This is a genomic window from Novosphingobium mangrovisedimenti (assembly GCF_025153475.1).
In the GTDB taxonomy this organism is placed as follows: Bacteria; Pseudomonadota; Alphaproteobacteria; order Sphingomonadales; family Sphingomonadaceae; genus Novosphingobium; species Novosphingobium mangrovi_A.
The window spans coordinates 1-54,228 of record NZ_JANZXA010000013.1; the positions used below are offsets into that span (position 1 = coordinate 1).

The 54,228-nt window shown below is 66.2% G+C and carries 60 protein-coding genes (1 of these 60 only partly in view); 20 read left to right on the forward strand and 40 right to left on the reverse strand.

All coding sequences use genetic code 11. The features are described 5' to 3' along the window. Positions 1 to 295: 295 nt before the first annotated feature. The 6 genes from NZK81_RS16845 to NZK81_RS16870 form a co-directional block, all read right to left on the reverse strand. Entirely contained in the window at positions 296 to 832 is a 537-nt protein-coding gene (locus NZK81_RS16845; RefSeq protein ID WP_260047247.1) for a GNAT family N-acetyltransferase, read from the reverse strand. Next, positions 829 to 2,052, reverse strand: coding sequence for a DUF445 domain-containing protein (locus tag NZK81_RS16850; RefSeq protein ID WP_260047248.1), 1,224 nt, complete (start codon positions 2,050 to 2,052; stop codon positions 829 to 831). Before NZK81_RS16850 ends, NZK81_RS16845 begins: the two co-directional genes overlap by 4 nt. Positions 2,053 to 2,146: 94 nt before the next feature. Beyond that, complete coding sequence (locus tag NZK81_RS16855) at positions 2,147 to 5,581, reverse strand: efflux RND transporter permease subunit (protein ID WP_260047249.1); 3,435 nt, start codon at positions 5,579 to 5,581, stop codon at positions 2,147 to 2,149. Positions 5,582 to 5,588: 7 nt separating this feature from the next. Further along, positions 5,589 to 6,788 carry an efflux RND transporter periplasmic adaptor subunit gene (locus NZK81_RS16860; protein WP_260047250.1) on the reverse strand — a complete coding sequence of 400 codons (1,200 nt, stop codon included), beginning with the start codon at positions 6,786 to 6,788 and terminating at the stop codon, positions 5,589 to 5,591. Between the two features lie 302 nt (positions 6,789 to 7,090). Then, positions 7,091 to 7,390 (reverse strand): CtrA inhibitor SciP, encoded by a 300-nt coding sequence (gene sciP, locus NZK81_RS16865; protein WP_260047251.1) that lies wholly within the window; start codon positions 7,388 to 7,390, stop codon positions 7,091 to 7,093. 2 nt (positions 7,391 to 7,392) lie between these two features. Then, positions 7,393 to 7,725, reverse strand: coding sequence for a hypothetical protein (locus tag NZK81_RS16870; protein WP_260047252.1), 333 nt, complete (start codon positions 7,723 to 7,725; stop codon positions 7,393 to 7,395). 153 nt (positions 7,726 to 7,878) lie between these two features. On the opposite strand from NZK81_RS16870, the gene mnmA reads away from it, so the two are divergent. Both mnmA and NZK81_RS16880 read left to right on the forward strand, forming a co-directional pair. Continuing rightward, complete coding sequence (mnmA, locus tag NZK81_RS16875; protein ID WP_260047253.1) at positions 7,879 to 9,060, forward strand: tRNA 2-thiouridine(34) synthase MnmA; 1,182 nt, start codon at positions 7,879 to 7,881, stop codon at positions 9,058 to 9,060. After that, entirely contained in the window at positions 9,057 to 9,752 is a 696-nt protein-coding gene (locus NZK81_RS16880) for an aspartate/glutamate racemase family protein (RefSeq protein ID WP_260047254.1), read from the forward strand. The genes mnmA and NZK81_RS16880 overlap by 4 nt, the downstream gene beginning before the upstream one ends. A 34-nt stretch (positions 9,753 to 9,786) precedes the next feature. On the opposite strand, the gene NZK81_RS16885 is transcribed toward NZK81_RS16880, so the two are convergent. Then, on the reverse strand, positions 9,787 to 10,182 hold the full coding sequence (locus NZK81_RS16885) for a hypothetical protein (protein WP_260047255.1): 396 nt from the start codon (positions 10,180 to 10,182) through the stop codon (positions 9,787 to 9,789). A gap of 32 nt (positions 10,183 to 10,214) precedes the next feature. Here NZK81_RS16885 and NZK81_RS16890 point away from each other — a divergent pair, with 32 nt between their 5' ends. After that, complete coding sequence (locus NZK81_RS16890; protein ID WP_260047398.1) at positions 10,215 to 11,363, forward strand: serine hydrolase domain-containing protein; 1,149 nt, start codon at positions 10,215 to 10,217, stop codon at positions 11,361 to 11,363. A gap of 16 nt (positions 11,364 to 11,379) precedes the next feature. Here NZK81_RS16890 and NZK81_RS16895 read toward each other — a convergent pair whose 3' ends face one another. Both NZK81_RS16895 and pdxH read right to left on the reverse strand, forming a co-directional pair. Next, positions 11,380 to 12,309, reverse strand: coding sequence for a cation diffusion facilitator family transporter (locus NZK81_RS16895; protein WP_260047256.1), 930 nt, complete (start codon positions 12,307 to 12,309; stop codon positions 11,380 to 11,382). Beyond that, positions 12,306 to 12,917, reverse strand: a complete 612-nt coding sequence (gene pdxH, locus NZK81_RS16900) for a pyridoxamine 5'-phosphate oxidase (RefSeq protein ID WP_260047257.1) — start codon at positions 12,915 to 12,917, stop codon at positions 12,306 to 12,308. Before pdxH ends, NZK81_RS16895 begins: the two co-directional genes overlap by 4 nt. A 223-nt stretch (positions 12,918 to 13,140) precedes the next feature. Between pdxH and NZK81_RS16905 the strand changes: the two genes are divergently transcribed. The 3 genes from NZK81_RS16905 (at position 13,141) to fabI (ending at position 16,049) form a co-directional block, all read left to right on the forward strand. After that, positions 13,141 to 14,103, forward strand: a complete 963-nt coding sequence (locus NZK81_RS16905; RefSeq protein WP_260047258.1) for a DnaJ C-terminal domain-containing protein — start codon at positions 13,141 to 13,143, stop codon at positions 14,101 to 14,103. 99 nt (positions 14,104 to 14,202) lie between these two features. Then, on the forward strand, positions 14,203 to 15,249 hold the full coding sequence (locus NZK81_RS16910; protein ID WP_419181704.1) for a YihY/virulence factor BrkB family protein: 1,047 nt from the start codon (positions 14,203 to 14,205) through the stop codon (positions 15,247 to 15,249). Next, on the forward strand, positions 15,246 to 16,049 hold the full coding sequence (gene fabI, locus NZK81_RS16915) for an enoyl-ACP reductase FabI (RefSeq protein WP_260047259.1): 804 nt from the start codon (positions 15,246 to 15,248) through the stop codon (positions 16,047 to 16,049). Before NZK81_RS16910 ends, fabI begins: the two co-directional genes overlap by 4 nt. A 100-nt stretch (positions 16,050 to 16,149) precedes the next feature. On the opposite strand, the gene NZK81_RS16920 is transcribed toward fabI, so the two are convergent. The 9 genes from NZK81_RS16920 to NZK81_RS16960 form a co-directional block, all read right to left on the reverse strand. Beyond that, complete coding sequence (locus NZK81_RS16920) at positions 16,150 to 16,755, reverse strand: hypothetical protein (protein WP_260047260.1); 606 nt, start codon at positions 16,753 to 16,755, stop codon at positions 16,150 to 16,152. A gap of 119 nt (positions 16,756 to 16,874) precedes the next feature. Beyond that, positions 16,875 to 17,390 (reverse strand): demethoxyubiquinone hydroxylase family protein, encoded by a 516-nt coding sequence (locus NZK81_RS16925; protein WP_260047261.1) that lies wholly within the window; start codon positions 17,388 to 17,390, stop codon positions 16,875 to 16,877. Continuing rightward, a complete protein-coding gene (locus tag NZK81_RS16930; RefSeq protein ID WP_260047262.1) occupies positions 17,387 to 17,875 on the reverse strand; it encodes a disulfide bond formation protein B in 489 nt (162 codons plus the stop codon). Before NZK81_RS16930 ends, NZK81_RS16925 begins: the two co-directional genes overlap by 4 nt. Positions 17,876 to 17,900: 25 nt before the next feature. Then, a complete protein-coding gene (locus tag NZK81_RS16935; RefSeq protein ID WP_260047263.1) occupies positions 17,901 to 19,265 on the reverse strand; it encodes a S41 family peptidase in 1,365 nt (454 codons plus the stop codon). 131 nt (positions 19,266 to 19,396) lie between these two features. Continuing rightward, on the reverse strand, positions 19,397 to 20,632 hold the full coding sequence (locus tag NZK81_RS16940; RefSeq protein WP_260047264.1) for a murein hydrolase activator EnvC family protein: 1,236 nt from the start codon (positions 20,630 to 20,632) through the stop codon (positions 19,397 to 19,399). Between the two features lie 82 nt (positions 20,633 to 20,714). Beyond that, on the reverse strand, positions 20,715 to 21,140 hold the full coding sequence (locus NZK81_RS16945) for a 23S rRNA (pseudouridine(1915)-N(3))-methyltransferase RlmH (protein ID WP_260047265.1): 426 nt from the start codon (positions 21,138 to 21,140) through the stop codon (positions 20,715 to 20,717). A 127-nt stretch (positions 21,141 to 21,267) separates the two neighbouring features. Beyond that, a complete protein-coding gene (rsfS, locus tag NZK81_RS16950; RefSeq protein WP_419181705.1) occupies positions 21,268 to 21,666 on the reverse strand; it encodes a ribosome silencing factor in 399 nt (132 codons plus the stop codon). 113 nt (positions 21,667 to 21,779) lie between these two features. Next, entirely contained in the window at positions 21,780 to 22,457 is a 678-nt protein-coding gene (locus NZK81_RS16955) for a nicotinate-nucleotide adenylyltransferase (protein WP_260047266.1), read from the reverse strand. Positions 22,458 to 22,462: 5 nt separating this feature from the next. Then, positions 22,463 to 23,767, reverse strand: coding sequence for a glutamate-5-semialdehyde dehydrogenase (locus tag NZK81_RS16960; protein WP_260047267.1), 1,305 nt, complete (start codon positions 23,765 to 23,767; stop codon positions 22,463 to 22,465). A 390-nt stretch (positions 23,768 to 24,157) separates the two neighbouring features. Between NZK81_RS16960 and NZK81_RS16965 the strand changes: the two genes are divergently transcribed. Together NZK81_RS16965 and NZK81_RS16970 are read left to right on the forward strand one after the other, a co-directional pair. Continuing rightward, positions 24,158 to 25,225 (forward strand): M23 family metallopeptidase, encoded by a 1,068-nt coding sequence (locus NZK81_RS16965; RefSeq protein ID WP_419181706.1) that lies wholly within the window; start codon positions 24,158 to 24,160, stop codon positions 25,223 to 25,225. Position 25,226: 1 nt separating this feature from the next. After that, on the forward strand, positions 25,227 to 25,646 hold the full coding sequence (locus tag NZK81_RS16970) for a bactofilin family protein (RefSeq protein ID WP_260047269.1): 420 nt from the start codon (positions 25,227 to 25,229) through the stop codon (positions 25,644 to 25,646). A 208-nt stretch (positions 25,647 to 25,854) separates the two neighbouring features. Here the strand turns inward: NZK81_RS16970 and NZK81_RS16975 are convergent, their stop codons facing one another. From NZK81_RS16975 to NZK81_RS17015, 9 genes are all read right to left on the reverse strand, one after another. Then, entirely contained in the window at positions 25,855 to 26,208 is a 354-nt protein-coding gene (locus tag NZK81_RS16975) for a HesB/IscA family protein (RefSeq protein WP_260047270.1), read from the reverse strand. Next, positions 26,205 to 26,732: a GNAT family N-acetyltransferase gene (locus NZK81_RS16980; protein ID WP_260047271.1), complete on the reverse strand. Its 528-nt coding sequence runs from the start codon at positions 26,730 to 26,732 to the stop codon at positions 26,205 to 26,207. Before NZK81_RS16980 ends, NZK81_RS16975 begins: the two co-directional genes overlap by 4 nt. Further along, a complete protein-coding gene (locus tag NZK81_RS16985; protein WP_260047272.1) occupies positions 26,729 to 27,229 on the reverse strand; it encodes an SUF system Fe-S cluster assembly protein in 501 nt (166 codons plus the stop codon). The genes NZK81_RS16980 and NZK81_RS16985 overlap by 4 nt, the downstream gene beginning before the upstream one ends. Continuing rightward, positions 27,226 to 28,428, reverse strand: coding sequence for an aminotransferase class V-fold PLP-dependent enzyme (locus NZK81_RS16990; RefSeq protein ID WP_260047273.1), 1,203 nt, complete (start codon positions 28,426 to 28,428; stop codon positions 27,226 to 27,228). The genes NZK81_RS16985 and NZK81_RS16990 overlap by 4 nt, the downstream gene beginning before the upstream one ends. Continuing rightward, positions 28,425 to 29,174 carry a SufD family Fe-S cluster assembly protein gene (locus tag NZK81_RS16995; protein WP_260047274.1) on the reverse strand — a complete coding sequence of 250 codons (750 nt, stop codon included), beginning with the start codon at positions 29,172 to 29,174 and terminating at the stop codon, positions 28,425 to 28,427. Before NZK81_RS16995 ends, NZK81_RS16990 begins: the two co-directional genes overlap by 4 nt. Beyond that, positions 29,171 to 29,914, reverse strand: a complete 744-nt coding sequence (sufC, locus tag NZK81_RS17000) for a Fe-S cluster assembly ATPase SufC (RefSeq protein ID WP_260047401.1) — start codon at positions 29,912 to 29,914, stop codon at positions 29,171 to 29,173. Before sufC ends, NZK81_RS16995 begins: the two co-directional genes overlap by 4 nt. Positions 29,915 to 29,916: 2 nt before the next feature. Then, the gene (locus NZK81_RS17005; RefSeq protein ID WP_260047275.1) at positions 29,917 to 30,423 is read right to left on the reverse strand and encodes an endonuclease domain-containing protein; all 507 of its coding nucleotides are present in this window, start codon (positions 30,421 to 30,423) and stop codon (positions 29,917 to 29,919) included. 154 nt (positions 30,424 to 30,577) lie between these two features. Continuing rightward, entirely contained in the window at positions 30,578 to 32,083 is a 1,506-nt protein-coding gene (sufB, locus tag NZK81_RS17010; RefSeq protein WP_260047276.1) for a Fe-S cluster assembly protein SufB, read from the reverse strand. Further along, positions 32,080 to 32,490 carry an SUF system Fe-S cluster assembly regulator gene (locus NZK81_RS17015; protein WP_260047277.1) on the reverse strand — a complete coding sequence of 137 codons (411 nt, stop codon included), beginning with the start codon at positions 32,488 to 32,490 and terminating at the stop codon, positions 32,080 to 32,082. Before NZK81_RS17015 ends, sufB begins: the two co-directional genes overlap by 4 nt. A gap of 376 nt (positions 32,491 to 32,866) precedes the next feature. Here NZK81_RS17015 and NZK81_RS17020 point away from each other — a divergent pair, with 376 nt between their 5' ends. Both NZK81_RS17020 and NZK81_RS17025 read left to right on the forward strand, forming a co-directional pair. Then, the gene (locus tag NZK81_RS17020) at positions 32,867 to 33,937 is read left to right on the forward strand and encodes a quinone-dependent dihydroorotate dehydrogenase (RefSeq protein ID WP_260047278.1); all 1,071 of its coding nucleotides are present in this window, start codon (positions 32,867 to 32,869) and stop codon (positions 33,935 to 33,937) included. 77 nt (positions 33,938 to 34,014) lie between these two features. Further along, complete coding sequence (locus NZK81_RS17025) at positions 34,015 to 35,847, forward strand: AMP-dependent synthetase/ligase (RefSeq protein ID WP_260047279.1); 1,833 nt, start codon at positions 34,015 to 34,017, stop codon at positions 35,845 to 35,847. A 60-nt stretch (positions 35,848 to 35,907) separates the two neighbouring features. On the opposite strand, the gene NZK81_RS17030 is transcribed toward NZK81_RS17025, so the two are convergent. The 6 genes from NZK81_RS17030 to NZK81_RS17055 form a co-directional block, all read right to left on the reverse strand. After that, on the reverse strand, positions 35,908 to 36,870 hold the full coding sequence (locus NZK81_RS17030) for a ParB/RepB/Spo0J family partition protein (protein ID WP_260047280.1): 963 nt from the start codon (positions 36,868 to 36,870) through the stop codon (positions 35,908 to 35,910). Then, the gene (locus NZK81_RS17035) at positions 36,867 to 37,643 is read right to left on the reverse strand and encodes a ParA family protein (protein ID WP_260047281.1); all 777 of its coding nucleotides are present in this window, start codon (positions 37,641 to 37,643) and stop codon (positions 36,867 to 36,869) included. Before NZK81_RS17035 ends, NZK81_RS17030 begins: the two co-directional genes overlap by 4 nt. Next, positions 37,640 to 38,281: a 16S rRNA (guanine(527)-N(7))-methyltransferase RsmG gene (rsmG, locus tag NZK81_RS17040; protein WP_260047282.1), complete on the reverse strand. Its 642-nt coding sequence runs from the start codon at positions 38,279 to 38,281 to the stop codon at positions 37,640 to 37,642. Before rsmG ends, NZK81_RS17035 begins: the two co-directional genes overlap by 4 nt. Next, positions 38,278 to 40,125 (reverse strand): tRNA uridine-5-carboxymethylaminomethyl(34) synthesis enzyme MnmG, encoded by a 1,848-nt coding sequence (mnmG, locus tag NZK81_RS17045; protein ID WP_260047283.1) that lies wholly within the window; start codon positions 40,123 to 40,125, stop codon positions 38,278 to 38,280. The genes rsmG and mnmG overlap by 4 nt, the downstream gene beginning before the upstream one ends. A 65-nt stretch (positions 40,126 to 40,190) precedes the next feature. Continuing rightward, positions 40,191 to 41,468 (reverse strand): tRNA uridine-5-carboxymethylaminomethyl(34) synthesis GTPase MnmE, encoded by a 1,278-nt coding sequence (mnmE, locus tag NZK81_RS17050; protein ID WP_260047402.1) that lies wholly within the window; start codon positions 41,466 to 41,468, stop codon positions 40,191 to 40,193. A gap of 50 nt (positions 41,469 to 41,518) precedes the next feature. Continuing rightward, positions 41,519 to 41,797 carry a DUF6489 family protein gene (locus NZK81_RS17055; protein ID WP_260047284.1) on the reverse strand — a complete coding sequence of 93 codons (279 nt, stop codon included), beginning with the start codon at positions 41,795 to 41,797 and terminating at the stop codon, positions 41,519 to 41,521. 128 nt (positions 41,798 to 41,925) lie between these two features. Here NZK81_RS17055 and NZK81_RS17060 point away from each other — a divergent pair, with 128 nt between their 5' ends. Genes NZK81_RS17060 through NZK81_RS17070 form a run of 3 tightly spaced genes read left to right on the forward strand, consistent with a single transcriptional unit; the run spans position 41,926 to position 45,199 of the window. Then, complete coding sequence (locus tag NZK81_RS17060) at positions 41,926 to 42,624, forward strand: dienelactone hydrolase family protein (RefSeq protein ID WP_260047285.1); 699 nt, start codon at positions 41,926 to 41,928, stop codon at positions 42,622 to 42,624. An 11-nt stretch (positions 42,625 to 42,635) separates the two neighbouring features. Continuing rightward, the gene (locus NZK81_RS17065) at positions 42,636 to 44,216 is read left to right on the forward strand and encodes an FMN-binding glutamate synthase family protein (RefSeq protein ID WP_419181707.1); all 1,581 of its coding nucleotides are present in this window, start codon (positions 42,636 to 42,638) and stop codon (positions 44,214 to 44,216) included. Positions 44,217 to 44,227: 11 nt separating this feature from the next. Continuing rightward, entirely contained in the window at positions 44,228 to 45,199 is a 972-nt protein-coding gene (locus tag NZK81_RS17070; RefSeq protein ID WP_260047286.1) for a quinone oxidoreductase family protein, read from the forward strand. Between the two features lie 170 nt (positions 45,200 to 45,369). Here NZK81_RS17070 and NZK81_RS17075 read toward each other — a convergent pair whose 3' ends face one another. The 4 genes from NZK81_RS17075 to NZK81_RS17090 form a co-directional block, all read right to left on the reverse strand. After that, complete coding sequence (locus NZK81_RS17075) at positions 45,370 to 45,897, reverse strand: hypothetical protein (protein ID WP_260047404.1); 528 nt, start codon at positions 45,895 to 45,897, stop codon at positions 45,370 to 45,372. Between the two features lie 203 nt (positions 45,898 to 46,100). Further along, positions 46,101 to 46,895 carry a bifunctional sulfur carrier protein/thiazole synthase protein gene (locus NZK81_RS17080; protein ID WP_260047287.1) on the reverse strand — a complete coding sequence of 265 codons (795 nt, stop codon included), beginning with the start codon at positions 46,893 to 46,895 and terminating at the stop codon, positions 46,101 to 46,103. A gap of 53 nt (positions 46,896 to 46,948) precedes the next feature. Beyond that, complete coding sequence (gene thiS / locus NZK81_RS21745; RefSeq protein WP_260047288.1) at positions 46,949 to 47,173, reverse strand: sulfur carrier protein ThiS; 225 nt, start codon at positions 47,171 to 47,173, stop codon at positions 46,949 to 46,951. 18 nt (positions 47,174 to 47,191) lie between these two features. Continuing rightward, positions 47,192 to 47,563: a MerC domain-containing protein gene (locus tag NZK81_RS17090; protein ID WP_260047405.1), complete on the reverse strand. Its 372-nt coding sequence runs from the start codon at positions 47,561 to 47,563 to the stop codon at positions 47,192 to 47,194. A 138-nt stretch (positions 47,564 to 47,701) separates the two neighbouring features. On the opposite strand from NZK81_RS17090, the gene NZK81_RS17095 reads away from it, so the two are divergent. From NZK81_RS17095 to rpsI, 4 genes are all read left to right on the forward strand, one after another. Continuing rightward, positions 47,702 to 48,796, forward strand: a complete 1,095-nt coding sequence (locus NZK81_RS17095) for a COX15/CtaA family protein (protein WP_260047289.1) — start codon at positions 47,702 to 47,704, stop codon at positions 48,794 to 48,796. Further along, complete coding sequence (gene cutA / locus NZK81_RS17100; protein ID WP_260047290.1) at positions 48,793 to 49,116, forward strand: divalent-cation tolerance protein CutA; 324 nt, start codon at positions 48,793 to 48,795, stop codon at positions 49,114 to 49,116. The genes NZK81_RS17095 and cutA overlap by 4 nt, the downstream gene beginning before the upstream one ends. 142 nt (positions 49,117 to 49,258) lie before the next feature. After that, positions 49,259 to 49,738, forward strand: coding sequence for a 50S ribosomal protein L13 (gene rplM / locus NZK81_RS17105; protein WP_260047291.1), 480 nt, complete (start codon positions 49,259 to 49,261; stop codon positions 49,736 to 49,738). Continuing rightward, positions 49,738 to 50,256: a 30S ribosomal protein S9 gene (rpsI, locus tag NZK81_RS17110; protein WP_260047292.1), complete on the forward strand. Its 519-nt coding sequence runs from the start codon at positions 49,738 to 49,740 to the stop codon at positions 50,254 to 50,256. The genes rplM and rpsI overlap by 1 nt, the downstream gene beginning before the upstream one ends. An 81-nt stretch (positions 50,257 to 50,337) precedes the next feature. Here rpsI and NZK81_RS17115 read toward each other — a convergent pair whose 3' ends face one another. After that, complete coding sequence (locus NZK81_RS17115; protein WP_260047293.1) at positions 50,338 to 51,030, reverse strand: hypothetical protein; 693 nt, start codon at positions 51,028 to 51,030, stop codon at positions 50,338 to 50,340. Between the two features lie 403 nt (positions 51,031 to 51,433). Here NZK81_RS17115 and NZK81_RS17120 point away from each other — a divergent pair, with 403 nt between their 5' ends. From NZK81_RS17120 to NZK81_RS17130, 3 genes are read left to right on the forward strand one after another with little or no spacing between them, the layout of a single operon-like run. Continuing rightward, a complete protein-coding gene (locus NZK81_RS17120; protein ID WP_260047294.1) occupies positions 51,434 to 51,808 on the forward strand; it encodes a PadR family transcriptional regulator in 375 nt (124 codons plus the stop codon). Next, positions 51,798 to 52,364 carry a DUF1700 domain-containing protein gene (locus NZK81_RS17125; RefSeq protein WP_260047295.1) on the forward strand — a complete coding sequence of 189 codons (567 nt, stop codon included), beginning with the start codon at positions 51,798 to 51,800 and terminating at the stop codon, positions 52,362 to 52,364. The genes NZK81_RS17120 and NZK81_RS17125 overlap by 11 nt, the downstream gene beginning before the upstream one ends. A 24-nt stretch (positions 52,365 to 52,388) precedes the next feature. Further along, the gene (locus NZK81_RS17130; protein ID WP_260047296.1) at positions 52,389 to 53,099 is read left to right on the forward strand and encodes a DUF2807 domain-containing protein; all 711 of its coding nucleotides are present in this window, start codon (positions 52,389 to 52,391) and stop codon (positions 53,097 to 53,099) included. A 120-nt stretch (positions 53,100 to 53,219) separates the two neighbouring features. Here the strand turns inward: NZK81_RS17130 and NZK81_RS17135 are convergent, their stop codons facing one another. Both NZK81_RS17135 and NZK81_RS17140 read right to left on the reverse strand, forming a co-directional pair. After that, on the reverse strand, positions 53,220 to 54,107 hold the full coding sequence (locus NZK81_RS17135; RefSeq protein ID WP_260047297.1) for a metallophosphoesterase family protein: 888 nt from the start codon (positions 54,105 to 54,107) through the stop codon (positions 53,220 to 53,222). Positions 54,108 to 54,208: 101 nt separating this feature from the next. Continuing rightward, positions 54,209 to 54,228, reverse strand: partial view of a hypothetical protein gene (locus NZK81_RS17140; RefSeq protein WP_260047298.1) — the 3' end only. 250 nt of this gene lie beyond the right edge of the window; only the last 20 of its 270 coding nucleotides appear in the window; its start codon lies beyond the right edge, outside the window; it ends in the stop codon at positions 54,209 to 54,211.

Below are 54,228 nucleotides of genomic sequence, written 5' to 3' on the forward strand. Positions count from 1 at the left end.
CGAAGGTCCATCGAATAGGCTCGAACCATGCCATGCTGGCCTCCTTGCCCAGCAGGCATCATGAATCACATGCAACCGCGATTGGGAAGCACATACCGAGTCAATGCAATGTCATCTCGCTCTAGCATCCTTCCAAATCCCGGAGCGGCTGTGCGTGCGCGACTGGTCGAGCACGGGCCCGATCGATCCGGGCTATCTCGCGCAGTCCGGTTTCATCGAGGGCAGGCGCGGCGCGGCCGACTATCCTGGGGCCGGCTCGGCCTGACACCGCAGGACGCGCCGCAGGCGGGCGGGTTCAGCCCGGCACCCGCTCGAACAGATTGAGCACCACGCCCTTGTCGTCTTCCGGCTCGTGCCTGTCATAGCGGACGAAGCCCAGCGCAGCCGCCAGCCGTTCGGAGGCCGTATTGCCTTCCTCGATCATGCAGGCAACGCGGCGGTCTCCATGCACGGCATCGAACCAGGGGAACACCGCGCGCATGGCCTCGCCGGCGACACCCTTGCCCCACCAGTCCTGCCGCACGACCCAGCCGGCCTCGGGCACATCGTCCATGCCCTTGCCGAACCCGCGCAGGGAGTGAAACACCCCGCAAGTGCCGATGATCCCGCTTTCGCCCGGACGGCGAACGGCGAAGTTGCCGTAGCCGTGCAGCGCCCAGCTTCCGGCATTGCGCAGCAAACGATCGAATTGCGAAAGCGCCGTCGGTCGCGCCGGGCCCAGAAAGCGGGTCATGTCCTCGCCCTCGAGCAGCCGGACGAGGTCGTCCAGATCGCTGGCGGCGGGCTTCCATAGCTCGAAGCGTTCGGTCGTCAGAACAGGGCGTGCAGTCATAGTAGCAGGCGATCTACGGTATGGATCGCCACGCCGACAAGCCCGCCCACGACCGTGCCGTTGATACGGATGAACTGCAGGTCCCGGCCGACGGCGCCTTCGATACGGTCGGAGACGGTCTTCGCATCCCAGCGCTTCACGGTTTCCGAAACGAGGCGCACGATTTCCGAGCCATAGCGCGAGGCCACGCCCACCAGCGTGCGGCGGGCAAAGCGGTTCACGAGCACTTGCAGCCGCGCGTCCTCGCCAAGCGTTCGGCCGAACTGGCTGATCGAGTTGCCCAGGCTGCCCGCCAGCGCCTTGTCCGGGTTGCGCGCGGCGCGCAGCAAGGCTTCGCGGGCGCGTTCCCACATCGAATCGATCCAGACCGCCATCGCCGGATTTTCCAGCAGCTCGATCTTGATCCGCTCAACCTTCACCCGCATTGCCGGATCGCTGCGCAGGTCGGCGGCCAGCTTCGTCAGCGCCTCGTCGATCTTGCCGCGCAGGGGATGATCGGGCTGCACGATGACTTCGGCGAGGAGGCGATAGGTCCCGTCAAGCACCCCGTTCGCGAGGCGCTCGTCGAGCCCGGTCCAGCGCATGATCGTGTTGGCGCGCTGGTGGATCATCGCACGGATCATCGGCTCGTTGGCTTCGACGACCTCACCGATCTTGCGCAGCAGGCTCTCCAGCACCGGCAGGTGGCGCTTGCCGGCAATGGCGTTGTCCAGCATCTGGCCCAGCAATGGCGCGAGGTCGACCTTCTCGAGCTGGCGCCGCAGGCCCGCCTTGACCATGCCGCCCATGTGGTCGGGATCGAGCGATTCCAGGATGTCGGCAAGCAGGCCCGCCGCGCCGTCACGCAGCCGCGACTGTTCCTCGCGCCGCGGATCGGCCAGGAACCCGCCGAGGCCGGCCGCGAGATTGAAGCCGTGCAGACGCCGCGCGACGACCTGCGGGGTCAGGAAATTGTCGCGCAGGAACGCGGCCATCGAATCGGCGATACGATCCTTGTTGACCGGGATGATCGCCGTATGCGGGATCGGCAGGCCGAGCGGGCGACGGAACAGCGCGGTTACCGCGAACCAGTCGGCCAGCCCGCCGACCATGGCCGCCTCGGTGAAGGCGATCGCGTAGCCGAGCGGCACGTCCCATTCGGGATAGATCGTGGCGAGCCGCCGGAACGTCAGGAACGCCGCAGCCATGACCAGCAGCAGGCCAGTCGCGAACAGCCGCATGCGTCCCGCCCGGTTCCGCATCCGATCCGACATCAAGCCTTGCGATATCGCGGCCCCGTTGCGCCGGGCTGGCTGCAATGTTCCCCGTCCGGGGCTATTCCGCCGGAACCGCATCGCCACCGTGCTGGCCGCGATGCGCTTCTTCGGCGTGATGGGGCTCGAAAGTGAGCAGCGCCTTGCGCAGGCGCGGCCCGATGCGCTTTTCGAAGCCATCGGCAAGGCTGAAGGCGGCAGGCACGATCACCAGCGTCAGCAAGGTCGAAAGCAGCAGTCCGCCGATCACGGTAAGGCCCATCGGCGCGCGGAACGCCCCGTCACCGGACAGCGAGAGCGCGGTGGGCACCATTCCGGCAGTCATCGCCACCGTCGTCATGACGATCGGCTGCGCACGCTTGTGGCCCGCGTCCATGATCGCCTGGAGCTTGTCCACGCCCTTGCCCATTTCCTCGATCGCGAAGTCGATCAGCAGGATCGAGTTCTTGGCGACGATGCCCAGCAGCATGAGGATGCCGATATAGACCGGCATCGAGATCGGCTGCCCAACCACGGTCAGCGCCAGCAGGCCACCCAGCGGCGCCAGCAGCAGCGAGGCCATGTTCACCAGCGGCGAGACGAAGCGCTTGTAGAGCAGCACCAGCACCGCGAAGACGAGGAAGATGCCGCTGATCACCGCGATGATGAAGTTCTGGATCATCTCGGCTTGCCACTTGTCCTCGCCGACGGGGGCGTTGGAGACGCCCGCAGGCAGGTTCTTCATGATCGGCAGGTTCTGGATCTGCTCCATGATCGGGCCCTTGACCTGGCCTTCGCCGAGGTCGGCGCCCACGAAGATGCGCCGCGCCTGGTTGTAGCGCTGGATCTGCGTCGGCCCGGCGCCGAAGCGGATTTCCGCGACGCGCTTGAGCGGCACCGAACCGCCGGTCGCGGTCGCGACGGGCAGGTTCTCGATCGTCGAGAAATCGCGGCGCGAGGAGCGGCCCAGAATGACGCGGATCGGCACCTGGCGGTCGCTCAGCGAGAACTTGGCGGCATTCTGGTCGATCTCGCCCATCGTCGCGATGCGGATCGTCTGGCTCAGCGCCGCGGTCGTGACGCCCAGTTGCGCCGCGAGGTCGAGGCGCGGGACGATGACGAGTTCGGGCCGCTGCAGGTCGGCGGCAATGCGCGGCGCGACCACTCCGGGGATGGAACGCATCTGCTCGACGAGCGTCTGCGCGGTCTTGTTGAGCAGGTCGCTGTCGCTGCCCGAAAGCATGACCGAGATGTCACGACCGCTGCCGAAACCGCCCGATTGCGACGCGAAGTTTACGCGGGCGTCGGGAATTTCCTGGAGCTGCGGCGCGAGACGGCGCTCGAATTCGATGCTGGTCGCCTTGCGTTCGCTGGCCGGCTTGAGCGGGATGTAGAGCGTGCCCGAACCTTCGCGGCTGGCCTGCAGCACACGCTCCACTTCGGGTTGCGCCTCGATGAGACGGGTGACGCGCGTGGCGACCGCATCGGTCTGCTCGATCGTCGTGCCCGGCGCCATCTCTATGCTGACCCGGCTGAAATCCTCGTTGGTCTTGGGCTGGAACTGCTGGGGAAGCCCGGCAAGCAGCGCGAAAGTCACGACCAGCGCATAGATGCCCGCACAGAATGCGTAGAAACGGTGGTCGTGCATGCGCGCGGTGATACGATCGGCGAAATAGCGGTACCAGTCACCGAACCGGCCCATCGCGACAAGCCCCATCTTGGACAGCTTGCCGAGCGCGAAGACCGCAACCGGAATGCCGAGCGGCGCCGCGACCGCCGCCAGCACGAATGCCGCCTTGTCGAGACCAAGGCCCTTCAGCCCTGCTTCCACGACCGAGAAAATGCCGCCGGCAAGCGCCATCCCCGCACCGAGGATCGCCACCATCAGCACGGTCGCCACGATGTAGTACCACCAATGCCCGGGAGCCTTCACGAGCGCGGCCTTGCGACGATGCGCCTCGCTGCTGTCGAGCGTCCAGGCCAGGACCTTCATGTAGAGATCCATGGCCTTGCCGCCGCCGTGCTCGGCATGACCATGCGCCTTGAGGAAATAGGCCGCAACCATCGGCGTGATCAGGCGCGCCACGGCAAGGCTCATGAGCACCGCGACCACGACCGTCAGGCCGAAAGCCTTGAAGAACTGGCCGGGAATGCCCGGCATCAGGCCCACCGGCAGGAACACCGCGACGATCGAGAAAGTGGTCGCGACAACGGCAAGGCCGATCTCGTCCGCCGCGTCGATCGAGGCCTGGTAGGCGCTCTTGCCCATGCGCATGTGGCGCACGATGTTCTCGATCTCCACGATCGCGTCGTCAACCAGCACGCCCGCCACCAGGCTGAGCGCCAGCAGCGACAGGAAGTTCAGCGTGAAGCCGAGCATGTCCATGAACCAGAACGTCGGGATCGCCGAAAGCGGGATCGCGATCGCGGAAATGAACGTGGCCCGCCAGTCGCGCAGGAACAGGTAGACGATCACGATCGCCAGCACCGCGCCTTCCACCAGCGCTTCCATCGAGCTGGTGTACTGGCCCTTGGTGTAGTCGACCGGCGCGAACAGCCGCGTGATGTGGATGTTCGGGTTGTCTTTCTCGATCTTCTTCAGCTTTTCCATCGCCCCGTCGTAGACGGTGACGTCGGACGCCCCGAGCGCCCGCTTGAAGCTGAAGGTGACGACCTGGCGCCCCTGCAGTTTCGCGATGCGGTTCTGCTCGGAATAGCCGTCATAGACCCGGGCGATGTCGGACAGCTTGATCTGGCGTCCGTTGCCGAGGTTGATCCGCGTCTGCGACAGGTCGTAGGCGGACTCGGCGTTGCCCAGCACGCGCACCGACTGGCGCGAACCGGCAATCTCGGCCTGGCCGCCCGCAGCGTCGGTGTTGACGAGGCGCAGCGCATTGTTGACGTCACGCGCGGTCACGCCGAGCGCGTTCATGCGTTCCGGATCGATCACGACCCGGATCTCGCGGTCGACGCCGCCGTTGCGGTCCACTTCGGCGAGGCCTTCGACCGACAGCAGCGCCTTCGAGATGGTATCGTCGACGAACCAGCTGAGCTGCTCCATCGTCATGTCGTCGGCGCTGACGGCGAAATAGGCGAGCTCGTTACCCCCCGCCTCGATCTTCGTCACCTGCGGTTCGAGAATGCCGTCGGGCAGGTCGCTGCGGATCTGGTCGACCGCGTTCTTGACCTGATTGGTGGCGACATCGGCGTTGGTACCGACCGAAAAGAAGACCGTCGTGATCGAACTGCCCTCGGACGCGGTCGACTGGATCTCCTCGACGCCGGGGACCGAGCGTGCCGCGCTTTCGATCTTCTGGGTAACCTGCGTCTCGATCTCGGTCGGTGCCGCGCCCGGCTGGGTCACGCGCACCAGCACGCCGGGGAACTCGATGTCCGGCATGTTGTTCACGTCCATCCGGTTGAACGAGACCAGGCCGGCGATCATCACGCCGATGAAGAAGACGATCGGAATGATCGGATTACGGATCGACCATGCGGAGATGTTGCGCAGGCTCATGTGCGCCTCACTTGCCGACGGTGACGAGTTTGGGCTTCACCTTGTCGCCATCGTTGAGGAAGCCGCCGGCACGCAGGACCACCTTTTCCGACCCGGTCAGGCCCGAAGGCACGGCAATGCCCTGCGCCGTGACCAGACTCGTGGTGACCGGCCGGCGATGGACGATGCCCTTGTCGTCGACGACATAGACGAACGAGCCCTTGGCATCGTTCTGGATCGCCGCTTCCGGCAGCATCGGCGCCACCACGGTCCCGCGGCTGATCTTGACGCTGGCGAAGCCGCCCGGGCGCAAGGCCTTGTCGTAACTGAGCGCAATTCGGGCGGTGCCCTGGCGGGAATTGGGATCGATGACCGGCGAGATCTGCCAGACCTGCCCGGTGAAGCTCTTGCCCGAACCGACCGGCGTGACCTCTGCCGGAACGCCCACCGAAATCGCGGCGAGATCGTCCTCGCTCAGGTCCGCCAGCAGTTCCATCTGTCCGCCCTTGGCAATGGAGAACAACACGCCGCTGCCCCCGCCGACGACCTGTCCAGGTTCGACATTGCGTTCGAGGACGAGACCCTCGGCCGGCGCGACGATATTGAGCCGCGCGGCCTGGGCCTGCAACTGACCCAGCGTCGCCTGCGCCACCTTGACGCGCGCCACGGCGGCATCGCGCGTGGCCGTCAGACGGTCGACATCGGCGGTCGAGATGAAGCCACGGTCCACCAGCTTGAGCGCGCGGTCGAGATTGGCCTGCGCCAGCCGCGCATCGGCCTGCGCCACGCTGACCTGCGCGGCCTGACTAGCCTGCTGCTGGGTCTGCACCGACCGGTCGACGATCGCCAGAACCTGGCCCTGCGAAACCCAGTCACCGGGCTCGACGAGAACCGAGCGAACCTCGCCGCCCTCGCCGACCGATCCGACCGGCATCTCGCGGCGGGCCGCCAGGGTGCCGGTCGCGTTGATTTCACCGGCGATGGAAGTCTTGCCCGGCACCGCGACGGTGACGACCGGGATCTGCGCACTCGCATCGCCAGCCGCATCGTCGCTGCCGCCGCGATGCAGCAGGAACCAGATGCCCACCATCAGCACGACAGCGACGAGCGCGACAATCCAGATCCGGCGCCGGGAGGCGCGGTCCTGATCGAGATCACCTGTCAGGGGATTGCCGACCACTTCGGCCATCTCGTTCTCCCTGACTTCTATCTTGGCATCGTAGTTCATCGAGTCACCGCAGCGGCCTTTGTCACCCTGCGGGCGGCGTGGCCTCGTTCGCCGCGGGCAGCTCAGGTCACACAAGCGACATGGACAGCTCACACGGCAGAAATTCACTACCGCCCGCCATATACGGGCCGCCTGCAAGTGGCAACGTGCGCTCGGTTTGGAGCGAACCTGTATCGACGAACGACATGATTGCCCCAATCGGCACCCAAACCCACGGTTTATTACCTAAGAACGCAAAAAAGCGGCAGCGAACCCCTGTCCGCTGCCGCTTTTCATATCGATCTCGTCTTAAATCGCGCGGTTCAGTATTTCTGCTGACGCTCGTAAAGATCGCGATAGTGTTGAATTCGGGTCACACGCAGGCCCTGCATGCCCGAACGATCGACCGCACGCTGCCACGACGCGAATTCCTCCAGCGTCAGCGAATAGCGCTCACAGACTTCGTCGATCGTCAGCAGGCCACCATTGACCGCGGCCACGACCTCGGCCTTGCGTCGCACGACCCAGCGGGTCGTGTCCGGCGGCGGGAGCGTATCCAGGGTCAGCGGCTCACCGAGCGGGCCAATCACCTGGGCTGGACGGATTTTCTGGTTCTCGATCATCTTTACCCTCGTCTGCCGGTGCTGCTGGGGCCGGCGACAGCAGAGATTTTTGCCTCTCTAGGCTTGAAATAGGCTGAAGCAGTTGGGTTAACGCTCCTTGAAACATCTTCATAAGTAGTTAGCGCCGAGGCCGCGCAGCCATCGAAGCTGCCGCGAATCCGCAGCCGCAAGGGCTTGGTGTCCTGGGAAAGCACGGTGCGGATTTCGTATGCGGCAAAGAGCCGCGCACGAAGATCCTGCCAGTCGAGCGGCAACTGGTAGTCCGTGAACGCGTCACCCGCACGACCCTGCGGATGACCTGTCATGCAGGTTTTTTGGTCATGAGCAATGTTCATGCCGCCGCTTATAAGCCCGACTTGGTCAAGGGACGGTAAAGGCCTTCGTCACATTTCATTGACAAAAGTTAATCCGACCCGGCCCACCTCCCGATCCCCCGCAGCAACGCTCGGAGGTAGGAAATCCGCGCCGCTCGCTGTATGGGGCGGCGGATGAGCCCCCTGCCCAACCTGCTTGCCGGCCTCGATCCGGTTAAATTATGGCAATTGCCCGAGCCGCTTTCCGCCCGGCGCATCGTCGTCGCCATGTCCGGCGGCGTCGACAGCTCCGTGGTCGCGGCCCTTGCCGCCGCGAGCGGTGCCGAAGTGATCGGCGTGACCCTGCAGCTTTACGACTATGGCACCGCCACCGGGCGCAAAGGCGCCTGCTGCGCCGGCGACGACATCCGCGACGCGCGCGCCGTGGCCGACCGGCTCGGAATCGCCCACTATGTCTTCGATCACGAGAGCAGCTTCCGCGAGGAAGTGGTCGAACGCTTCGCCGACGACTACATGCGCGGCCGCACGCCGATCCCCTGCATCCGCTGCAACATGGGACCCAAGTTCACCGACCTGCTCGCCATGGCCCGCGAGCTGGGCGCGGATTGCCTGGCGACCGGCCATTACGTGCGCCGCGAGATCGGCCCGGCCGGGCCGGAACTGCACCGCGCCGCCGATCCGGCACGCGACCAGAGCTATTTCCTCTACGGCACGACCGAGGAACAGCTTGATTTCCTGCGCTTCCCGCTCGGTGGCCTGCCCAAGACCGAAACCCGGCGCCTTGCCGAGGCCGCCGGCCTGCGCGTCGCCGACAAGCCCGACAGCCAGGACATCTGCTTCGTGCCCGACGGCGACTACGCCAAGGTCGTGCGCTCGGTCCGCCCCGAAGGCGACGCGCCGGGCGAGATCGTCCATGCCACGAGCGGCGAAGTGCTCGGTACCCACCGCGGCGTGATCCACTACACCGTCGGCCAGCGCCGGGGGCTCGAGATCGGCGGACAGGCCGAACCGCTCTATGTCACCGGCATCGATGCCGAGACGCGCCGCGTCATCGTCGGCCCGCGCCGCTTGCTGGCGACCGCGGCGGCCCGAATCGTCGAAACCAACCGCATCGGCCCGCTGCCGGACACGCCGCTGACCGCCAAGGTCCGCTCGCTGGCCAAGCCGGTTCCGATCATGCTCGATGGCCCGCTCGGCGACGGCGCCGAAACGACGATCCGCTTCGCGAACCCCGAATATGGCGTCGCTCCCGGACAGGCCGCCGTGATCTATGCCAACGATCGGGTACTCGGCGGCGGATGGATCGAGGGGACCACGCCCTGGACCGATACCGACGTGGAGCAGACAAGCACATGAAGACGATCGGGCTGATCGGCGGGATGAGCTGGGAAAGCTCGGCCGAATACTATCGCATCGTCAATCAGGCGGTACGCTCGCAGCGGGGAGCCGGAGCCTCGGCAAAGTGCCTCTTGTGGTCCTTCGACTTCTCGGAGATCGCCGCGCTTCAGCACGCAGGGGACTGGACCGCCCTGACCGAACGCATGATCGATGCCGCACGGCGGCTCGAAACGGGCGGTGCGGACATGCTGCTGATCTGCACCAACACCATGCACCGCATGGCCGAGGAAGTGCAGGCCGCCGTTTCGGTGCCCCTGCTCCACATCGCCGACGCGGCAGGCGCGGCGATCGAGGCGCAGGGACTGACCAGGGTCGGCCTGCTGGGCACCGCCTTCACCATGGAGCAGCCTTTCTATCGCGAACGCCTGCGCGAGCGGTTCGGGCTGGATGTCGTGGTTCCCGACGAAGCGGACCGCGCCGTTGTCCACCGGGTAATCTACGAAGAACTCGTCAATGGCGTAATCGAGCCGGCCTCGCGACAGGCCTACCGCGAAATCATCGCGCACCTGGCCGGACAAGGCGCGCAAGGCGTGATCCTGGGCTGCACCGAGATCGCCCTGCTGGTGTCCGATGCGGATTCCTCCGTCCCGCTGTTCGATACGACCCGGCTCCACGCCGAAGCCGCCGTCGCCGCCGCGCTGGCCGACTGAACCCCGACGCGACGGGCCACCGCCCGCGCATGGGTCAGTCGTCCCAGGGCTCCAGCAGGCAGCCGTTCCTTTCATCGAAGGTCGCCTTCTGGTGCGCCAACAGCGGGATGCCCGCGGTGATCGTCTTCGTCTCCTCGTCCTCGGACAGTGAAGCGAGCCCGGCGACACGCCCCAGCCCCGCGACATCGAGATCGCCCTCGCAGCTCTTGAGCGGGCGCTGCGAGACGTAGCGGCACACGCAGCCTACCCGCGCACCGTAGGCCGAGCCGACCAGCGCCCTTTCGCGAAGATCCTTCCACGACCATGCCAGTGCCGCGACGGCGAGAACCAGCACCAGCAGCACCAGATTGCGCAGCCAGCGGGTGGGTTGGCGCGTCGGGTAGGATGCGGCGCTTTTGTCCCCCGTACGCCATTTCCCGGGTGTTGCCATTCGTCCGCGCCTCGCACATCACACCGCGCATCATGCCGGTGCGCCGCCTTCCCCATATCCTCGCCCTGCTTGCGCTGCCAGCCCTGTGCGGCTGTGGACAGGATGCGCCGGTGGGACCGCCCCCGCCCAGCAGCGCCTCGCTGGCCGCGATCAGCGACGACGGCGGCGCTCCGCACGAGCCGCTCGCCCGCGCGATCGACGCGCTGTTCGACAGCGAGAGCGTGGGCAGGACCGAAGCGCTGATCGTCATGAAGCGCGGATCGGTGATCGCCGAGCGCTATGGCGAAGGGATCAAGGCCGATACGCGCCTGCCCGGCTGGAGCATGGGCCAGTGCGTGACCGCGCTGATGATTGGCCAGCTGGTGAGCGACGGACGCCTGCGCCTCAACGAATCGGCCCCGGTGCCCGACTGGCAGCGCCCCGGCGACCCGCGCGGGGTCATCACGCTAAGGCAGTTGCTGCAGATGCGCTCGGGCCTGCGCCACGTCGAAAGCACGGCGACCGGCGGCGATGCAGAGGAACACGAATCCGACCGCATGCGCATGCTGTTCCTCGACGGACGCGACGACATGGCCGCCTATGCCGAAGCGCAGCCGCTCGAGGCGCCGGCGGGGCAGGTCTTCGAAAACTCCTCGGCGACCTCGATCATCCTGTCCGACCTTGCCGCCCGGGTGCTCTCGCCCGATCACGATCCCGGCCGGCGCCAGCGCGCGGTGGGCGGATACCTCAAGAACCGCGTGCTGCTGCCGATCGGCATGGATTCTACGGTGATCGGCTATGACCGCGCGGGCACGATGATCGGCGCCGGCATGATCCACGCCGACGCGCGCGACTGGGCCAAGCTGGGCGAGTTCCTTCGCCATCGCGGCTCGGTGAAAGGCGCGCAGATCCTGCCGCGGCGCTGGGTCCAGTTCATGCTGGCGCCCAGCCCGCGCAACGAGGGATACGGCGCCGGCGTGTGGCTCAACACGGCCCCGCCGGGCAACGGCGCCCGCCTCTTTCCCGGCACCGCGCCCGCCAGCCTGTTCGCCTGCATCGGCGAATACGGGCAATACGTGATCGGCTCGCCCGACCAGCTCCTGACCGTGGTGCGCCTCGGCGAGAGCAATGCCGCGCAGGAGCGCGTGCTGCACGACCGGCTGGGCGCGCTGATCGCACTGTTCCCGGGCGGGAAGGTCTGAGCGCGGCCGGGCCGGACTAGTCCACGTTCACCCTGATCGGCGGCAGCACGTCCTTGCCCGCATCGCCCACTTCGTTGACCAGCCCTTCCGGATCGGGATGGATCAGGATCTCGACGTCGGGAAACTCGGCATGCAGCCTCATCTCGATTTCATCCATCACGCGGTGCGCCTGGCGCACGGTCAGCTTGGGGTCCACCCAGATGTGGAACTGGACGAAGTCCTTGTTGCCCGAGGTGCGCGTGCGCAGGTCGTGGACGCCGGTAATGTCCGGGTAGCGGGCGAGAACGTCGAGGAAGCGCTGCTTCTTTTCCTCCGGCCATTCGTGATCCATGAGCTGGTCGATCACCTGCTCCGATGCGTTCCAGGCACCCCAGCCAAGCCATGCCGCGATGCCCAGGCCGAACAGCGGATCGGCACCTTTCAGGCCCGCGTACTGATCGAGCGCAAGCGCCGCGATCACCGCGAGGTTGAGCAGCAGGTCCGACTGGTAGTGCACGTTGTCGGTGGTGATCGCGAGGCTGCCGGTCTTGCGGATCACGCGGCGCTGCCAGGCCAGCAGCGCGAAGGTCACCACGATCGCGGCCACCGAGACGCCGATGCCGCTGGCAGCCTCTTCCACGCGCGCACCGGAAAGGAACTGCTCGATGGCGCGACTGGCGATGCCCAGCGCCGAGATCGAGATGAGCACGATCTGGAACAGCGCGGCGATCGCCTCCGCCTTGCCGTGGCCAAAGCGGTGCTTGTCGTCCGCCGGCTGCGCGGCGATCCACACGCCGAGCAGCGTGGCAAGACTGGCGACGAGGTCGAGCACGGTATCGGCAAGGCTGCCGAGCATCGCCGTCGAGCCGGTCGACCATGCCGCCCAGCCCTTGAGCCCCAGCAGCAGCAAGGCCGCGCTGACACTGGCAATGGCAGCGCTGCGGTTGAGATTGGCGTGATGGCTCACGGATAGAGCAACGTACTGGACCAGCCGCCGTCGCCATCGCGCACGAAACGCCGGCGTTCATGCAGACGGTGGGCCCGGTCGTGCCAGAACTCCATCGCCGAGGGCACGACGCGGTAGCCGCCCCAGTGCGCCGGACGCTCGACCTCGCGCCCTTCGAAGCGGTCGCGCACGGTCTCGTAGCGGGCAAGGAAGGTTTCGCGGCTGTCGAGCGGTGCCGACTGGTCCGATGCCACCGCGCCCAGCTGCGAATCGCGGGCACGCGAGTGGAAGTAGGCGTCCGCTTCCTCCGCCGTCACCGGCTGGAGGCCGCCCTCGATGCGAATCTGGCGGCGCAGGCTCTTCCAGTGGAACAGCAGCGCGACGTTGGGATTCGCCGCGATCTCGCCGCCCTTGCGGCTATGGCCATTGGTGTAGAACACGAAACCGTCGGGCCCGTAGCCCTTGAGCAGGACCATGCGCACCGAGGGATGGCCGTCGGGCGTCGCCGTGGCAAGCGCCATGGCGTTCGAATCGTTGGGCTCGGTGGTCCGGGCCTCGTCGTACCAGAGCTTGAACAGATCGATGGGATCGCCGTGCGGGACGACCTCGCGCGCGAGTTCAGTTTCCATGGCGACATCCTGATGCGGTTGACACGGTTGACACTGTCCTGGGAAAGTTGGGGGAGAGAGCCCCGCTTCTCGCCCGAAACGGCGCACGGCGCCTTGATCGGGGACAATTCTCTCGCACGACGCTCGGCATATAGGGGACGATAGCCGCCCCGCGCCGCGTAGGAAAGCGCGGTGGCATACATAACTTGCCGTAACCGCTCCGGACACCTAGCTAAGCGTCATCATGGCAGCAGATCCTTATTCCACCCTGGGTGTATCGCGCGGCGCAAGCGAGAAGGAGATCAAATCCGCCTATCGCAAGCTGGCGAAGGAACTCCATCCCGATACCAACAAGGACAATCCCAAGGCCGCGGAGCGCTTTTCCGAAGTGACGCAGGCCTACGACCTCCTGTCCGACAAGACCAAGCGCGCCCAGTTCGACCGCGGCGAGATCGATGCCGACGGCAATCCGACAATGCCCTTCGGCGCCGGTGGCGGCAGCTATGGCGGCGGCTTCGGCGGAGGCGGCGGCCAGCGCGGGTTCTCGGGCGGCTTCGGCGGCAACGAGGGAATCGACCTCGAAGACCTGTTCGGCGGCATCTTCGGCGGCGCCGGGGCGCGCGGCCATGGCGGTATGGGCGGCGGCATGGGAGGAATGGGCGGCGGCCCGCGCGGCCGTGCGGCCCCGCGCGGCGCCAATGTGAACTACCGCCTGTCCGTGCCGCTGACCGACGCGGCCGAGCGCAAGGACCAGCGCATCACGCTTTCGGACGGCAAGACCATAGACCTCAAGTTGCCCGCCGGCGTCGAGGACGGCACCCAGATGCGCCTCGGCGGCAAGGGCGAACAGGGCCCCGGCGGCGCGGGCGACGCGCTGATCACCATCCAGATCCAGCCGCACGCCTTCTTCGAGCAGGACGGCGACGACCTGCGGCTTGACCTGCCGATCACGCTCGACGAGGCGTTGAGCGGCGCCAAGGTCAAGGCACCGACCGCGTCGGGCGCAGTCATGCTGACGGTTCCGGCCGGCTCCAGTTCGGGCAAGGTCCTGCGCCTCAAGGGCAAGGGCATGAGCCGCAAGGACGGTTCGCGCGGGGACCAGCTGATCCGGCTGGAAATCGTCCTGCCCGAACACGACGAGGACCTCGCCAAGCGCCTCGAAGGCTGGAAGGACGCAAGGGACGTGCGCGGCAAGCTGGGGGGCTGAAGCAAACCGCCTCGCAGCGGCGCTGGCCGAACAATGCCCCGATGCGACCAATCCACACCCCAAATTGCACCGCCCGGTGGCATTGCCTATGACCGCCCGGTGCAGATCAATCCGCCGATAGAGCCAGCCGGCCCGCCCGATCTCACGCCCGAAGGGCGTCGTCGCGCGGCCCTGCGGGAAGAGGCCGCCAGGAAAAAGGCCCCGTCCGAAGGCAAGGGGCTGCGCCAGCGGATCAGGCGGCGCGCCGGACCCGGCTCGCGCGTGTTCACGGTGATGGCGCGGGTACTCAACGGTGCCTGGCAGGACGGGTTCATCCATGCGGGCAATCTTGCCTACATGACGCTGCTGGCGCTGTTCCCCTTCTTCATCGCGGTGGCCGCGATCTTTTCCGCGATCGGCGAGAAGGCACGGCTGGGCGCGTCGATCGATGCCGTGCTGCGGGCCATGCCGCCGCGCGTGGCCGAAGTGCTGGGGCCGGTCGCGCATGACGTCGTGGCGGCGCGGCACGGCTGGCTGCTGTGGATCGGCGGCCTGTTCGGCCTGTGGACGGCCACCAGCCTGATCGAGACGATCCGCGACATCCTCCACCGTGCCTATGGCACCGACAAGGGCGCGCGCTACTGGCGCTACCGGCTGTTCTCCACCGGGCTGATCTTCGGTGCGGTGATCCTCCTGCTGATCTCGCTGTCTTCACAGGTCCTGATCTCGGCCATGCAGACGATCGTCTTCGCCCTGTTCCCCCAGCTCGATACGCTTGCCGAACAGATCGCCGTGTCCGGCATGGTCAGCGCGGGCGCCCTGTTCGGCTCGATCTACCTGCTGTTCTACCTGCTCACGCCCGCCGCCTACCAGAAACGCATCTACCCGAAGTGGCCGGGCGCGGCGCTCGTCACGGGCTGGTGGCTGCTGGTCGCGTTTGCGCTGCCCAAGGTCCTGCGTAACTTTTTTGTCTACGATCTCACTTATGGAAGCCTTGCCGGCGTGATGATCGCGCTTTTCTTTTTCTGGCTGGTAGGCTTAGGGATGGTGGTAGGCGCCGAACTCAACGCAGCACTCGCTGAATCGCCCGAAGAGAAGGACATGTTCGGACGCTCGGCGACGACGACGACGTCGGATGATAACGAAGCACGGGAAGAACAAGAATGACCGGTTTGATGCAGGGAAAACGCGGCCTGATCATGGGCCTTGCCAATGACAAGTCGCTGGCCTGGGGTATCGCCAAGAAGCTGCACGAACAGGGGGCCGAAATGGCCTTTTCCTATCAGGGCGAAGCGCTGGAAAAGCGCGTGCGCCCGCTGGCCGAAAGCCTTGGCAGCGATTTCCTGATCGATTGCGACGTCTCCTCGATGGACGCGCTCGATACGGCCTTTGCCACGCTGGCCGAACGCTGGCCGACGATCGACTTCCTCGTCCACGCCATCGGCTATTCGGACAAGACCCAGCTGCGCGGGAAGTACTACGACACCACGCTCGACAACTTCCTGATGACGATGAACATCTCGGCCTACAGCCTGGTCGCGGTCACCAAGCGGGCAATGCCGATGATGACGAACGGCGGCTCGATCCTGACGCTGACCTATTACGGCGCGGAAAAGGTCGTGCCGCACTACAACGTGATGGGCGTGGCCAAGGCGGCGCTGGAATCCTCGGTGAAGTATCTCGCCAACGACTGCGGCCCGGACGGCGTGCGCGTCAATGCGATTTCCGCCGGCCCGATCAAGACGCTGGCCGCCAGCGGCATCGGCGACTTCCGCTATATCCTCAAGTGGAACGAGCTGAATTCGCCCCTGCGCCGCAACTCCACCATCGAGGACGTGGGCGGAGCCGGGCTCTACCTGCTTTCGGATCTGTCCTCGGGCGTGACCGGCGAGACCCACCATGTCGATTCGGGCTACCATACCGTGGGCATGAAGCAGGAAGACGCGCCGGACATCGCGCTGGGATAAAACCCGGGCAGCAATTCAACGAAAAAGGCCGGAAGCGAACTTCCGGCCTTTTTTCATGGTATCGGGCCCAGGCGCCTATGCCGCCCAAGCAGGTCAGGACTCAGTTCTGGCCCGGGTTCGGTTCGGTCACCGGCGTCTCGACCGTCGCGTTGCCGCTTGCGTCCTCGGCCGCGTCCTGTTCAGCCTGCTGGCGCTTCTGCTGCTCGAAATAGGCCTTTTCCGCCTCGTCGACGCGCTTCTGCTGGGCCGCGGCACTGGCATCGATCGTCGAAAGGCGCTTTTCACGCTCGGCCGCGATCAATTCGCTGAACTTGACGTCCGAGGCGTTCTTCTTCTCGGCATAAGCGCGGTCGATCAGCTGCTGGGTGCAGCCCAGCGATCCGCCCGCACCGACCGGCGAGCAGCTCAGCGTACCGAAGGCGCCGACCGTCTCGTAGGCTTCGACCTTGTTGGTCCAGGCATCGGACTTGGGCGAATCGACACCGCGCAACGGCTTGGGAATGCGATAGCGTTCTTCTTCCGGCTTGCGCGCACAGACGGTAATTTCGCCCTCGGCCGAAGTCGGGCAGGGATCGTCGCCATAGACGATGAGCTGGTTGACCTTTTCGCCATCCGGGCTCTGGGGTTCGTCCTGCGCGAGGGCAGGCGCGGCCGCCAGGGTCAGGCCCAGCGCGGTGGCGGCAATGGCAGTCAGGAGGCGTGGCATCGCAAGTGCTCCAATCGATCGAAAACTGTCTTCAGGGCGTCTATAGGAGCGCCCGCCGTTGAACGATAGCTTAAGCGCGAGCGAAAGCCTTGCGCGAGAACAACAATCCCTGCCGCGGGCTAGATCCGCTCCGACAGCTTGATCGCGGCCCGGCAACCCAGGCGAATCGCGTTGAACAGCAGCGGATAGGCCGGGGCCCGCTCCGCGCCCGCCGCCAGCGCGGCATCGCGGTGCTCGCGCTCGTCATCGCGAAATTCGCGAATGGCGGCGCCCAGCTCGGGATCATCGTCGCCCAGCTCCTCGAGCTGTTCGGTGTAGTGACGGTCGATTTCGGTCTCGATCGCCGCGGTGCAGGCCATGGCCGCTTCGGGACCGAGCAACGCGGTCGCCGCGCCCAGCGCGTAGCCGGCAACGGACCACAAGGGCTGCAGCGCGGTGGGACGCACCCCGCGCTCGGCGATCATCGCATCGAAGCGGGCGCGGTGATCTTCCTCCTGCGCGGCCATGCCGGCCACTTCGGTCGCATGCGGCGCGCGCGTGCCCATCACCGCCAGTTGTCCGGCGTAGATGCGGGTCGCGCCATATTCCCCGGCCTGATCGACGCGCAACATGCGCTCGCTTCGTGATGACGTCATGACTTCGCCTTTCTGCTGCTCGCCAGCAACACGAACGCCAGCAATGCCCCGCCCGTCGAAAAAAGAAAGTTCCACCCTGCCAGGGAAATCCCGAAGAGGCTCCAGGGAACGACATCGCAGCGCACCACCGGGGCGTTCATGATCGCCTCCAACGGATCGCCGCCCGCCGCGAAGGGACTGGCCGTGCACGCCGTCACGCCCTTCCACCAGCCATATTCGACCCCGGCGTGGAAAGCTCCGATCAGGCCCGACGTCAGCACCCCCAGCGCCGCGACCGCCACCAGCGGACGCACCGGCCGCCAGAAGAAGGCCAGCGCCGCGAAGACCAGCGCGAACATGTGCGGATAGCGCTGCCACCAGCACATTTCGCAAGGCGCCAGCCCGAAGACGTATTGTGCAATGTAGGCCCCGCCCAGCGACGCGACGGGGATCGCCAGAACGAGCCAGCGGGCGACGCGCACGGGAGCAGCGACGGGAACGGTCATAACATTGCTTCCCCTGCGTCCGCCGTCAGTTCTGCTTCTTGGCGTCGGCCGCGGCCAGCGCGGGCTTGCCGGCCGTACGCTCCAGCGTGTTGATCGCATAGTGGAGCTGGAAGTCCTTGATACCTTCCTTTTCCAGTTCGGCGGCCGAGATCTTGAAGCGCGGATCCTGCATCTTGTCGGTCTCCAGCTCCTTGTCGTCGAGCGCGGCCTCGTTGATCAGGTGGCCGCGCAGGTCCGATTCGCGCACCGCGCGCTCGGCCCGGGCGCGGGCATCGGGATCGGAGAGCTGAGGCACCTTGATGTCCGGCACGATGCCGCCTTCCTGCACCGAATGGCCCGAAGGCGTGTAGTAGCGCGCCGTGGTCAGCTTCACCGCGCTGTCCTTGTCGAGCTGGATGAACGACTGGACCGAGCCCTTGCCGAAGGTGCGCTGGCCCATGATCACCGCGCGGCGCTGGTCCTGCAGCGCACCGGCGACGATCTCGGAAGCCGAGGCCGAGCCCGCATCGACCAGCACGACCACCGGCAGGCCCTTGGCGGCATCGCCCTTGAACATGGTCTCCGCACGGTAGAACTGGTTCTCGCTGGCGAGACGGCCGCGCTGCGAGACGATGTCGCCGTGATCGAGGAACAGGTCGGAAAGCGCCACTGCCTCGTCGAGCGAACCGCCGGGGTTGGAGCGCAGGTCGAGTACGAGGCCGACCAGCTTGCCGCCGCCCTTGAGCGCCGCCTGCTTCTTGAGGTCGGTGATCGCCTTGTTCACGTCGTTGCCGACATTGCGCGAGAACTCGTTGACGCTGATCACGCCGACCTTGTCCTTGAGCTCCCAGGTCACCGGCTGGAGTTCGATCACACCGCGCGTAACAGTGACGTCGAAGGGCTCGTCGCGGCCGGGGCGGTAGATCGTCAGCTTGATCGAGGTGCCCGCGGGCCCGCGCATCTTCTCCACCGCCTCGTCGAGATCGCGCTCGTAATAGAGCACGCCGTCAAGGTGGGTGATGTAGTCGCCCGCCTTGACCCCGGCCTTCTCCGCCGGGCTGCCCTTGAACGGCGAGATCACCTTGACCGCGCCGTCATCCTCCACGACCGAGAGGCCGAGACCGGAGTACTTGCCGTCGATCATCGTCTCGAGCCGCTGCAGCGAGGGGCCGTCGAGATAGTTGGAGTGCGGATCGAGGCTGGCGAGCATGCCGTCGATGGCGCCCTTCATCAGCTTGTCGTCGTCGACCGGATCAACGTAGTTCTGCTTCACCAGCTGGTAGATGGTGAAAAGCTTGTCGAACTCGTGGTTGGCGCGGCTGTCGACCGCCGCCAGCCCGGACGTCGCGGCGGGGATCGCGGCGATGGCGGAAACCAGCAGCGTGGCACGCATCAGGGGTGCGAATTTCATCGGGCAGTATGCCTCTTGCTCATTACGTCCGGCAATGGGCCGCACGTGGTTTTCACGTCCTATCCTACCGGTCCTTTACGGCAAACGCCAGCGGCGCGCGGTGCCGGAGGGCGGCGGGACGACGGCATGCATCATAGCGAACGGATATATTGCAGGGGATTAACGGGTTCGCCGTCGCGGCGCAGTTCGACCATCACCTGCGGCTCGCCGGGCCCGGTCATGCCGATCGGGGATCCCGCCACGACCTTGTCGCCCACCGCGACGTCGAGCCGCACCAGCCCGGTAACCAGCGAGGTCCAGCCGCCGTCGTGCTCAACGATGACGATGCGCCCATAACCGCGATAAGGGCCCGCGAAGGCCACGCGCCCCGGCGCGGGGGCCACGACCTGCGCATTGGCGCGCGTTACCAGCACCAACCCACCCGAACGCGCCTGCCCGGGCGCGTCCTCGCCAAAGCCGACGAGCACCCGGCCGGTCACCGGCAGCATGTAGCTGGCCAGCCCCTCGGGCGGCGGCGTGAACTGCGATGCCGCGACGACCTGTGCGTCCTCGGGACGCGGCGGACGCATGATCGGCCCCGGCAGCGCCGCAAGGTCGCGGCGCAACGCGCCCTGCTTGCCCATCTCCTCGACCAGATCGCCGAGATCGCGGACCTTTTCTGCCAGCGCCAACGCCCGCTCGCTCTCGCGTGCGGCAATGCCCGAGGCCTTGCGGCTCGCCAGCCGCTGGCGCGATTCGATGGCGGCAAGTTGCTTGCGGCGCTCACGCATCTGCCCCTCGGTGCTGCGCAATTCCGACGCGGCCGCCTGCGCGCTCCTTTCAAGGGCGCGGCCGCGTTCGATCTCGGCGCGCAGATCGGTCGTACGCTGCTGGACTTCGGGCAGAAGCGTATCGAGCAGAGCCCGCATATAAACCGCATCGCGCACCGAGCCGGGCCGCAGCAAAGCCAACACCGGCGGACGGCGCGACAGGCGCTGCAGCGATCCGGTCAGGCGGGCGAGCGGTTGCTGCTGGCGCGCAAGATCGGCCCGCAGCGCCGCGCGCTGCGAGGAGATCAGGTCGATCTTCGCCTGCTGCGCCGCCAACGCCGCCTCGGTTTCCTGGATGCGCGCCGCCACGGCCGCGGCCTCGCGCGCAGTCCGGTCCGCCTTCTCCGTCACCGCGCGTGCGCGCGCCTCGAGCTTTTCAGCCCGCTTGCGCGCGGCCTCGCCCTCGCGCCGGGCGGCCAGCATATCCTCCTGCGCCCTGGTGGCGTCCGCCGCGGGATCGAGCACCGCCAGTGCCCCCTGCTGCGTCAGCGCCTGCATCGCGAACACGGCGGCAACGCCGGCCGCAGCGATCAGGGAAAGGCGCAGGACTGGTTTCACGGTTGTTTACCTAGGACAGCGGGAGTCCCGCGGGAAGAGGGAACACGGCAAGACATGGGCAATGCCCTCTTCGCCAACCCGTTCAGCCCGACCGATGGTAGGGATGCCCCGCCAGGATCGCCGTCGCGCGCCAGAGCTGCTCGGCCAGCATCGCGCGGGCGAGCAGGTGCGGCCAGGTCATCTTGCCGAAGCAGAGCAGGTGATCGGCGGCCTTGCGGGCCTCGTCGCCATGGCCGTCCGCCGCGCCGATCAGGAAGCGGCATTCACGCACGCCATCGTCGCGCCAGCGGCCCAGCAGCGCCGCGAATTCCTCCGAGGTCATGGCCTTGCCGCGTTCATCGAGCAGGACCTCGCGCACCGGCGTCTGCGTCGGGGGCGGCACCTTGCCGCCCACGTCGGGCAGTTCGCTGTGCTTGAAGGGCCAGGTGATCCGCCTGGCATAGCGGTCGAGCAGCTCGGCCTCGGGCGAGCGGGCGATCTTTCCGCGGGCGATGATGTGCAGCAGCATGGCGCAACAATAGGGATAAGACGCGAGGGATGAAACACGCGTAGCGCCACGGCGCCTTTGCGCGGACTTCCTCTCGCTGTGCCCGGTCGCTCGTGCGCCGGGCTGTTCTTTCAATCGGGCGCGGCGATCAGGCCGCGCCGGACGGTCCGTCGAAGCCCCACATCCTTTCCAGGTTGTAGAAGCTGCGCACTTCCGGTCGGAAGAGATGGACGATCACGCCGCCGGCATCGACCAGCACCCAGTCGGCCGCGGGCAGACCCTCGATACGGGGATTGCCGAAGCCGCCCTGTTTGAGACGTTCGCCGAGTTTCTGCGCCATGGCGGCAACTTGCCGGGTCGAACGGCCCGACGCGATCACCATGAAGTCCGCGATGCTGGATTTGCCTTCGAGGTCGATGGTCACGAGGTCCTGCGCCTGATCGTCGTCGAGGGACTGCAGGACAAGGGCCAAGAGCGGATCGTCGCTATCGACCATCGCCGGGGGCGTGTTGCCGGTCGCAACCGGCTGTAGGTGTGCCTGTGGCATCTAGGGTGTTTCTGCTCCTTTCAGGGATCGTCCACGCAAGATGGGGATCATCCTGCCATGTTCAATCGTATGCTGGGTAAGCCGGATGCACAGGCAAAGGGCCACGGGGCCGTTCACGCTGCCGTTCCGGGGATGAGGCGGTGCGTGACAGCGTCCCGGCTATGCTGGGTACGCGCATTTCGCGTCCCGGATGTCCGGGCCCAGTCCGGATCGGTTTGGCGTATCGCCGTGGCCGACCGCGTATCGGGGTCGAATCGCAATGTCACAAGCGCGGGTGCGCTCCACCTTTCCGGACCGCGAAGACTGGACCGAGGCTTCCGGAACCGCCTCAACCAGGCCATCGCGGGGCTCGCGAAGGCAGGGGCATCATACCCCGGACGGGCGACCACCGCAATCGGCATGAGTTTCGCCATGGCGCGCCAGTCCTTCCACTTGTGGAACTGCGCGAGGTTGTCCGCCCCCATCAGCCAGACGAACCGCCGCTTCGGGTATCGCCGCAAGAGGGCGCGCAGGGTGTCGACGGTATAGCGCGTGCCCAGCTCACGCTCGATCGCGGTCACGCGGATACGCGCACACCGCGCCTGCGCGCGGGCCGATTCCACGCGCGTCGCCAGCGGGGCCATTCCGGCCGAAGACTTGAGCGGATTGCCCGGCGAGACCAGCCACCACACTTCATCGAGCCCCAGCGCCTCCATCGCGAACAGGCTGATGCGCCGGTGCCCGCCATGCGCGGGGTTGAAGCTGCCGCCGAGCAGCCCGGTAACCGGGCCGCCGCGCCGCTGCGTGGCCATGGCACTCAGGGCCGCGTCTGTCCGCTGCCGCGCACCTGCCACTTGTAGGTGGTCAGCCCTTCGAGCGCGACCGGACCGCGCGCGTGGAGCCGCCCGGTGGCAATGCCGATCTCCGCCCCGAGGCCGAACTCGCCACCGTCGGCGAACTGGCTGGAGGCATTGACCATGACGATGGCGCTGTCGACTTCGTTGAGGAAGCGCTCGGCGGCGGCATCGTCGCCGGTCACGATGGCATCGGTATGGTGCGAGGAATGCGCCGCGATGTGATCGAGCGCGGCATCGAGACCGTCGACAACGGCCACCGACAGCACGGCATCGAGGTACTCGGTGTCCCAGTCCTCACCACTGGCGGGCAGGATGCGCGGATCGAGCGCCTGCGCGCGGGCATCGCCGCGCAGCTCGCAGCCCGCATCGAGCAGGCCGGCAACCACCGTTTCGGCCTCGGGGAACTGCGTGTCGAGCAGCAGCGTCTCCATCGCCCCGCAAATGCCGGTGCGGCGCATCTTGGCATTGAGCGCGACCTGCCGCGCCATCTCCGGATCGGCCGCGGCGTGGATATAGGTGTGGCAGATGCCGTCGAGGTGGGCGAGCACCGGCACCCGCGCATCGGCCTGGACGCGCGCGACAAGGCTTTTCCCGCCGCGCGGAACGATCATGTCGATCAGGCCCGCCGCGGTCAGCATGGCGCCGACGACCGCACGGTCCTGCGTCGGCACGAGCTGGATCGCCGCGGCGGGAATGCCGACGCTTTCGAGGCCCGTCGCGAACGCGGCCTGGATCGCACGATTCGAATGGAGCGCCTCGCTGCCGCCGCGCAGCAGCACGGCATTTCCCGAACGCAGGCACAGCGCCGCGGCATCGGCCGTGACGTTGGGGCGGCTTTCATAAATGATGCCGATCAGGCCGATGGGAATGCGCACGCGGCTGAGGCGCAGGCCATTAGGGCGTTCGACTTCGTCGATCACCTGGCCGACCGGATCGGGCAGGCTCGCGACCTGTTCCACGGCATCGGCAATGCCGGCGAGGCGGTCGGAGTCGAGCCGCAGGCGATCGAGCATGGAGCCCGTCAGCCCCTTCGCCTCACCCGCCGCGACGTCGCGCGCATTGGCTTCGAGAATCGCCGGCTCCGCGGTGCGCAAGGCGGCGGCGGCGGCGCGCAGGGCCTCGGCCTTCTGCGCTTCGCTCAGCCGCGCGAGCACGCGCTGCGCCGCGCGGCCATCGCGGGCCAGGCGCGCAACCAGATCTTCGGGCGATTCGCCAGCGGCCACATCGGCCACCTTGTCGGCAACGGGGGTAGTCTGCACGGTCATCAGCGCCGCCTAGCACCGAAGCGCGGAATTGTCACCGATTCCGCCATTCCTGCCCCGCTGTTGTTGAACGGCAACACCCTGACGGGAAAGCAACCGGAAGGCTCGACCTGAACCGGTTTTCAATTGACACGATTCGCCTACGGAGCGGAAAATTCACGCAAGATTAATTTCCTGACATGCTGCGGCTGCACAGTTCATCGTGCGCAGGCTTCAACTCGCCCCAATTCAGCAAAGGTTTGCGATAGTCCGATTCGCCTTTGCCGGCCCGCGCTGCTAGCCAGCTTGCCGGGACTGAGACAGTAGAATTCCAGCGGGGTCGTTTTGAAATTGATGTCAGCCGGGGCGCTCCTCTCGCGCCTCAGGACCGCATTTCCCGATCGCGAGTTCATCATGCGATCGCAGGGGCAGGTCCGGTTTATCCGCATTTCCTCGCGCGTGCAGATGGCTGCGGCCGGCGCCGCGACCGCATTGGCCGCCGTCTGGCTCGGCACGATGAGCGCGGCCGCCATCGCCCGCATCTCCGCCAGCAGCGAACATGCCGCCCTGCTCGATCGCGAAGCCGCGATCGCCACCTCCGAAAGCCGCGTCGCGAAGTATCGCAGCTCCATCCGCGAAACCACCTCCGACCTCGCCCGGCGCCAGCAGTTCATCGAACAGATGGTGGAAGCGCACATCGGTGACCTGCCCAGCGACAAGCAGGCCGGCGAGACCGTTTCGGACAGCAGCAACGAAGCCGCCGAAACCGTCAAGAAAGTCAGCGCCGTCGTTCCCGAAGCCCGCGGCCTTGCCGAAATCGAGGCCCAGCAGATCGCCTTCGTCGAGCGCCTGACCCGCTATGCCGACCGCCGGTCACAGGCCGCCAGCACCGCGATCCGCAAGCTCGGTCTCAATCCCAACGCCATCATCGCCGGCTCGAACGGCGCCGAGGGCGGCCCGCTGATGAAGCTCGCCACGGCCGCCGACGGCTCGCTCGACCCGCGCTTCCAGCGCATGGGCGCCAGCCTCGCCCGGATGGACGCGCTGGAGAACGGCTTGGCCTCGATCCCGCAGGTCAGTCCGGCCCACGTGGCGTATGTTTCGTCGAGCTACGGCTATCGCTCCGACCCCTTCACCCACTCCGCGGCCTTCCATGCCGGGCTCGACTTCCCCGGGCCGCGCGGATCGCCGATCTACGCCGCCGCCAAAGGCAAGGTCAGCTTCGTCGGCCGCCGCCAGGGCTATGGCAACTGCATCGAGATCCGCCACGGCAACGGCCTGATGACCCGCTACGCCCACCTTTCACGCTTCAAGGCGCATGTCGGGCAGAAAGTGGACGCAGGCACCGTGATCGCGGCCATGGGCAGCACCGGCCGCTCGACCGGCCCGCACCTGCACTTCGAAGTCCGCATCAACGGTCGCCCGGTCAATCCGCGCCCCTTCCTCGAGACCGCACGCAATGTTCAGCAAAAGGCCGGCTAACATGGCCAAGACTCCCGCCAGCACCCGCCCCAACGCAGCCTCCACGTTCTCCATGCTCGGGGCCGACACTGTCATTACCGGCAACATCGAAGCGAGCGCGGACCTCCACGTCGACGGCCGCATCGACGGCGACATCGCCTGCAATGCGCTGGTCCAGGGCGAAGACAGCCGGATCACCGGCAGCATCCGGGCCGAAACGGTGCGCGTCGCCGGGTCGGTCAGCGGCACGATCGCCGCGCGCGACGTGGTGATCCTCAAGACCGCGCGCATCGAGGGCGACGTCTCCTATGACACGCTGACCATCGAACAGGGCGCCCGTCTGGACGGCCGGCTCAGCCCCCATGGCGGCCAGATGCCGCCGGCGATCACGCAGTCGGCGAAGCCCGCCGAAGCGGAACTGGTGCTCACGCCGACGAAGTAACGCGCGGCACTCGCAACATTACGCCTCGGAACTTTACGGAGTGCGGCGGGTGCCCTCGCGCCGGTAATAACGTCCTCAGACGGCTTGGCAGAATTGACCCCCCGCCTTCACAGTCGTCGCCATTACCCGGACGAAACCGGAATACGCTCCCGCCACAGTCCCGGCGGGAGCGCCTTTTTTCCCCTCGCCGGCCTTTCCGGCGGCGGGTTCAGACCGTGAAGCTTTCCCCGCATCCGCAACTGCCCTTGGCGTTGGGATTGTCGAACACGAAGCCCGCGGTGAAATCGTCTTCCTTCCAGTCCATCGTGCTGCCCACGAGATAGAGCACCGAGGCACCGTCGATGTAGAACGTGCCGCCGGGCGTCTCGATCTTCTCGTCGAAGGCCACTTCCTCGGTCACGTAGTCGACCGAGTAGGCAAGGCCGGAACAGCCCCGGCGCGGCGTCGAGAGCTTGACGCCGATCGCCCCTTGGGGCGCCTCGCTCATCAGCCTGGCGATGCGCGCTTCGGCGGCGGGAGTCAGCACAACGGCTGCGGGACGCTGGCGGGTTGTGGTAGTCATAGCTTCTTTTCCCAGAACTGCGCTGTCCCCTTCTCCGGGTCGAGCGCATAGTTTCCGTAACCGAGCGAGGCATAGAGCGCCTTGGCCGGTTCATTCCCGCCCAGCACCTCGAGCGTGATCTTGCAGGCCCCGCGCGCCCGTGCTTCCTGCTCGACGGCGCGCATCAGCGCCCGTCCGACGCCGCGCCCGCGCGCGGTCGGCTTCACGGCAACATCGTGGATATTGATCAGCGGGCGCGCCGCGAACGTCGAAAAGCCGGTGAAACAGTTGGCCAGCCCCACCGGTTCGTCGCCATCGAAAGCCAGCAGCGAAAAGGCCCCGGGGACGGCATCGAGCGCCGGCACGAGCCTCTGGCGCACCGCGTCCTCCAGCGGCTGCCCGCCCCCCATCGGATCGCGCGCATAGGCATCGAGCAGCGCAACGAGGGCCTCGCCGTCGGGCTCGAAGCCATAGTCGGCCAGCCGCACGCTCACGGCCGGGGCTGCGGCCGGCATATCCGCGTCGGGGGCAAATGTCTGGGTCACAGCATTCCCAGTTCGAGCTTCGCCTCGTCGGACATCTTGGCCATGTCCCACGGCGGATCCCAGACGAGATTGACCTCGCAGTCGCGCACGCCGGGCACCGCCGCGACGCGCAGTTCGACTTCGCCGGGCATCGATTCGGCGACGGGGCAATGCGGCGTGGTCAGCGTCATCGTCACCGCGACCGATGCCTCGGGCGTAACGTCGACGCCGTAGATCAGCCCGAGATCATAGATGTTGACCGGGATTTCCGGGTCGAAGATCTCCTTGAGCGCGCTGATCACGCCCTCGTAGACCGCCCCGCCCGGCTCGCCGGGGTTGTCCCCCTGCGGCGTCTCGGACAGGAAGCCTTCAAGGTAGTCGCGCTTGCGGCTCAGCTTCTCGGCCGCCGTTTCGGCCGGAAGCGCGGCATCGTCGACCCGTGCACGCGGGGGCGGTGCACTCGATTCGACTTCCTCGATCTGGAACTTGCGCGGCTCGTCGCGGTTCTGCTCAGTCATTGGCCGAATATTCTCCTCGTGCGCTCGATCCCTTTCAGGAGCGCCTCGATATCGCTTTCATCGCTGTAGAGGCCGAAGCTGGCCCGCGCGGTGGCCGGCACGCCGAGATGGTCCATCAACGGCTGTGCGCAGTGGTGGCCGGCGCGAATCGCCACGCCTTCCTCGTCCAATATGGTGCCGAGGTCGTGCGGGTGAACCCCGTCGAGCGCGAAACTGACGATGCCTGCCGTTTCCTCCGGACCGAACAGGGTCACGTCGTTACGCATGCGCAGGGCCTCGCGCAGCTTGGCACCCAGTTCGCGCTCGTGCTGCTCGGCGCGGTCGAGACCGATAGCGGCCAGCCAGTCGATCGCCGCGGCCATGCCGATCACTTCGACGATCATCGGAGTCCCGGCCTCGAAGCGCTGCGGCGGCGGGGCATAAGTGGTCTTCTCGAAGGTCACGCGGTCGATCATCGCGCCGCCGCCGTGCCAGGGCGGCATCGATTCGAGAATTTCCGCGCGTGCCCAGAGTGCGCCGACACCGGTCGGCCCATAGAGCTTGTGCGCCGAGAAGACATAGAAGTCGCAGTCGAGCGCCGCCATGTCGAGCGCGAGGCGCGGGACGGCCTGACAGCCATCGACCAGCAGCTTCGCCCCCACCCCATGCGCCAGATCGGCGGCCCTTCGCACGTCGAGCATAGAGCCCAGCACGTTGGAAACATGGGCCAGCGAGACCAGCTTGTGCGCCGGAGTGAGCATGGACTCGGCCGCGTCGAGATCGATCCGCCCGTCCGCCGTCAGCGGGCAGACATCGATTTCGACGCCGGTACGCTCGCGCAGGAGCTGCCAGGGCACGATGTTCGCGTGATGCTCCAGCGTGGAGAGCAGGATGCGGTCGCCCGCCTTGAGATTCTGCACGCCCCAGGTCTGCGCCACCAGGTTGATCGCCTCGGTCGCGCCGCGGGTGAAGACCACTTCCTCTTCGCTGCCGCAGATGAAAGCCGCCGTGCGTCGCCGCGCGGCCTCGAAGGCCAGCGTCATTTCGGCGGAGCGGGCATAGACCCCGCGATGCACCGTCGCATAATCGCGGCCCAGCGCATTCACCGTGGCATCGATCACCGCCTGCGGCTTTTGCGCGGTGGCGGCGGTATCGAGATAGTGCCAGCCGCCGCCGAGACCGGGGAACTGATCCTTGAGAGTGATGGTCGCGGTGCTCACAGGCCCGTCTCCACCAGCTGCCCCAACCGGGACAGCGCCGCTTCGCTCAGCGCTTCCTCGCCCGGCGCACCGGTGAAGGCTTCGGCAATGAAGGCCTGCAGCATCAGCCGCTTGGCCTGCGGCGGGGTGAGCCCGCGCGACATCAGGTAGAACAGGCCCTGCGCATCGAGCTCGCCCACCGCGCAGCCATGTGCCGCCTTGACGTCATCGGCGAAAATTTCGAGTTCGGGCCGGGCATTGGCCGTCGCCGTGCGGTCGAGCAGCATGGCGCGCACCGACTGTTCGGCATCGGTGCCGTCGGCCCCACGTGCCACGGCGATGCGGCCGAGATAGGTCCCGGTCGAATGGCCCGCGAGCACCGTGCGCACGACCTGCGCCGAGGTCGCATCGGGTCCGGCATGGTTCACATCGGTGACGATTTCGAGCGTTTCGGAGCCTGTCGCCAGTTGCGCGGCACCCAGCGTGAAGTCCGCGCCCTCGGCCAGCGTCACATCGATGGCGATGCGGCCATAGACGGGCCCGGCGGTGAGGACGCGCAGATCGAGCTTCGCGCCCTTGCCGAGCGTGATCACAAGGTGCCGCGCGACGGCACCCTCGCCCGTTTCGACGATCTGGCGCGCGTCCTCGCAGCCGTCGGCAATGACGATCTGCTCGCGCTGCACCGGCCAGAGCGTGGCCAGCGCCTCGATGTCCGAGTAGCGGAAATCCTCGTCCTTGCGGGTGGGAAGAGCCAGATCGACGCTCACGCGGCCACCGCCTCGTAGCCTTCTTCCTCGAGCTGCAGCGCCAGCTCGGGGCCACCCGACTTGACGATGCGCCCGCCCGCCAGGACGTGCACGAAGTCCGGCTTCACGTAGTCGAGCAGCCGCTGGTAGTGCGTGATCAGCAGCACCGCCTTGTCGGGCGCGCGCATGATCGAATTGATGCCCTCGCCGCAGATGCGCAGCGCGTCGATGTCGAGACCCGAATCGGTCTCGTCGAGGATCGCCAGCTTGGGATCGAGGATGCCCATCTGCACCATCTCGGCGCGCTTCTTCTCGCCGCCCGAGAAGCCGACGTTCACCGGACGCTTGAGCATCTCCATGTCCATCTTGAGCAGGCCGGCCTTTTCCTTGGCCAGCTTGAGGAACTCGCCGCCAGAATAGGGTTCCTCGCCGCGCCCCTTGCGCTGGGCATTGGCCGCCTCGCGCAGGAACTGGACGAAGGAGACGCCCGGAATCTCGACCGGGTACTGGAAGCCGAGGAACAGGCCGAGCGCGGCGCGTTCGTGCGGTTCCAGCTCAAGCAGGTCCTGCCCCATGAACTCGACCGTGCCGCCGGTCACCTCGTAGCCGGGACGGCCGCCCAGCACATAGCCGGTGGTGGACTTACCCGCACCGTTGGGCCCCATGATCGCGTGGACCTCGCCCGGATTGATCTCGAGCGAGAGGCCCTTGAGGATGGGCTTGTCGGCCACGGAGGCCTGGAGGTTATCGATCTTGAGCATGGTCATCCTTCGGCGCCCTCCTCGGCATCGGCGAACGTGGGGGCGGGTGTGTTGGCAGCCTGGGCACGACGCGCGGCGCGCTTGTCGAACGGCTGGTTCACTTCGGCATTGATCGCCTTCACGACCGCATCGGTATCGCCCAGCACGTCAGCTTCGCTGAAACGCAGCACGCGGATGCCGACATCGGTCAGCTTCTTGTCCTGCAAGGCATCGACCTCGGGATTGGCCCCTTCGGGCGAAAGCGAAACCACGATCCAGCGCGAGGGACAGGCAAAATCGACGATCGTGGAGCCGACCACGGACTGCCGCATGAACCGGACACCGCCCAGCCGCGAGCCCGACAGTTCGGCCCACAGCGCCTTCTGCGCATCGGTCGGATGCCGGCGCATCTCACGCGCACGTTCCTTGAGCGTTTCGAGACGGGCACCGGTCACATTGAAGCTGGCGCGGGCATCGCCCTTGGGCGTGGCGGCCTTGCTGACACCCAAGGTCTTGCGGGCGGCGGTCATCGGGAAAGTCCTTCTATATCGTCTTCAAGCCCCTCCCCTTCAGGGGCGGGGTTGGGGTGGGGCGCTCGTCGATCAGGCAAGCTATCGAAAACGTCGAGCAGATGCCGTCCATTGATGGTCCTTGCCCAGTCATTGAGGTTCGTGGGCCGGTCCATCACCCCACGCTCCCCTCGAGGCTGATCCCCAGCAGCTTCTGGGCCTCGACGGCGAATTCCATCGGCAATTGCTGCAGCACTTCCTTGGCAAAGCCGTTGACGATCAGCGCCACGGCCTGCTCGGTGTCGAGCCCACGCTGCATGGCGTAAAAAAGCTGGTCGTCGCTGATCTTGCTGGTGGTCGCCTCGTGCTCGATCTGCGCCGAGGGGTTCTTCACCTCGATATAGGGCACGGTGTGCGCGCCGCATTCCTTGCCCAGCAGCAGCGAATCGCACTGGGTGAAGTTGCGCACGTTCTCCGCACCCGAAGCCACGCGCACGAGACCGCGATAGGTGTTGTTCGACTTGCCCGCCGAAATGCCCTTGGAGATGATCGTCGAGCGGCTGCCCCGCCCGTTGTGGATCATCTTGGTGCCGGTATCGGCCTGCTGGTAATTGTTGGTGACGGCGACCGAGTAGAACTCGCCCACCGAATCCTCGCCATTGAGCACGCAGCTCGGATACTTCCAGGTGATGGCGGAACCGGTTTCGACCTGGGTCCACGAGATCTTGGACCGCGCGCCCTGACAAAGGCCGCGCTTGGTCACGAAGTTGTAGATGCCGCCCTTGCCTTCCTCGTTGCCGGGGTACCAGTTCTGCACCGTCGAGTACTTGATCTCCGCATCTTCCATCGCGACCAGTTCGACCACGGCGGCGTGGAGCTGGTTCTCGTCGCGCTGCGGGGCAGTGCAGCCTTCGAGGTAGGAGACGTAGGCGCCCTTGTCGGCGATGATCAGGGTGCGTTCGAACTGGCCGGTATTCTCGGCATTGATGCGGAAATAGGTGCTTAATTCCATCGGGCAGCGCACGCCCTCGGGCACGTAGACGAAGGTGCCGTCCGAAAAGACCGCGCAATTGAGCGCCGCGAAGTAGTTGTCATGCTGCGGCACGACCTTGCCCAGCCACTTCTTCACCAGCTCGGGATATTCGCGGATCGCCTCGGAGATCGAGCGGAAGATCACACCCGCCTGCTCCAGCTCCTTACGGAAGGTGGTGGCGACCGAGACCGAATCGAACACCGCGTCCACCGCGATCTTCTTCGCGGCCTTGGGATTGCCCGCACCCTTCACGTTGGCGAGCAGTTCCTGCTCGGCGAGCGGAATGCCGAGCTTGTCGTAGACGGCCTTGATCTCGGGATCGAGCTCATCGAGCGAATCGAGCTTCGGCTTCTTCTTGGGCGCGGCCCAGTAGTAGGCCTCCTGATAGTCGATCGGCGGCACCGAGAGCTTGGCCCAGTCGGGCGGCGTCATCTCAAGCCAGCGGCGATAGGCCTTCAGGCGCCATTCGAGCATCCATTCCGGCTCTTCCTTCTTGGCCGAAATGAAGCGGACGGTGTCCTCGGACAGGCCCTTGGGGCCGAATTCCTGCTCGATGTCGGAAGACCAGCCGTGCTCGTAGTCGGCCACGCGCGCGGCGGCTTCGCGGGCAGCAGCGTCGCGCGTTTCAGGGACGGTTTCTTCGGTCATTCAACTTCCTCGGCAAGCTGGGTGAGCGCCACTTGCGCGAGAGCCCCGCGCAAGGCAGCATTCACCATCGGCCAGTGTCCACGCACGTTGCAGCCTGCTTCCAGTGTGCAATCGCTCTTGTTCTCGCCCAGACAGGCCGTGAGCGCGATCGGCCCTTCCACGGCCTCCACGATATCGGCCAGCGTGATCGCAGCCGGCGGGCGCGCCAGCTTGAGGCCGCCGCCGACGCCGCGCGAAGACCGCATCAGGCCAGCTGCCGTCAGCTTGCTCACCAGCTTCTGCACGGTCGGCACCGGCAGCCCGGTTTCCTCCGCAAGCTGGCTGGCGGAAACCCGCACACCCCCGCAATGCCGCGCGGCGGCGGCCATGATGACGACGGCATAATCGGCCATGCTGGACAGGCGCATAAGGCTGTTTTCCGGACCCGGACTCTAAATCGGATTGATTCCTTCCGATTTCATCTAGTCGAGCGCGCCGCACGTTTCAATGGGTGATTCGAGGAGACTTCACCGCCCCTGATCGCCCCGAAAACCAAGAAAAAAGGCGGCCCCCGACCGAAGTCGGAGACCGCCATCAAGGTAATAAGGAACTCGTGCGCATCCCGCTACGAGCCCTTCGGGTCGCGCTTGCCGTGTATGCGTCGCCCCGGGGGATTTATTGTAGAATTGCGACATGCAGCGTCCGTAGCAGTACGAAACACCTTTCCAAGGGCACGCCCGTGAGGAAATCATGCCGCACAGAAGCATTTGAGCCGCACTTCAGTAGCGTTTATGCGCTGTCACCGTGATTTATTCCCTGCTCAGACCCGCCCTGTTCCGAATCGACGCCGAAAAGGCCCATGGCCTGGCGCTTGCCGCGCTCAAGCTGGGCATCCCCGCGCGCGCGCCGGCATCGCCCGCCTGCCTCGCGACTCGGGTCGCCGGCATCGATTTCCCCAACCCGGTCGGCATGGCTGCGGGTTTCGACAAGGACGGCGAGGTGCCCGACGCGCTGCTGGCAGTCGGTTTCGGATTTGCCGAAGTGGGCTCGATCACCCCGCTGCCGCAGGCAGGCAACCCGAAACCGCGCCTGTTCCGACTGGAAGAGGATCGCGCGGTGATCAACCGCATGGGCTTCAACAACGGCGGTGCGCAGGCCGCCGTCGACCGGCTCGAAGGGCGCACTGGACGACCGGGCCCTTCGGCGAAGCTCAGGACAGGCGTGGTCGGCATCAATATCGGCGCCAACAAGGATTCAGCAGACCGCGTGGCCGACTATGCGATCATGGCACGCCTCATGGCCCCACTCGCCAGCTATCTCGCGGTCAACATTTCCAGCCCCAACACCCCTGGACTGCGCGCGCTGCAGGACGAATCGGCACTGACCGGCCTGCTCGACGCCGTCATCGAAGCCCGCGATTCCGCCTGCAAGGACGCGCAGCGCCCGCCGGTCTTCCTCAAGGTCGCACCCGACCTCGAACCGGCGGACATCGACGCCATTGCCCGAATCGCGATCGAGAAGAAGCTGGGCGCGCTGATCGTTTCCAACACCACGATCTCGCGCCCCGCCCTGCTCTCGCCGCTCGCAGGCGAAACCGGCGGCCTCTCCGGCGCGCCGCTGCGCGACCTCGCCCAGCAACGCATGCGCGATTTCCGCAAGGCCACCGGGGGTGCGCTACCGCTCGTCGGCGTCGGCGGTATCGCCACCGCCGAGGACGCCTGGGCGCGCATCCGGGCGGGCGCCAGCCTCGTCCAGCTCTACAGCGCCATGGTCTATGAAGGTCCGGGCATTGCCCGCACGATCTGCAAGGGGCTGGTCGGCCTGATGAAGCGCGACGGGTTCGCCTCGATCGCCGAGGCCGTCGGGACCGAATAGCGCGTCCCTGCGCTGTTGCCGGAGGGCGCCGGTGCGCCTAGACCTGTCTGGGCAACGGAGGGATGTAGAGCGCGGCCATGGATCTTGCGGATTTCGACCGGAGCCCGAACCTCGTATCGCTGTTTCTCGCCCGTGCCGACACGCTGGGCGATGCGCCCATGCTGTGGGCCAAGCGCGATGGCCGATGGGTCTCGCTGAGCTGGGCCGAGGCAACGCGGCGCGTGTGCCTGATGGCCGATTCTCTGCGCCGGCTGGGCCTGCAGGCCGGCGACCGGGTCATGATCGTTTCGGAAAACCGGCCCGAATGGTGTCTCGCCGACCTGGCGATCATGGCGGCCGGTTGCGTGACAGTGCCTGCCTACACCACCAATACCACGCGCGATCACCTTCATATCCTTGAAAATTCCGGTGCGCGCGCAGCCATCGTTTCGACCGCAAAGCTCAGCCAGCCACTGCTGCCGGCTATCGTCCAGACCGACACGTGCCGCCATGTCATCGGGATGGAGCCACTCTCGTCGACGCAGCACGGGCTGTTCGAAGTGCATGCCTGGGACGCGTTGATCGCCGGCGACCCGCTGCAGGCCCGCGCCGACGTCGAGGCGCGGCTGGTCGGTATCGGCCGCGACGACCTGGCCTGCCTCATCTACACCAGCGGCACCGGCGGCGCCCCGCGCGGCGTGCGGCAGCACCACGGCATGGTCCTGCGCAACATCGCCGGCGCCGCGGAAGTCATCGCCGACGATTTCGGCTGGGAAGAGCACGAGACGTTCCTTTCCTTCCTCCCGCTCAGCCATGCCTACGAGCACACCGGCGGCCAGTTCTTCCCGATCGGCCTGGGCGCGCAGATCTACTATGCCGAGGGCCTCGACAAGCTGGCGGGGAACATCGAGGAAGTGCGCCCGACGATCATGATCGTCGTCCCGCGCCTGTTCGAAGTGCTGCGCACGCGGATCATGAAGCAGATCCAGAAGCAGGGCGCCCTGCCCTCGCGCCTGATGGACCTGGCGCTGGGCGTCGCCGCGCGCAAGTGCGCCGGGCACCGCCGCCTGATCGACTACCCCTGCGACTTCCTGCTCGAACACACGTTGCGGCCCAAGGTGCGCGCGCGATTCGGCGGGCGGATGAAGGCCCTCGTTTCGGGCGGGGCGCCGCTCAACCCCGAGGTCGGTACGTTCTTCGAGGCGATGGGCCTCACGCTCCTGCAGGGCTATGGCCAGACGGAGGCCGGCCCCGTCATCAGCTGCAACCGGCCAAGCGCGGGAATCGCGATGGAAACGGTCGGCCCCCCGCTGCGCGGCGTCGAAGTGCGCATCGCCGAGGACGGCGAGATCCTGACGCGCGGCGAACACGTCATGCATGGCTACTGGCGCAACGCGGCGGCAACAGCCCAGGCGCTCCAGACCGAGCCCGATGCCCCCCCGGGGACCGCGCCCTGGCTCCATACCGGCGATATCGGCCACTTCGACGACAAGGGCCGCATCTGCATTACCGACCGCAAGAAAGACATGATCGTCAACGACAAGGGCGACAATATCTCGCCGCAGAAGGTCGAATCGATGCTCACCCTGCAGCCGGAGATTGCGCAGGCCATGGTCGCGGGCGACCGCCGGCCCTACATCGTCAGCCTCATCGTCCCCGATGCCGACTGGGCCCTGCAATGGGCGCGCGACAATGGCGAGACATTCGATTTCACCGCGCTGCAATCGCTCCCGGCATTCCGCTCGGCAGTCCATGGCGCCATCGACCGGGTCAACACGCACCTTTCGGTGATCGAGAAAATCCGCCAGTTCACGTTCGCCGACGAGCCCTTTTCGATCGAGAACGAGGAAATGACCCCCAGCCTCAAGATCCGCCGCCATAAGCTCAAGGAACGCTACGGCGAACGGATGGATGCACTGTACAAGCGCTGACGCCTGCAAGGCGGCCCCGGACGCGGCCGCCCGGACCCGTCATTTATCATTTTATCTCAGTTAGATGGCGCCGCCTGTCAGGCGCTGGCAAATCAGGTCGAGCTGATCCAGCGTAGAGTAGCGTATCGTCACCGAACCCGACTTGGGATCGGCATCGGCACTGATCTTCACCGGCAGGCCGAGGAATTCCTCGAGATGGCTCTGTACGGCGGCAATGTCGGCGTCATCGGACGCATTGCGGGCCGTGCGGGCACGACGCGGCGGTGCCTCCCCGCGCGCCTTCTTGCGCACCTGCTTCTCGACTTCACGCACGGACATCTGCTTGGCGATCGCCGCCTCGGCAATCTCCTCTGCATCCTCGCAACCGATCAGGGCACGGGCATGGCCCATCGACAGGTCGCCCTTCTCGACGAGGTGGATGACGCCTTCGGGCAAGGCCAGCAGACGCTGGAAGTTGGCGACGTGGCTGCGGCTCTTGTCGACCATCCGGGCGATTTCGGCCTGCGTCATGCCTTCGAGTTCGGCGAGCCGGTTGTAGGCACGCGCTTCCTCGATCGGATTGAGGTCCTCGCGCTGCAGGTTCTCGATCAGCGCCAGCGCCATGACATCGCGCTCGGACAAGTCGCGCACCAGCGCCGGAATGTCGTGCAGGCGCGCCTTCTGCGCGGCACGCCAGCGACGTTCGCCGGCGACGAGCTGGTAACGGCCATTGTCCATGGGCCGCACGATGATCGGCTGGATCACCCCGCGCTGCGCGATCGAGGCCGCCAGTTCCTCCAGTGCCGCCTCGTCGAAGATGCGACGCGGCTGATCGGGGTGCGGCGTGATGTCGGCGATCGCCAGCGTCGTAAGCCCGCCTGCGCGCGATGGCGCGGCGTTGCCGCCCTCGCCGGTCGATGCCACCGGCTCCTCGCGACGCGATTCGCCCAGCAGCGCACCAAGGCCGCGCCCGAGCCCCTTGGGCTTCTGGCGCGATACGCCGGGCATCGGAGCATTCATGCGGACAACCGATTCTTCGCTCATGCCGCTTTCCTCTTCTCGGGCAGTCGGGTGATCAGTTCGCGCGCGAGCGCCATGTAGGCGCGACTGCCGGCGCAGGCGTGATCGTAGATCAGCGCGGGCACGCCATGGCTCGGCGCTTCGGACAGGCGCACATTGCGCGGGATGGTGGTTTCGAAGACGAGCTGGCCGAGACACGAGCGCACGTCATCGGAAACCTGGTCGGTCAGGCGGTTGCGGCGATCGAACATGGTCAGCGCGATGCCGATGATGCCGAGATCGGGGTTGAAGCGCTGCTGCACGCGGTCGACCGTCTGGAGAAGCTGGCTGAGCCCCTCGAGCGCGAAGAATTCGCACTGCAATGGCACCAGCAAGGTATCGGCGGCGGTGAGGGCATTGAGCGTCAGCAGCCCGAGCGACGGCGGGCAGTCGATCAGGCAGACGTCATACCCCATATCGCCGCGCAGGGCGTCCTGCAGGCGATGGGCGCGATCATCGGAATTGACCAGCTCCACCTCGGCGCCGGAAAGGTCCACCGTCGCGGCCAGCAGGTCCAGCCCCGGAATCTTGGTGGGCATCACGCATTCATCCACCGGTACCCGATCGACCAGCACGTCGTAGGATGATGCCCCGCGTTCGGATGCCGGCACGCCGATCCCGGTCGAGGCATTGCCTTGCGGATCGAGGTCGATCAGCAGCGTCTTCCAGCCGGTCGCCGCCAGTGCGGTCGATATGTTGATCGCTGTCGTCGTCTTTCCGACGCCGCCTTTCTGGTTGGCGATGGCAATGCGGATCACTTGGCCTTGTCCTTCCTGCCGGCAAGTTTGCCGACAATAATGCCTGCCTGCGGGTCCGTAAGGGACTGTTCCACGTGGAACACGTGCCGCCATTTGCGAAGGTCATCCAATTCTTGCTGTGCAGACCGCCCTTTGGGCAACAGCCAGACGGTGTCACTTGTGGAAAATCGTGCAGATAAGGTGAGCAAACGCTCCAAAGGCGCAAAAGCGCGCGCGGATATGACCGCGACCTGACGAGATTCGACCATTTCAAGACGTTGTCCGATCACGCGGGCCTTATCCAGCCCCATGGCGATTCGCGCCCGGTCGAGCCACTCGATTCGGCGCTTGCGCGATTCGACCATGAGCACCTCGCACTCCGGCCGCAGCGTGGCGATCACCAGGCCGGGAAACCCCGCCCCGGTGCCGAGGTCGAGCCAGGGACTCGATGTTTCACGTGGAACATGCGGCAGAAGCTGCGCGCTGTCGACGATGTGCCGCAACCAGACCTGATCAAGGCTTGCCGCCGAGACAAGGTTCTGGCGCTGGTTCTCTTCCGCCAGCATCGCGCAGAGCAGCTCCAGCCGTTCCAGCGCAGACGCATCGCATTCAGGCAAGGACCTGAGCCAGGCCTTCGCCTCTTCCTCGGTTTCGATCACGCGGCCTCCCGTCGGGCATGAACCAGCAGTGCGGCAAGGGCGGCCGGAGTGATCCCCGGGATACGCCCCGCAGCGGCCAGCGTGGCGGGCCGTGCGCGCGTCAGCCGCTCAACCATCTCACGCGACAGGCCGGGGATGCGCTCGTAGGGGAAGTGATCGCCCAGCGGCAGTGCCTCGCTCGCCCGCAAGTCGCGCAGCTCGCGCTCTTGGCGTTCAAGGTAGGGGGCGTAGGCGGCATCTTCCGCCATCTCCTCGACCAGCCCCGGATCGGCCAGCACATCGGGCTCGATCCAGGGCGCCAGTCCTTCGAGGTCGACACCGCCGAACCGAAGCCATTCGCGGATGGGCAGGCGGCCGACATCGGCACGAACCGGCAGCCCTGCGCCCGCCATCTCCCCCGAGGGCACCGCAACGTCGAATGCACGGTCAAGCTTCGCCCTTGCCTCCTCGCGGCTTGCGAACCAGTCCCGCCGTGCAGGACCCGCAGCCCCCGCCGCGATAGCGAGCGGGGTGAGCCGTGTAGTCGCATTGTTGGCGCGCAGGCGCAGGCGGTACTCGGCACGGGCCGTGAGCATGCGGTAGGGCTCACTGACGCCGTGCAGCGTCAGATCATCGATCATCACCGCCATGTAGCTGTTGGCGCGATCGAGCAGCGGCGCCTCGCGGCCCAGCACCTCGGCCGCCGCATGCATGCCGGCCACCAGCCCTTGCGCCGCGGCCTCCTCGTAACCGGTCGTGCCGTTGATCTGGCCCGCGCAGTAGAGGCCGGGAATGTCGCGCAGTTCGAGGCTGGTGCGCAACGCGCGCGGATCGATGTGATCGTATTCGACAGCATAGCCGGGCACGACCATCTCCACCGTCTCCAGCCCCTCCATCGTACGCAGCATTTCGAGCTGGACTTCGGCGGGCAGCGAGGTGCTGATCCCGTTGGGATAGACGAGGTGCGTGCCCAGCCCTTCGGGTTCGAGGAATATCTGGTGTCCGTCGCGGTCCGCGAAGCGGTGGATCTTGTCCTCGATCGAAGGGCAATAGCGCGGACCCTGCGCACCGATCGCGCCCGAGAACAAGGGTGAGCGATGGAGGTTGTCACGGATCACGTCATGGCTGCGCGGGTTGGTGCGGGTGATCGCGCAGAACACCTGCGGGTTCGTCCGACGCATGCCCATCGCCGACATCGTCCAGGTTTCGGTATCGGAAGGCTGTTCGCCCAAACGGGCCCAGTCGATCGAGCGCCCGTCGAGGCGGGGCGGCGTCCCGGTCTTGAGGCGGGCCATCGGCAGGCTGGCCTCGCGCATCTGCGCGGCAAGCTTCTGGGCCGAGGCTTCGCCGATGCGCCCCCCGACGATCCGCTCCTCACCCCGGAACAGGGTGCCGCCGAGAAAGGTGCCCGTGCACAGCACAACCGCCCGCGCGTCGAGACGGGTGCCGTCGGCCAGATCGACGCCGACCGCCCTGCCCCCTTCGAGGACGAGCACAGCAGCCTCTCCGGCAACCAGCGTCAGGTCACCCTGCTCGCCGAGCAACCGGTGGATCGCCGCCTTGAACAGCCTGCGGTCCGCCTGCACGCGCGGTCCCTGCACCGCGCTGCCCTTCGAGCGGTTGAGCATGCGGTAGTGGATCGCGGCTGCATCGGCAGCACGACCGATCAGGCCATCGAAGGCATCCACTTCGCGCACGAGGTGGCCCTTGCCAAGACCGCCGATCGCGGGGTTGCAGCTCATGGCACCGACCGCATCGAGATCGAAGCTCACGAGCGCGACGCGCGCGCCCATGCGGGCGGCCACGGCTGCCGCCTCGCAGCCGGCATGGCCGCCGCCGATCACGATCACATCGAATGCATGCATGGCGCGCCCTTACTCCAGCGCGGGATTCGCGTCAAAGCAACTCCGCACGTTCCACGTGAAACACATCACTTGCCGATGCAGAACCGGCCGAACAGCGCATCGAGCATGTCCTCGGTCGTCGCGCGCCCGACCAGCGCGTCAAAGGCCACCCGCGCCACGCGCAGCGCTTCCGCCACCAGCAAGGGGTCGCTCTCCCGCCGGGCATCGCGCAAGGCCCTTTCCGCCTGCCCCAGCAAGGCGTGCTGGCGCTGGTTGAGCGCCGCGTCGCCGGGACGCGGCATCGCCCTTGCCGCCGTCTCGACAAGATCGCGACGCAAGTCGTCGAGACCCGCCCCGGTCACGGCCGAGACACGGTGGCGCGGCGCGGCCTTGTCGGCAGAGCCTGCCCGGTCGCACTGTGGCTCGATCTCCCACGCCCCTTCGGGCCCCACCCCTTCAGGTCCCAGCCAGAGCACGAGGTCGGCCCGCTCAAGCGCCGCACGGGCGCGGGCAATGCCGATGACCTCGATCTCGTCACCGGATTCGTCGCGCAGGCCCGCCGTATCGGCGAAGACGAAAGGCATGCCGCGGATGGCCACCGCGCGGGTAAGGACGTCACGCGTGGTTCCGGCGAGCGGCGCGGTGATAGCCGCCTCGTCTTCGACCAGCGCATTGAACAGCGTGCTCTTGCCGGCGTTGGGCGGCCCCGCCAGCACGACGCGAAAGCCCTCCCGCAAGGTCTCCGCACGCGGGCGCGCAAGCCATTCGGACAAGTCCCCGGCAAGCGCGTCGAGCCGCACGGAAAAGTCCGCCGGCAGTTCCACGACATCGTCCTCGTCCGCGAAATCGAGCACCGCCTCGACCGCCGCCGAGGCCATCAGCACCCGCTCGCGCCAGTCCTCAACCTGCTTCGAGAAGGCACCGCCCGCCATGGCGATCGCGGCACGGCGCTGCAATTCGGTCTCCGCGGAAAGCAGGTCCGCCAGGCCTTCCGCCTCGGCGAGATCGATCCGCCCATGGGCAAAGGCCCGCCGCGTGAACTCCCCGGGCTCGGCGCGGCGCAAGCCCGGCAGCGCCGACAGCGCGCGCTCCACCGCCGCCACGACCGCCCTGCCCCCGTGCAGGTGCAGCTCGGCAAGGTCCTCGCCGGTGGCGGTATTCGGTCCGGGGAACCACAGCACGAGCGCCTGGTCGAGCACTGTTCCACGTGGAACACGCAAGGTGCGATAGCTGGCGACGCGCGGTCCGGGCAGGCTACCCGCAAGCGCCGCGAGCGCCGCACCGGCTTGTCGCCCGCTCACCCTGACCACCGCAATGGCGGCAGGAGGCGACCCGCTGGAAAGCGCGAAGATCGTATCCGTCATGATCGTGACCTGGACTGCTACCCCCACGAGGGGAGCCTTCCGCGAATCCCTTAGTCCCCGTCTTTCCTGGGCTTGCCGGACGCTGCGCCAGCGCCGCTCATCGCCATGGCCACACCGCTTTCGAGGAACTTCTGGAACATCTTCAACCCGAACTCGCCCATTGGCGCGACCTGCTTGGTCAGTTCCTGGAGCTGGTCGAAATTGCCCGCGCCCTGCATCGCCTTTGTCAGGGCGTCGACGTAGACTTCGTTGGCCTTGGTGACATCGGGCAGACCGAGAAAGCGCCGGGCTTCCTCTGGCGAGCATTCGACCTCGACATTGACCTTCATCCCGGCCTCCTGCTGGATTTCTTTGACATAGCTGACACATGCACTTCACAAAGTCCATTGCAAGAGCTTAGGCCGTGAACCTAACACCGCACGCGAAGGTGCCACCTCTGGCGAACAGGAGAGACCCCATGTCCACCAACACCCAAATCCCGACTCTCGACGGCGACGGCACGATCCCCGCCTATGTGGTGAAGCCCGAAGGCACCCCGCGCGGCGCGATCATCGTCCAGCAGGAGATCTTCGGCGTGGACGCCGGCATCCGCAAGAAGGCGGACGGCTGGGCAGCCAAGGGTTATCTCGCCGTGGCCCCCGACAGCTTCTGGCGCCAGAAGCCCGGCGTCGAATTCGATGCGGACAAGCCGGAGGAATTCCAGCAGGCCATCGAATTCATGATGAAGCACGATTTCGATCTCGGCATCCGCGATCTGGAAGCCGTGATCCACTGGATCCGCCGCGAAGCGGGCGTGCCCAAGGTCGGGCTCGTCGGTTACTGCATGGGCGGCAAGATCGCCTACATGGTCGCGGCCCGCACCGACATCGATGCCTCGGTCGGCTACTACGGCGTGGCGATCGACCAGATGCTGAACGAAAAGCACGCGATCGCGCGTCCGCTGATGCTGCATGTTCCGACCGCCGACGGCTTTGTGCCGGCCGAAGCGCAGAAGGCCATGCACGAAGGTCTGGACGACCATCCGCGCGTGACGCTCTACGACTACGAAGGGCTAGACCACGGCTTTGCCGCCGAAATCGGCTCGCGTCGCGATGAAGCCGGTGCCGCGCTGGCCGACAGCCGTACCGAAGCCTTCTTCGCCGAACACGTCGGATAAAGCGAGCAGCTATGGCACCGCGCTATGCCATGCCACTGGCGGTCGTTGCGATCACGGCCGCCTGCTGGTTCATCGTGCCCCTGCGCTGGGCGCTGGTCCTGCTCGTTCCGATCCTGCTGCTGACGCTGTGGGATTTCGTGCAGGGCCGCCACGCCCTGCGCCGCAATTACCCGCTGATCGCGCGCGTGCGCTGGCTGTTCGAGGACCTGCGCCCCTACCTGCGCGCCTATATCGTCGAAAGCGACCGCGAAGGGCGCCCCTTCACGATAGACGAGCGCGCGCTCGTCTATGCCCGTTCCAAGGGCGAAATCTCGACTCATCCCATGGGCACCGAGCTGGACGTCTATTCGGAGGAATACGAATGGCTCGGCCATTCGATCACGCCGAACGACGAAGCGCCGGAGACCTGGCATGTCCGCGTCGGCGGCGATCAATGCACAAGGCCCTATGACAGCGCCCTGCTCAACATTTCGGCGATGAGCTTCGGATCGCTTTCGGCGAACGCGATCGAGGCGCTGAACAAGGGCGCAGCGCTCGGCGGCTTCGCGCACGACACCGGCGAAGGCTCGATCAGCCGCTATCACCGCAAGCACGGCGGCGACCTGATCTGGGAACTGGGTAGCGGCTATTTCGGCTGCCGCCGCAAGGACGGCGGCTTCGACGCTGACCTTTTCGCCGAACAGGCGCAGGACGATCAGGTCAAGATGGTCGAGATCAAGCTGAGCCAGGGGGCCAAGCCCGGCCACGGCGGCATGCTGCCCGGCGCGAAGGTCACGCCCGAGATCGCAGAGGCGCGCAAGATCGAGGTCGGCGAGGGTTGCGTCTCGCCCCCTGCCCACTCGACCTTCTCCACCCCGATCGAACTGCTCGAATGGATCGTGCAGCTGCGCGAGCTTTCGGGCGGCAAGCCCGCCGGCTTCAAGCTCTGCGTCGGCCAGCCGCATGAAGTCATGGCCATCGTCAAGGCCATGCTCGAAACCGGAATCACGCCGGATTTCATCGTCGTCGACGGTGCCGAAGGCGGCACCGGCGCAGCGCCGCAGGAACTGACCGACAATGTCGGCATGCCCCTGCGCGAAGGCCTGATCCTGATGCGCAACGCACTTGTCGGCGCGAACCTGAAGGACCGCGTCCGGATCGGCGCTTCGGGCAAGATCCACTCGGGCGCGGGCATGGCTCGCGCCTTCGCGCTGGGCGCCGACTGGTGCAATGCCGCGCGCGCCTTCATGTTCTCGCTGGGCTGCGTCCAGTCGATGAAGTGCCACACCGGCGAATGCCCGAGCGGCGTGGCAACACAGGTACCCTGGCGCCAGATAGGCCTGGTGGTGGACGACAAGGCCGAACGCGTCGCCCGGTTCCAGAAGGAAACGCTCAAGTCGCTGCGCGAGATCGTCGTCGCCATGGGCTACGACAGCCCCTGGGATCTCACCCAGCACGACATGTACCAGCGCATCGACAGCGCCAAGGCCGGCCCGCTCGACGAAGTCTACAACTTCCTCCGGCCTGGACAGCTGCTCGCGGATCCCGCCTCGACGCGATATGCCCGTGCCTGGGAGGTCGCCCGGGCCGATACCTTCCGCCGCGTAAACTGAAAGAGCCGACTATGACGACCAGGGGATACCGGATGATCGTCAGGGCCCACGGCGGCCCCGAAGTGATCGAGCGCGAAGCGTGGGACGTGCCTTCGCCCGGCCCCGGCGAGATCCTGATCGAGACCGAAGCCGTCGGCCTCAATTTCATCGACACGTACTATCGCAAGGGGCTCTATCCCGATGCGTTGCCGATCCAGCTCGGTGCCGAAAGCGTCGGGCGGATCATGGCACTGGGCGATGGCGTGAGCGGGTTTTCGGTAGGGGAGCGGGTCGGCACGACGCAGAACGGCGGCGCCTATTCCACGCACCGCCTGATCCCGGCGGCGCAGGCCATCCGCATTCCTGACGGCATCGCTTCCGAAACCGCGGCTGCGATCATGCTCAAGGGGCTGACCGCCTGTTATCTGGCCGAGGATACTTTTGCCGCCGAGGCGGGACACATCGCGCTGGTCCACGCTGCCGCGGGCGGCGTGGGCTCGCTGCTGGTGCCCTGGCTGGTCGACAAAGGCGTGACGGTGATCGCCCATAGCGGTTCGCCCGAAAAGGCCGCTCAGGTGCCTTGCCCGCATTCGCTGTCCTGCGCCTTCGATGAGCTGCCCGGTGCCGTTGCGGAGATAACCGGCGGCGCAATGTGCCATGTCGCCTACGACGGCGTGGGCGCGGCCTCGTGGTCGGCCTCGCTCGCCTCGCTGCGCCGGCGCGGGATGATGGTGAGCTTCGGCAATGCCTCGGGCGCGGTGCCGCCGATCTCGTTGCTCGACCTGATGCGCGGCGGCTCGCTCTACGCCACCCGCCCTACCCTCGCCGACTACATCGCCACGCCCGAAATGCTGGCCACAAACGCGAGCAAGCTGTTCGACCGCATCGCCAGCGGCGTGCTCGATCCCCACATCGGGCAGACCTTCAGGCTGGAAGAGGCTGCACAGGCACATCGCGCGCTGGAAAGCCGGGCCACCACCGGCTCGACCGTGCTGATCCCCTGATCGCTTTCCTACACGGCGCGGGCCTGTCATGATCGACAGGCTCCTTCGCATTGTCGGCCCAAACGCGAAACGCGCCGGATCTTCACCGGCGCGTTTCACATATCATACTGAATAATTGCGATTTTATCACGACTTCGCCATGCGCTGTATGGACGAACTTCGTGAAGTTCTCAGGCGGCTTCCTTCTCGATGAACTCGGGATAGAAGCTCGGCTCACGGTCCGACCAGCCCGGCGCGGTCGCGGCGGCTTCGCTGATCGAATGGAGCAGCGTCTTGCGCCGGTCGGGGCGGATCTGCGGCAAGGCCGCGGCCCCGCAGAAGGCGCCCGGCAGCCAGGGGCGGACCCAGGCGCCCAACAGGCGTTCATAGAGAAAACGGAAAGCCGAGAAGCTGCCCAGCTTCTCCTGCGCAAGGTCGAACGCAGCCATACGCACCATCTTGCCCATGAAAGCCTCGACATCGTCGAAACCGATGTCGTCCGGACGCATGGTGCGAAGCGCCTTGAGATCCTGATAGGCGACGTACTGTTTGCGGATCGAGGCAACTTCGACCTCGTCGCGTGCCCAGAGCTTGAATGCGTCCTGGCGGCCAAGGCCGACATCGAGGCTGCGACGGATGTAACGCTGCTCGCAGGACGTGAAGCTGGCGAATTCGCGCAGTTCGCTGATCGTCAGAGTTGCCGTGCCCACATAGGCCATGATCGTGATCCCCGTCTCCGTGATCCCTGTGATTCGCAAGGGATGCCCCCCTTCACGCTTCGCAGTTAACCATTCGACCGGTTACGAACTCATTAACTATGCAATGGTTTGTCCGCCACGTCGCCCAAGGACGCGCGCAAGCTGGTCAGCTAATTGTTGTAAAGCAGGCCTTTTCCTTCCGGACGCACGACATTGCGCCGCGATCAGATCAGGCCGGCAAGCGGGCTGGAAGGATCGGCATAGCGGCGCGTGCCCATGCGCCCGGCGAGATAGGCGTCGCGCCCGGCCTCTACCGCGAGCTTCATGGCACGGGCCATGCGGAGCGGGTCCTTGGCCTCGGCAATCGCGGTGTTCATCAGCACGCCATCGCAGCCCAGCTCCATCGCCACGGCCGCGTCCGACGCGGTGCCCACGCCCGCATCGACGAGCACGGGAACATTGGCGCCCTCCACGATCAGGCGCACCGTCACCTTGTTCTGGATGCCCAGACCGGAACCGATCGGCGCGCCCAACGGCATGATCGCCACCGCGCCGGCTTCCTCTAGCTGCTTGGCCGCGATCGGATCGTCCACGCAATAGACCATCGGCGCAAAGCCTTCTCCGGCCAGCACTTCGCAGGCCTTCAGCGTCTCGCGCATGTCTGGATAGAGCGTGCGCGCCTCGCCCAGCACTTCCAGCTTCACGAGATCCCAGCCTCCCGCCTCGCGCGCCAGCCGCAACGTGCGGATCGCTTCCTCGGCCGTGAAGCAACCGGCGGTGTTAGGCAGGTAGGTGATCTTCTTCGGATCGATGAAGTCCGTCAGCATCGGTGCCTTGGGGTCCGAAATGTTGACCCGGCGCACCGCCACGGTGACGATCTCCGCGCCCGAAGCCTCGACGGCGGCCGCATTCTGCGCGAAGTCCTTGTACTTGCCAGTGCCCACGATCAGGCGCGACGTGAAGGTGCGCCCGGCAACGGTCCAGGTATCGGCGGTCTTCTCGGCAACGGTATCGGTCAAGGTTCGCATCCTTTCGGGATCGCGGAAAGTTCAGAAAAGCGCGGCCGGCAGGCTTACCCGCCGCCCACGAAGTGCACGATCTCCAGCACGTCGCCATCGGCCAGTCGCACATCGGCCAGCATCGAGCGCGGCGCTATCTCGGCATTGTGCTCGACGGCAACCTTTTTTGGATCGAGTCCGAGGCTGGCAACGAGATCGGCGATCGACGCACCTACGCCGATCCGGCGCGGTTCGCCATTTACGGTCAGCAGAAGTTCGCCAGAGGTTTCAAGAGCCATGCTATGCGCAGATAGCGCTCAGCAGGCGGTGTGCAAGTTCCGAATGTGCGCATAGGCGACCAGCGACACGCCGATGACCGTCAGCACGGCCTCGGGAAGGCCATGGCCCACCATGATCGCGGCCGCCATCAGCGACAGGCCCAGCCCGCCGAGCAGCAACGGCATGACCCGCCCATGGCGCAGGACGCCGAAACCCAGCGAGACGAGACCCACGACAAGCGCCAATGCCAGCCCGACCCGGTGAATCGCAGGCGAAAGCAACACTTCGCCGCCAAGCCCTAGGGCTCCGACAAGGACCACGCCCAGCACGCAATGCACCGCGCACAAGCCACTCAAGAGAATTCCGGCACGGTCCAGTCGGTTTCGAATCGCGAAAAAGGCACTACGCATGCCGGTGCAGATATGTGATGTTGTAACATCATTCAAGGCCTGTCCCGTCTTTCGACATTTGTACCATGCCGCAGGCTGCCCCCCTTGCGCAAACCGCTGTGAAATCGCAGGGAACAGGGCCATGAGAGACGCACAATCATGAGAGTCCCCGACGGTCGCCCCCTCATCGGTACATCCGATGACATTGCCCCCATGGTGCGCTGGCTGCTGTTCGTCGCCGCGCTCGTGGTTCTGATCGTCGCCGTGGGCGGCATCACGCGGCTCACCGAGTCCGGATTGTCCATCACCCAATGGAAGCCGATCACCGGCGCGATTCCGCCGCTCTCCGAGGCGCAGTGGCAGGCAGAGTTCGCCGGTTACAAGAAGATCCCGCAGTACCTCGACGTCAACGGGCCGGCCGGCATGACGCTCGCCCAGTACAAGTTTATCTATTTCTGGGAATGGACCCACCGCCTGCTCGCGCGCCTGATCGGTATCGCTTTCGCGCTGCCGCTCGCCTGGTTCTGGTACAAGCGCACGATTCCCCTCGGGTACAAGGGGCGGTTCCTGGCGCTGCTCGCGCTCGGCGGCCTGCAAGGCGCGATCGGCTGGTGGATGGTATCTTCGGGCCTTACGCCCGAAGCCGCCGACCGGGTCAGCCACTACCGCCTCGCCGCGCATCTCCTGGTGGCGCTCACGACACTGGGCGGCCTTGTCTGGACCGCGCTCGATCTCAAGGGGCTGCGGCGCGGGGAGCCTGCCGCGCGCATAACCGGCTTCGGCATCATGGCGGTCGCGGTGCTGGTATTCCAGCTCTACATGGGTGCCACGGTGGCCGGCCTGCGCGCAGGCTATGTTGCCGGCGCGGGCTGGTTCAGCATGGACGCATGGCCGCTGATGCAGGGCCGGTTCTTTCCGGAGGGCATCGACTGGTCGGGCGGCGCCTTCCATGCCTTGTCCAACGATCCGTACCTCACCCATTTCGTTCACCGCTGGTGGGCCTGGGTCGTGGTCGCGGTGCTGATCGCGATGGGGCGCAGGCTGCGCGCCAAGCGCCAAAGGCTCGCCTCCGTCGCCATTCACAGCGCGTTCGGCACCCAGGTCATCCTCGGCATCTGCACCATCTGGTCGGGCGTAACCCTGTGGCTCGCGGTCGCGCACCAGCTCTGCGGCGCGCTCCTTGTCGCCGCGACCGTGTGGGGCGCACACGCCCTGGCGCGCCGCGACCCGGTGAACATCCTGAGCGCGCCGTGACCACGGCCGCTCTGGTCTGGTGCCCCTTCCCCGACGAAGACACCGCGATCGCGGCGATCCACGCCCTTCTCGATGAAAGACTGATCGCCTGCGGCAATGTCCTGCCCGGCATGACCTCCGTTTTCATATGGAACGGCACCAGGGACACGACCCGCGAGACCGGCGCCTTGCTGAAGACAAACGCCGACCTGCTCGATCGCGCCGTCCTTCGCCTCGCCGAACTGCACCCCTACGAGGAACCGGCAGTGCTCGGCTGGCGTTGCGATACGGGGGCTCCCGGGACCCTCGCATGGCTCGCGAATATCGTCTCCAATCCGTAGTGGTATTATTTTACCTCTACGAAACCCCGCAGCCTGCTTGACTTGACGCCGCATTTCGACGATTTGGCCGCCTTCCCGCGCATCGGGAGATTCGCATATCGCGATTCCTTCGAAGCGCGCACGAAACAAGGATAGACCAGCCATGAAGGCGCTCACGAAGGTCACCCGGTCGATCAAGCCGGCCGAGGTGGAAAAGAAGTGGCATCTGATCGATGCCGAAGGTCTGGTGGTTGGCCGTCTCGCGGTCATCGTCGCCGACCTGCTGCGCGGCAAGCACAAGCCGAGCTTCACCCCGCACGTCGATTGCGGCGACCACGTCGTCGTCATCAACGCCGAAAAGGTCAAGTTCACCGGCAACAAGCTGAAGCAGCAGACCTACTACAAGCACACCGGCTATGCCGGCGGCATCAAGGAAGTGACCGCGGACAAGGTTCTCGCCGGCCGCTTCCCCGAGCGTGTCCTCGAAAAGGCCGTTGAGCGCATGATCCCCCGTGGTCCGCTCGGCCGCGCGCAGATGCGCGCCCTGCACGTCTACGCCGGCACCGAGCACCCGCACGGTGGCACCCAGCCCGAAGCGCTCGACGTCGCTTCCATGAACCGCAAGAACAAGGTGGGCGCGTAATGTCCGATACCGATACCGTCCAGAGCCTGTCCGACCTCAAGGACCTCGGCACCGAAGTCGCAGCCGACACGGCTGAAACCTTCACCCCCGTCGTCTCGAACGCCCCGCTGCGCGAGCAGGAGCTCGACGCTCAGGGTCGCGCCTACGCCACTGGTCGCCGCAAGGACGCCGTGGCCCGCGTGTGGCTCAAGCCCGGCACCGGCAAGATCACCGTCAACGGCCGCGACCAGGAAGTGTACTTCGCACGTCCGACGCTGCGCCTCGTGATCGCCCAGCCGTTCCAGATCGCCGATCGTGATGGCCAGTACGACGTTGTCGCCACCGTCAAGGGCGGCGGCCTCTCGGGCCAGGCAGGCGCCGTCAAGCACGGCATCTCGCAGGCCCTTGCCAAGTACGAGCCCACCCTGCGCGCCACTGTCAAGGCCGCCGGCTTCCTCACCCGCGACAGCCGCGTGGTCGAGCGCAAGAAGTACGGCCGCGCCAAGGCACGCCGCAGCTTCCAGTTCTCGAAGCGCTAAGCGTTTCGCGAGCTACGGCTTACGAAAGGGGTCGCGGGAAACCGCGGCCCTTTTTCGTTGTCTGCGGGAAATACGGCGATGTCAGAACGACGTGGCCAGGCGCAGGGCGATTTCCGCCCGATGCACCAGCGGTGCCCCCGAAGCTAAGGCCTTCGCCCCGGACATTGCCTCGATGCTCATCATCGGCCAGCCTTCTTCAGGGGGCATCTGCAGGGCCACACGTGCCCCTCTCGCCGCCGCCGGCTCGCCGTTGGCCATCCGCACGACATCCTGTTCGAGCGAACGACCGCCCCATCCGCCCTGAGCAAACCAACCGCCCCTGATCTGCCATCCACTGGCATGTTCCAGCACGGCTTCGATGCCCACATTGCCTGCGTGGGTCTTTCGCCAGGATACGGGAGATTCGCGATCGCGCCGGCTCGTGGTCCCGGCAAAGGCACGCAGGGTGAAGACAGTATCCGGCCCCAGACTGTGCCAGCCTTCGATCTTCACCTCACGCACATGCATTTTCATGCGCGTCGCACCGATCGGCTCGGTACTTTCGCGTCGTGATCGCAGCGACAGCGCCTCCAGACCCCAACCGGCATCACCGTTGTCCGTCGCCAGATCTTTCGACTTCGCTCGCTCGACCGTCGTCCGGTCCGTCGCCGACCACTCCAGCGTCGCAGGCATGAACTGCACGGCATTGGCGCCAAGCGCCTTTATGCTCTCGCCATGCGCTGCAAGCGGTGCCGCCTGCAGGACAAGGCCACCCATAATCAGGCATCGACGCATTGTTCCGCCCTCCGCAACAACGCCGGATCTTCCACCCGGGGATATTGAACAGACGCCGCCAGCTGCCTGTCCCCTCACCTTGGCAGGAGTCCGCTCCCCACCGTCTCGCAAAGGTGAGGTGGTCGAATCGGGCGAAGTTCAAGAGCATTTCCTCCGGTGTCCGCACCGCACCCGAGCAGCGGCATCGCCACATTCACTTAACGGAACAACGATTGCGTCGGGCAGGTCGTGGCAGTCTAAGATCCATTAAAACCATATATTTTCGGATCTTAGAACAAATCTGCAAGATCAGATATCACACTTTGATCAGTACCTTCCAAAGACATTGTACATCACTTTGCATGATACCTTGCATAACATAATAGCTGTCTATACACAGGGGACATCCACAGGAGTTGATTCGATGTCCGAAATCGAAATCCAGTTGAAGAAAGGGGTGCTTGGCCTGTGCGTGCTAGCCCTGCTGTCACGCGGTGACAGCTACGCCTACGAGATTGCCAGCCGCATGGCTGACGCGGTCGATATGGGCGAAGGCACGATCTACCCGCTCATGCGCCGCATGCAGTCCGAAGGCCTGGTCACGACATATCTCGAGGAATCGCCCTCGGGCCCGCCCCGCAAGTACTACCGCATCACCCAAACCGGCCGCGCGCGGCTGGCCGCCCAGGTCGAGGAATGGCGCGGCTTCACCGCCGCCGTCGACGGCCTGCTCGACGGCACCCTCGCCGCCTCCGCCGACAGCGCAGATCAGGAAGGGGAACCCAGCCATGACGCGTAACGAATTCATCAGGCGCCTGAAAGGCGGCCTCAAGGGCATGCCCCAGGCCGATATCGACGAGATCGTCGCCGACTACGAAGAGCACTTCGAAGCCGGCATGGCCGAAGGCCGCAGCGAGGAAGAAGTCGCTGCCGCCCTGGGCAACCCTGCCCGCCTCGCCCGCGAACTGCGCTTCGAGGCCGGCTTCCGCAACTGGGAAAGCGACCGTTCGCCATCCTCTGCCTGGGCCGCCATCCTGGCGTTCATGGGGCTGGCCACGATCGATATCCTGATCCTCTTGCCGATAGTCCTGCCGATCATCGGCGTGGTGTTCGGCCTCTTCGTGGCCGTCGTCGCCTGCTTCGTTGCCGGCGGCTTCATCCTGATCGCCGGGCCGTTCAGCGGCTTTCCCGGCGGCTGGCTGGTCGCGGTCCTGGCCGGACTGGGCACGATGAGCGCTTCGGTCGCGGCCGGCGCGCTGCTGACGCTGGTCAGCATCTGGATCATCAACGCCCTCATGTGGTTCGGCCGCCTGCACTACCGCGTGATCGAACCTGCCATCCATTCCGAAGACTGACGGGACGAAAGAAAGGAAACCGAGATGTTCAGGAAACTGCTCATCGTATTCGCCAGCGGCGTGATCCTGTCGATCGTCGCATTCAGCGCGGCATGGCTCGTCGGCGGAGATACGCTCAAGAAGGAATTCACCGAAGGCCATGGCTGGTCATGGACCATCGGCGACGACGAAGATCAGGGGCCGCGCAAGACCCGCACCTTTGCGGTCGCATCCGGCACCCGGCTGGCCATGGAAGTCCCGGTAGAGCTAAGCTTCACCCGGGGCGACAAGGCCGAGATGGTCGTGACGGGTCCCACCAAGATCGTCGACCGGCTGGTCTGGAAGGACGGCCGCCTGTCGGTCCCCGGCCGTGTCAATATGCATCACGGCCTCAAGGTCAGGATCACGGCCCCCGAAATCACCGGCCTGGATCTGGATGCACCTGGCGACGTGACGCTCACGGGTCTCCAGCAGGACCAGTTCACGCTGAAATCGGAAGGCGCGGTGAGCCTCGATGCCGACGGCAAGGTCCGCAAGGTCTTCATCACCAGCGAAGGTGCCGGCGACATCGACCTCGAACGGCTGGCTGTCGAAGACGCCACTGTGCGCATGGATGGCGTGGGCGATGTCACCATCGGTGCCACGGGCCTTGTCGATATCGAAATCAACGGTGCGGGCCATGTGACGCTGGTGCGCAAGCCGGAAACGCTGCGCAGCCGCATCAACGGTGTCGGCTCGGTCGACCACGACTACTGAAAACAGGTTCAGGGAGGAGAGCCGCCGGCGTTCAGTACCCCCCTGCCCCGGCGGTCCCGAAAGGAAGGCCGCGCCGTCACCCCTGGACGGCGCGGCCTTTTCATTTCCGCGCCTTGCGGCTCAATGCACCGGCGGATCGACCGGAGGCACGGCGCCCACGGGAGAGACGGGTTCGCCCGTCCCACGCGGCGGCATGGCGTTTTCGGGCACGTCCGGGATCTGCATCTCCGGCGTCGGTACCTGGTCCAGATTGCGGGCCTCGACGCGAAGAACGTCGCCGTCGATGACGATCTCGTTGAAACTCGGCGGGGTCGACCGAATACGGCGCGACAGCGTGCCCGCCCCTATCATCCTGAGCGGACCGGCCGCCGTATCGGCGGTCAGATCGAACGGATCATGGATGTGGCCCGAAAGCACGGCCATGACCTGGCGGCCCGCAAGCGCTTCCATCGCCTTCGTTCCATTGATCGTCAGCAATTTGCCATCGCGCTCGCGGCGTTCGGTAAGCGGGTGGTGCGCGGCGACAAGGATGCGCGTATCCTTCGGATGGGCATCGATCGCCGCCAGGCAATCGGCCAGCGCCCTGTCGGTCACCCAACCGTTGGACCATGGGAAACGCTGCCATTGCGCGCGCGTCGCCGTCTGGAGCGGGACGATCGCAAGGCGTTCCAGATCGATCTCAGCATCGACCATCCGCTTGATAGCCCTGAACCGCCGGAACGGCGCGAAGAACCGCTCGAACAGGTTGAAGTAGGGCATGTCGTGATTGCCGATTTCAACCGTTACCGGCACGTCGAGCCCAGTGATCCATTCGCAGGCAGCCCGAAACTCGCCGTGCCGCGCCCGCATTGTCAGGTCGCCTGTAATGGCAACCGCATCGGGACGCTCGCGCGCGATACAGGCCTCCGCCCAATCGAGCGCGCGCCGGTCTTCAAGCCCGAAATGGATGTCGCTCAGGTGAAAAAGCCTGATCGGGCTGCGGCGCCCTGAAGAAACCTTACCGTGCATCGCCTGTCGCCATGTGCGCCGTGTTCGTCACCGCGCCGCCATAGCCGTCCTGGCCTCGCCAGTCGACCACCCCTCTGCCTGTCCGTCGCGACCACATCGCATCACACCCTGCCGCTGGCGA

Excerpts from the sequence above, each read along its gene's own strand:
- NZK81_RS16845 (WP_260047247.1), bottom strand. The coding sequence starts at position 832 with ATGACTGCACGCCCTGTTCTGACGACCGAACGCTTCGAGCTATGGAAG.
- NZK81_RS16850 (WP_260047248.1), bottom strand. The coding sequence starts at position 2,052 with ATGCGGCTGTTCGCGACTGGCCTGCTGCTGGTCATGGCTGCGGCGTTC.
- NZK81_RS16855 (WP_260047249.1), bottom strand. The coding sequence starts at position 5,581 with ATGAGCCTGCGCAACATCTCCGCATGGTCGATCCGTAATCCGATCATT.
- NZK81_RS16860 (WP_260047250.1), bottom strand. The coding sequence starts at position 6,788 with ATGAACTACGATGCCAAGATAGAAGTCAGGGAGAACGAGATGGCCGAA.
- sciP (WP_260047251.1), bottom strand. The coding sequence starts at position 7,390 with ATGATCGAGAACCAGAAAATCCGTCCAGCCCAGGTGATTGGCCCGCTC.
- NZK81_RS16870 (WP_260047252.1), bottom strand. The coding sequence starts at position 7,725 with ATGAACATTGCTCATGACCAAAAAACCTGCATGACAGGTCATCCGCAG.
- mnmA (WP_260047253.1), top strand. The coding sequence starts at position 7,879 with ATGAGCCCCCTGCCCAACCTGCTTGCCGGCCTCGATCCGGTTAAATTA.
- NZK81_RS16880 (WP_260047254.1), top strand. The coding sequence starts at position 9,057 with ATGAAGACGATCGGGCTGATCGGCGGGATGAGCTGGGAAAGCTCGGCC.
- NZK81_RS16885 (WP_260047255.1), bottom strand. The coding sequence starts at position 10,182 with ATGGCAACACCCGGGAAATGGCGTACGGGGGACAAAAGCGCCGCATCC.
- NZK81_RS16890 (WP_260047398.1), top strand. The coding sequence starts at position 10,215 with ATGCCGGTGCGCCGCCTTCCCCATATCCTCGCCCTGCTTGCGCTGCCA.
- pdxH (WP_260047257.1), bottom strand. The coding sequence starts at position 12,917 with ATGGAAACTGAACTCGCGCGCGAGGTCGTCCCGCACGGCGATCCCATC.
- NZK81_RS16905 (WP_260047258.1), top strand. The coding sequence starts at position 13,141 with ATGGCAGCAGATCCTTATTCCACCCTGGGTGTATCGCGCGGCGCAAGC.
- fabI (WP_260047259.1), top strand. The coding sequence starts at position 15,246 with ATGACCGGTTTGATGCAGGGAAAACGCGGCCTGATCATGGGCCTTGCC.
- NZK81_RS16920 (WP_260047260.1), bottom strand. The coding sequence starts at position 16,755 with ATGCCACGCCTCCTGACTGCCATTGCCGCCACCGCGCTGGGCCTGACC.
- NZK81_RS16925 (WP_260047261.1), bottom strand. The coding sequence starts at position 17,390 with ATGACGTCATCACGAAGCGAGCGCATGTTGCGCGTCGATCAGGCCGGG.
- NZK81_RS16930 (WP_260047262.1), bottom strand. The coding sequence starts at position 17,875 with ATGACCGTTCCCGTCGCTGCTCCCGTGCGCGTCGCCCGCTGGCTCGTT.
- NZK81_RS16935 (WP_260047263.1), bottom strand. The coding sequence starts at position 19,265 with ATGAAATTCGCACCCCTGATGCGTGCCACGCTGCTGGTTTCCGCCATC.
- NZK81_RS16945 (WP_260047265.1), bottom strand. The coding sequence starts at position 21,140 with ATGCTGCTGCACATCATCGCCCGCGGAAAGATCGCCCGCTCGCCCGAG.
- rsfS (WP_419181705.1), bottom strand. The coding sequence starts at position 21,666 with ATGCCACAGGCACACCTACAGCCGGTTGCGACCGGCAACACGCCCCCG.
- NZK81_RS16955 (WP_260047266.1), bottom strand. The coding sequence starts at position 22,457 with ATGGCCACGCAGCGGCGCGGCGGCCCGGTTACCGGGCTGCTCGGCGGC.
- NZK81_RS16960 (WP_260047267.1), bottom strand. The coding sequence starts at position 23,767 with ATGACCGTGCAGACTACCCCCGTTGCCGACAAGGTGGCCGATGTGGCC.
- NZK81_RS16965 (WP_419181706.1), top strand. The coding sequence starts at position 24,158 with ATGCGATCGCAGGGGCAGGTCCGGTTTATCCGCATTTCCTCGCGCGTG.
- NZK81_RS16970 (WP_260047269.1), top strand. The coding sequence starts at position 25,227 with ATGGCCAAGACTCCCGCCAGCACCCGCCCCAACGCAGCCTCCACGTTC.
- NZK81_RS16975 (WP_260047270.1), bottom strand. The coding sequence starts at position 26,208 with ATGACTACCACAACCCGCCAGCGTCCCGCAGCCGTTGTGCTGACTCCC.
- NZK81_RS16985 (WP_260047272.1), bottom strand. The coding sequence starts at position 27,229 with ATGACTGAGCAGAACCGCGACGAGCCGCGCAAGTTCCAGATCGAGGAA.
- sufC (WP_260047401.1), bottom strand. The coding sequence starts at position 29,914 with ATGCTCAAGATCGATAACCTCCAGGCCTCCGTGGCCGACAAGCCCATC.
- NZK81_RS17005 (WP_260047275.1), bottom strand. The coding sequence starts at position 30,423 with ATGACCGCCGCCCGCAAGACCTTGGGTGTCAGCAAGGCCGCCACGCCC.
- sufB (WP_260047276.1), bottom strand. The coding sequence starts at position 32,083 with ATGACCGAAGAAACCGTCCCTGAAACGCGCGACGCTGCTGCCCGCGAA.
- NZK81_RS17015 (WP_260047277.1), bottom strand. The coding sequence starts at position 32,490 with ATGCGCCTGTCCAGCATGGCCGATTATGCCGTCGTCATCATGGCCGCC.
- NZK81_RS17025 (WP_260047279.1), top strand. The coding sequence starts at position 34,015 with ATGGATCTTGCGGATTTCGACCGGAGCCCGAACCTCGTATCGCTGTTT.
- NZK81_RS17030 (WP_260047280.1), bottom strand. The coding sequence starts at position 36,870 with ATGAGCGAAGAATCGGTTGTCCGCATGAATGCTCCGATGCCCGGCGTA.
- mnmG (WP_260047283.1), bottom strand. The coding sequence starts at position 40,125 with ATGCATGCATTCGATGTGATCGTGATCGGCGGCGGCCATGCCGGCTGC.
- mnmE (WP_260047402.1), bottom strand. The coding sequence starts at position 41,468 with ATGACGGATACGATCTTCGCGCTTTCCAGCGGGTCGCCTCCTGCCGCC.
- NZK81_RS17055 (WP_260047284.1), bottom strand. The coding sequence starts at position 41,797 with ATGAAGGTCAATGTCGAGGTCGAATGCTCGCCAGAGGAAGCCCGGCGC.
- NZK81_RS17060 (WP_260047285.1), top strand. The coding sequence starts at position 41,926 with ATGTCCACCAACACCCAAATCCCGACTCTCGACGGCGACGGCACGATC.
- NZK81_RS17065 (WP_419181707.1), top strand. The coding sequence starts at position 42,636 with ATGGCACCGCGCTATGCCATGCCACTGGCGGTCGTTGCGATCACGGCC.
- NZK81_RS17070 (WP_260047286.1), top strand. The coding sequence starts at position 44,228 with ATGACGACCAGGGGATACCGGATGATCGTCAGGGCCCACGGCGGCCCC.
- NZK81_RS17075 (WP_260047404.1), bottom strand. The coding sequence starts at position 45,897 with ATGGCCTATGTGGGCACGGCAACTCTGACGATCAGCGAACTGCGCGAA.
- thiS (WP_260047288.1), bottom strand. The coding sequence starts at position 47,173 with ATGGCTCTTGAAACCTCTGGCGAACTTCTGCTGACCGTAAATGGCGAA.
- NZK81_RS17090 (WP_260047405.1), bottom strand. The coding sequence starts at position 47,563 with ATGCGTAGTGCCTTTTTCGCGATTCGAAACCGACTGGACCGTGCCGGA.
- NZK81_RS17095 (WP_260047289.1), top strand. The coding sequence starts at position 47,702 with ATGAGAGTCCCCGACGGTCGCCCCCTCATCGGTACATCCGATGACATT.
- rplM (WP_260047291.1), top strand. The coding sequence starts at position 49,259 with ATGAAGGCGCTCACGAAGGTCACCCGGTCGATCAAGCCGGCCGAGGTG.
- rpsI (WP_260047292.1), top strand. The coding sequence starts at position 49,738 with ATGTCCGATACCGATACCGTCCAGAGCCTGTCCGACCTCAAGGACCTC.
- NZK81_RS17115 (WP_260047293.1), bottom strand. The coding sequence starts at position 51,030 with ATGCGTCGATGCCTGATTATGGGTGGCCTTGTCCTGCAGGCGGCACCG.
- NZK81_RS17120 (WP_260047294.1), top strand. The coding sequence starts at position 51,434 with ATGTCCGAAATCGAAATCCAGTTGAAGAAAGGGGTGCTTGGCCTGTGC.
- NZK81_RS17125 (WP_260047295.1), top strand. The coding sequence starts at position 51,798 with ATGACGCGTAACGAATTCATCAGGCGCCTGAAAGGCGGCCTCAAGGGC.
- NZK81_RS17130 (WP_260047296.1), top strand. The coding sequence starts at position 52,389 with ATGTTCAGGAAACTGCTCATCGTATTCGCCAGCGGCGTGATCCTGTCG.
- NZK81_RS17135 (WP_260047297.1), bottom strand. The coding sequence starts at position 54,107 with ATGCACGGTAAGGTTTCTTCAGGGCGCCGCAGCCCGATCAGGCTTTTT.